The organism is Microbulbifer sp. MKSA007 (assembly GCA_032615215.1).
Lineage (GTDB): Bacteria > Pseudomonadota > Gammaproteobacteria > Pseudomonadales > Cellvibrionaceae > Microbulbifer.
In genome coordinates, this window is record CP128431.1 from 1 (window position 1) to 57,671 (window position 57,671).

The window sequence follows — 57,671 nt, forward strand, 5'->3', positions numbered from 1 at the left end:
GCAAATGTTAAGGTGAAAACGCCCTTGATCGTTACCTTCCGCGCGATCGGCTCATCGCGAAGAATTCAATTACATCAGCACTTTACCGCAAAGCTGATGCAGAGGCCGCCCCCTCAACGCCTCTGAACAGGAGGACCGGAGAGGATATTGCCCAACCGCCTCTATCGATAAATTCCTCTATTTTTCAGGGTAATGCCAGAGTGCAAAGTGTCCAAAATTTTCGTTTCGAAACAGTCGCGCACAGTAAATAACTCAGCAAAATCAATTGATAGCGACCAGCTGGTTGCTAAGGCATACCAGCCAGCGCTACACCTGAACGCAACGTTCCGGTGACTGGAGAAACGAGGATACTGATGAACTTGTTGACCTCCGACACAGAAGAGTTGGCAACATAGATCACGTCTTTATCTTTAATCTCAAAGGCTTGCGTCAGGAACAACCCACTGGGTTCTTTCAGGTTGAGACGATAAACAACGGGAACAGTTTCAAACTCATTGTGCTGCTCATGCGGGGGAAGCAGTGGCATCATCTTCTGCCGATCCTCAAACCGGAACAGGAACACACCCGTTGCATCCGCTGTACCATCATGCAAACCACCAGACATTCCAATGGCTTCTGACAGATTCAATCGCGAAGACGGGAAGTCATGTTTGCGCCGGGCGACCACTGCCCCGAACACTGTGAAGGACTTCGGCTGGTGCGTAATGGAGACGATATCTTTCGGTCTCAGCCAGATGTTGTTGGCTGGTTGCTCCGCAATGTCATCCAGTCCAAATCGGAACTTCTTATCATCCCGCACAACGGTGACGAACGACTCGTAATCCGGGTTCCTTGTCCCCCCAGCCTCAGAGATCGCCTCGACCAGACTCAGCCCATCTTCATGCACGCGGAATTGGCCGGGCCTTGCAACATCTCCAATTACGATCACTTTGTGTGACCCATTTGCCTGAAGGTTTACAACCACTTGCGGGTCAACGGCCTTCCCCTCCAATCCGGCAAGGATCAGCTCACGCACCTCAGAGATCGTCTTGTTTTCGACATCCAGCTCGCCAACATAGGGCACATAGATCTTGCCCTTATCATCCACGACAAGCCCCAGTTCCGTTCGCTTCTGCCCTTGTGTAGAGAACAGGCCATTTGGAATGGACTCCCAGATCCCGACAGAGAGCTGGTCGCCAACTCCAACACGGATCGTGCTGCGTTTGCCTTTGCCAACGCGGAACTCTTTGGGAGGTAAATTACTGGCGTAATTGGATAAGTGCTGGATCGTCGGCACATCTACATCCAGCATGACATAGCTCAGGGATTGCTCATCACTCTGCGAGGTTGCCGTTTCAACCTGATAAGCGCTTGGGCCATGTCCTGGAATTTCCGAGCACCCGGCGACAGCCAGTAGTAGCGCAGATGCAACAAGGAACTCCAACCAGCCAGATATGTGCAAACATGTTTTCACATGTCGACACTGCCGTATTCGCGAGCATTGGAGTAGCCGCCGGATTTAGCTATTGCAGTTTAAGCGCAAGACGATGAGGGGAGATAAATACTGCAATTTATGCGGTTGGATTGCAGAAAAAGAAGTACAAGCGATTGAAGTTAATGAACCATTCAAAATCATGACATGAGGGCAATGCTCGCTTTGGACCACGAGCATTGCAGGGGAAATCCTACCCGGTTATGGGCAGGCGATCATTTCAATCTCTACCAGAGCGTCTTTTGGAAGACGTGCAACTTCCACGCAGGAGCGTGCTGGGAACGGTGCATTGTTGTCTTCAAAGAACTTGCCATAAACCTCATTCACGCGACCAAAGTCATTGAGATCTTTCACGAAAACAGTTGTCTTCTTGATGTTTTTCGCAGCAAGGCCTGCTTCTTCAACAATCGCCAGACCGTTCTTCAGGGACTGAAGGGTCTGCTCAGCAACATCTGCAGGCATCTCACCGGTTTCTGGGTTGATAGGCAACTGACCGGAGGTGATGACCATCTGGCCAAGGTTTACACCCTGAACATAGGGGCCGATCGCTGCAGGTGCCTTTGAGGTGTCGATAGCTGTCATTGTTTTTTCCTGTTTTATAGGCTTGTTAAGTCGAACTGTTCGGATGGTGAGACGAATTCCTGTTGAGCAGCAATAGTTTGCAGCTCCCATTCGCCTTTTTCCTGCGTGGTTTTAAGCACGCCGTACACCGCGTTGTTACAGTGCTGGAACGCTTCTACTTCAGAAAGTCCATTCAGATAACCAGCGGCAAATACAGATGTGATCAGATCGCCAACACCAACCGGCTGGCGCTCAAACGGCAAATGCGGGCGCTGAGCCAGATAACTGCCTTGCGCATTGGCGAACATCATGGTGAAGGCTTCGTCAGAGACACTGTGCAGATGTTTGGCCAGAACCATTTTCGGTCCTCTTTCCATAGCCTTAGCACAGGCTTGTTTGGCTTGCTCCAGCGTTTCAACCGGCTCGCCAATGAACTGAGAGAGCTCAAACTGGTTCGGCACGATCACATCAGCAATCGGCATCACTTTACTGACCAGCAGTTCAGCCACACCTTCGCTGACAATGCAGCCTTTGTCAGGTGCGCCCATCACCGGATCACAGAAATAGAGACAATCAGGATTATGACGGCGAACTTCCTGCACGATGTCGACAATGACATCACAATGAGAAGGGCCTCCCAGGTACCCTGTTACAATACCTTTGATCTGAGAAAGAACATTCAGCTTGGCAAGTCCCTCAAAGATTTCAGAGATTTGCTTGGCATCATGGGCCTGTCCGGTCCAACCTTGCGGGTGCTGGGTGTGGTTTGAAAACTGGACTGTGTTGATCGCCCAGACTTCGTGTCCCATGCGTTGCATTGGAAATACAGCACAGCCGTTGCCAGCATGGCCGTATGTCACGTGGGATTGGATGGAGAGTATGCCTTTCATTTCAATTTCCTCGTTTAAACTGAGGCTCACATTTGCGAGCCCCAGCAGAGCGTAAAGCCATTCTCGGCGCTATGGGTAAACTGGAAGTGCGTTGAACATTCCAAGCACATGACTGACGGCAACCAGAATGCCGAAGCCAAAGACCACCCAGACCAGTGCCTCGCCACCCCAGACACGGAACTGAGGATTGCCGAATTTTTTCGGCTGACGCGCACCATCAGGGCTGGAACGATTGCAGTCCAGACGGTCGCTGCAAGGCCAGCGTAACCAATCGCGATGATGAAACCATCCGGGAAGAAGATGCCACCGATCAGCGGAGGTACGAAGGTTACTGCAGCGGTTTTCGCACGACCTGACTGGCTGTCATCAAACTTCAGGAAGTCTGCAAGGAAGTCGAACAGACCAAGCGCAACGCCCAGGAAGGAGCTCGCCACAGCCATGTTACCAAATGCGGACAACATGTTGGATGCTGAGGTGTTTTCTACTGCACGGCCAAGAGCTTCCACCAGTACGCCGATGTTACCGCCCTGTTCAATGATCGGACCAAAATCAGCTCGTGAGATGTTGCCCAATGTGGCGAACAGCCAGACAATGTAAAGTACCAGTGCAAGGAAAGTGCCTGTACCAAGGCAGAGCAGAATCTTCTTAGGCTCCTTGCCATAGTATTTCATCAGGCTTGGCACGTTGTGGTGATAACCGAAGGACGCCAGGCAGAATGGCATTGCTGCGAACAGGTACGGGAAGTAGCTCCCAAGCCCCATACCACTGTCGCTGTCAAAGAACACAGCGGCCTTCATGTTGAAGGTGTAGCCTGTCACGGACATGAAGAACGTGATGATCATACCGCCGAGCAGGATTGTTGTAATGCGGTCAACGGCTTTGGTGGACCACCAGACGAAGAACGCAAGACCCAGTGCGAAGATCAGGCCTGCAATCATCTGCGGAGGAGCAACGCCAACTGTTGCATCCAGCGTGTGCACCACGATGGAACCGCCACCGGAGATATACGCGTAGCAGAGAATGTAGCCAACGAACGCCACAGCGATGTTATTGACAGTGTTCCACCCATTCCCAAGGGTGTCTTTCACCATCGTGTCAAAGCTGGAGCCGACCGGGTAATTCAGGTTAGTTTCCAGTATCATAAGCCCTGAATGCAGCATACAGAACCAGGTAAAGGCCAGCGCAAAAATAGCCCAGATACTCCACATGCCAGCGCTGACGGTTGGAACGGAAAACATACCAGCGCCGACTGCGGTTCCGGCGATGATCATTGCACCGCCTAGGAAGGATGGACTGGTTGTTGCAGTGGCGTTGCCTATGCCACCGACTTGTGTGCCCTCAGACATTTACTTCTCTCCCGTGAAGTAGTTTTGTTATATCCGTGAGGAAAAGAGGGAGGCACAGAGCAGCGCCTCCCGAGGTGCCAACTTACTTGATTGGCTTCAGACGTGCAGTGAAGTGACGCAGAACAGGTGGTTCATATTCAAACTCGAAGCCTTTGATATCCTTCGCATTCTTCGCAACGTTGATCAGAGCATCCGCGATGTAATCCATATGGTCGTTGGTGTACACACGACGTGGGATTGTGAGGCGCATGAGTTCCAGTGGGGACTCTTTTTGCTGGCCGGTTGCAGGGTCGCGGCCAAGTAAGAATGAGCCAATTTCAACTGGGCGTACGCCGGATTCCAAGTACAGCGCGTTACACAAAGCCTGTGCCGGGAACTGGTCACCTGGGATGTGCGGAAGAATCTTCTTCGCGTCTACGAACACCGCGTGACCGCCGGTTGGGTACTGAATTGGCACGCCGCCTTCAACGAGACGATCACCCAAATACTTAACCTGGCCAATACGATAGTGCAGGAAGTTTTCATCCGCACCCTCATGCAGACCACGTGCCAGCGCTTCCATGTCACGGCCGGCTAATCCCCCATAAGTTACGAAGCCTTCCATTGGGACGCAGAGGGTTTGGACGGCCTGGAACAGCTCTTTCTTCTCGCGGATTGCGCACATGCCGCCGATGTTGACCAGAGGGTCTTTCTTTGCGGACATGGTGAGCATATCGCCGTAGGAGTACATCTCGCGGATGATGTCGGTGATGGACTTATCCGCATAGCCTTCCTCACGCTGCTTGATGAAATACGCGTTTTCGCAGTAACGGGCGGAGTCGATCACAACCGGAATGTCGTATTTCTGGCCGATCTCGTAAACAGCACGCATGTTTGCCATGGAAACTGGCTGACCACCGGAGCTGTTACAGGTCACTGTGGTGATGATCGCGGTGACGTTCTTCGCGCCATGTTCCTTGATCGCTGCTTCCAGTTTCTCCAGATCGAAGTCACCCTTCCAGTCGTAGTAAGTGGTTGTGTCATAAGCACGTTCGTCCACCACGTTAACTGCCTGACCACCGTTCAGTTCCACGTGAGCGGCTGTGGTGTCGAAGTGGTAGTTGGAGATGAAGATGTGCTTATCTGCACCACGAACTTCCTTCGCGCGGCGGATCAGAGCAGGGAACAGGATCTGTTCTGCACCACGACCCTGGTGGGTTGGCACCAGATATTCATAACGGAAGAAGTGATGAACCGCGTCTTTCAGGTTGTAGAAGTTGCGGGAGCCGGCATAGGCTTCATCGCCCATCATCATGCCTGCCCACTGGTAGTCAGACATGGCGCCGGTGCCGGAGTCTGTCAGAAGATCGATGTAAACGTCATCACTTGCGAGCAGGAATGGGTTGTAGCCAGCTTCTGCCAATGCCTTTTCGCGGTCTGCGAAAGTGGTCATTTTGATTGGCTCAACCATTTTGATGCGGAACGGCTCAGGGATACGTTTCATTGTTCTAGTCCTTGCATTATTACTGCGCATTCTTCGTCCAAAACTTGTTTCCCACCGTTGGGAATACGCAGCTGCGCACAGGTTGGGTCGCTCTCCAACCCTTTGGCGCGAAAGTTACAACTGCCTGAAAATGCAGGCATTCCTTTTGGAATTAACGTGTTGCGGCAGCAGTCCCTGTTTTGAACAATAGACGCAGCTTACCCGTCACCTGCCAGCAGCAGAGCAAGTAGAGCTGCCCGATTAACTACATGAGTGGATGTAGTTCACCCGTGGCACCAAGTAGATTGGGCGTCACTCATTCAAATTTTCAAAGGGACTGATGGGCCTGTAGGCTTATACGCACGCGTTTGGGAAGTCATAGGCAAGACGAACGTCTTGCGTAAACCACGCCAAGCTCTTTTTATTGCGATACTGAAGAACCAGTACTGACCGGCTCATGACCTAATCCTCATCTTTACTGCATATCATGTGATAGCAAAGGCATATGAAACCACAATTGCCCATGTGTCAAGCAGCTATTCTACCTCTTTCCTACGGGGTTGCCCCTAGAACAAGTAGATAAGCCAGTATAGACTTCACACCGCATTAACAGACGCTGTATTTTTCAAGCCAGCACAGTAAATAATTCTGTAAAATCTTAGTTTTTGCTTAGAACCCATGTTCTTTCCCATGTGCAAAAGCCGTTCCACCTGAAAACGCCCAAGGGTGAACCATATAAATTAATTGTCTGGAACCGCGTGCCGCCACGAACTCTTGATATCTCAGAGATTTTTTGCCTGTTAAATTTCACAGGAGCCAATTATTCCAAGTTATTTGCAGCAGAGCCTCTCTCAGCGACACTTTTCGGCTGACATCCCGTTATCCCCGCAACAAAATTGCGCGGCCCCGCACTTATCCTCCCCACCCGGCAGGTCAGTCCTTCGCCGCGGCAGTTGATAACTTCGCCACCCACCGGGCATAAGTCTCTCTCAACAGCCAAAACCAGAACTCACCATCCATGAACCCCGCTCAGCAATCCCCCTCACATAGCAACGCGTTCCTTTGCGTTCTTTTGTGTTTTCCTGCGTTTTTTAAGGATTTCATTGTGCAGTGCGGGATGTGGAAGTCAGAATAAACATCCGAAGCAGCGTACACGCTATCAAGTACTTTAAACCTGATCATAGATCCACACTTTGTGCCCAGATCAAGTTACCCTCGTTCATTGAACACCTTTAGTCTCATTAAATTTATAGTTGCATAAATATGTTTATAGATAGACCCTAATGTCGTGCAGATCTCAGTGAGTGGTTGTGGATACAGATCCAACTGAGAAATGGCCCCAGATTTTAAAATCGCGGAATTAAAAAATTGCAGGGTGTAGAATTTATTAAAAGCCAAACAGGCTCGTTTTGCTTCACAATTCTGGAAGTTTCAGATGATTTAAAGACAGTTATACGAGAACGCCTTTCGGATATATGTAATGGGGCCGCCAAAGCTTCTCGGAACCCGAAACTTTATTCTTATCAGAAAACTCTGGCTTCATTCTTCACTAAGTTTGATCGCAAGGCACCCGATACTCAGAAGGGAATTATTGGTGAGCTACTCACCCATATTCTATTCTTGCATTATGAAAAAGAGTTCCGTGCAGCTTCGCCACATTTCAACTTAGAAGAAGATTCCATTAAGAAAGGCTTCGACTTAGTTTTACACCATAATTCTTCAGATCAAATTTGGTTCGTTGAGGTTAAAGCTGGAGAATGTGGAGATCAAACGAGTAAAGACAAGTTAGGCAGTCTTTTATCTCTCGCCAAGAATGGATTGAAAGCAGCCCTTAACAGTGATCGAAACACTCTTTGGCAAAATGCAATCAACGGTGCCACCGTTGTAATCAAAGAAAATCGTTTGAAAGATCAGCTAGAAACCCTTCTAGAAACCTTTAACGAAAAAGCTATCGCAGGAAGGTCAAAAAGCGCTGACTACAATGCGATCTTAGTTGCTGTTTCTTATACGGAAGGAAAAGCTTTTGCGACTGGGGGTGATTTTGAAATCAAGCATCAAACCCAAAAATCTATGAATGAATTCAATGAATTAATGTCAATAGCATTACAAAAAGATACATTTCAAAGTATAGCTGATTTCCTTAGGGGAGAGATCCAAAGTGTCTAAAGCTCCGCTCAGGATCATACGTAGATCTAAGCTGTTCAAAATCTACCAAACACTCCTAAGAAAAGGTGAAGTTGGCAATGCAGAAGCAGAAACCCTGCTCGCAGCTGCAGTTGTTTTCCTGAACCATGAAAATCCAGATATCCTAGCTTTGGGCTACAGGATAATCGTTATGTATTCGAATCTGACAGGAGACTATCGACCACTATACGATGTGGCAATCGGGCGTGGTTATATGCCAATAGTAGCAACCACTCATAAAAACTTGGTTGAAAATGGCAATTCTGAGAATTTCTTTACAGAATATTTTTCATCACTTTTGGACCTTTATGAAAAAGATGGTTCTATACTAACTGAACAGCAGTTGGACTTGAACAGTTTCTTTGACGAAAACAAAACATCAGACCTCTCCGTTACAGCACCAACTTCTTACGGCAAATCTGAGTTAATTTCAGGATTTTGCAACAAAAACCTTCAGAGCAATATTTGCATATTAGTTCCAACCAAGGCTTTGCTTGCACAAACTAAGCAGCGCCTGCTGCAAAAAAATCAGCGCACGAAAGTAGGCCTATTCTAACCCACGCTGAGATGTATCAAGAAAATTACAAGAACTTTATTGCAGTCCTTACACAGGAAAGATTACTCCGCTTTCTAATAAAGTATCCCGATGTTAAAGTTGACTATATCTTCGTCGATGAAGCCCATAACATGCTCGGAAAAGACTCACGGGCTCTATTGTTGGCAACAGTGATCATCCTGTCAAAGCAGCGAAACCCAGATACTAAAATCAAGTATCTTACACCATTTTTGGTCGATCAAAAAAACCTCAACCTCCGCTATACGGAGATTGAGACAACCGATTATAAGGTACAAGAAAGCCTAAAAACCGAACGCTACCACCTCGTCGACTGTAGAGATGCTGAACCCGTCCATCTATACGATCAATATTTTGATGCGTTTATAAAATGTGACGATGAAGTTTTCGATGACGGTCTACAAGTAATAACGAAGCTTTCTGCGGCAAAAAATATCATCTTCTTCAATTTGCCAAAGAAAATTGAGCAATTTCTACGCGATTTCCTTCCATACAATGACGTTGTTGAAAGCGAGAAAATCGATAAAGTCTGCGCAAGTATCTCAGATTTTCTCGATAGTGAGTACCTTCTTGTAGAAGGGCTCCGAAAAGGTATTCTCTATCATCACGGTTCAGTTCCAGATATCGTAAAGCTTTACATCGAGCGCGCATACACCGAAATTCCAGAAATCCGCCACATAGTCTGCAACTCCACTCTGCTCGAAGGGGTTAACATTCCTGCTGAAAAAATGTTCATTCTTGAGAAGAGAAAAGGATCAAGTGACCTCACTAAGTCTCAGTTCCGAAATCTAGTCGGACGCGTTTGTCGATTCAGTGAAATTTTCAACGGAGATCCCAATAATTTATCGTTATTAGAACCTGAGATTTATATTGTGGGCACCCATGAGTATCTGGGCAGTTCGGATAATATACGCAAGTTCATCAAAAAGGTCGCTCAAGTTGACTTGCAAATCAAAGATGAAGTTGAAAATGTTTTGCTCGCTGAACGGCCCCTAGATGATGATGAAACTCAAAAAAAGAAAAAAGAGGCCGACGAGTTCCTTGAGAACATACAACCTGGAACAACAAAGTTAGACGTAACGTTTGCATCAACCCCTGTTGGGCGCTCTTGCTTCTTAAACAATATTTCTGAAGTCGATGTCTTAAGATATGAGTTTGATATTGAAGCGGCACTTGATGCCATCGCAGCACCACTCCAGAGTTCCAATGAAGTCATGAAGGTAATCGCAGAGGCGTTTATTCCCTACCTAAAAGAAGCATCTACATTTGGGAACTTACGTCGTCTACAGGAACATAGTGCGCAAACATTCTATGCGATGCTAATTGATTGGAAGATAAAGGGAGCATCTTACTCTGAGATGATCCGAAACTTCTTACGTTATTGGGAAAAGCTTGATGATGATGAAGTCTATGTAGGAAAATGGGGAGAAATCAAAAGAGAGGATTCCTTCAGGCACCATTGGGTAATCATTGGCGACAAAACGCATTCCGAAAAGGTAAATTTAGCCATTGTAAGAATTAAAGAAGAGCAAGATTTTGTCGACAACCAAATACTTAAATATGTAGAACTCCTGAATGATTTGGAGAAAATAGACGGGGATCTATATCTTAAGATTAAGTACGGAACTACTCATAAAGACAAAATTAGGCTGATGAATTTGGGTGTTAACTCAGTTCTAGCTAGTAAACTTATTGATGGTTACAGCGAGTTTGTTAACATTCAGGCTGATGAAGGCGTTGTGCAATTAAAGTCTAGTTTAATATCACGTATGCGCGAAAACAACGAGAATGAAATCTTGGTTTTTGAGGCCGGGATGCATCTTGGGTTAGCACACGAGTTCTAGAATTATGCTTCATCAAATCATAGGTTTCAAATACTCCACCGCACTTTGGCGCTGAGTGTCCGGATGTTGGCGTGATGTGTCCTTCCGGGTGGGAGACTCTCGTGTTTTATGGGGGCAGGAGGGCTGCCCGTCTGTGGTGAGGGGTGTTCTCCGTTCCCTGAAGCAACGACAGAATGCCATCCATGAAACCTTATGTTCTTTTCAAAAGCATCACGGCCCTGCCGGTTCTCTTGCTGCCTCATTCCCTTTTTGCGGGAGAAGTGCTTAACGATGGATCGGTTGTTACTGAAAGCCCCACTGTGACAACACAGGTTTCAGTTGCGGATGGCACCACATTGGAGGTTCAGTCTGGCGCTTCGGTGGAAGTGGGAACAGCCCATGCCATTGTTGATGCGGTGGATGGAACATCCATCACCGTGATCAATGCGGGCAGCATCTCTACCACGGATGATCGGTATGATGCGATCAACGCGCAAAACTCCACGCTGACGCTGGAAAACACCGGCCTCATTCATGGTCTGGAAGATGCCATTGATGTTGGCAGTGCAGATCAGATCATCAACTCTGGCACCATACTGGGCGGGGATGAAGGCATCATCGCGCAGGACCGCATTGAGGAGCTCACAAACTCCGGCAGTATCACCGGCGAGCGGGATGACGGCATTCAGGCAAGAAGCATCGGCAGCCTGACCAACAGCGGCTCGATCACCAGCGCAGAGGATGATGGTATTCTGGTTTTAGGTGCACAGGGCATTGGCAGCCTGATCAACTCCGGTACAATCTCCGCCGATGAAGAAGCCGTTGATGCAGACGCGCTGGGGTATTTTGAAAACACAGGCACAATCTCCGCCAGCAGAGATGCGATCTTCATCGATGGTGATGCGGGCACCATCATAAACCATGGCACGATCAACTCTGAATTTGGTGGGGGTTTCAACGTCTGGTCCGCCGACAGCGTGGTGAACACAGGCACCATCATCAGTAACGACGAAGGCATCTATCTGGACGGAGAAGACGGGTCCGGCCATGCCCGCAGCGTTTACAACTCAGGCACTATTGAAAGCCAAAACAGCGGCATTCGCGCCACCAGCATTGAGCGCCTGACGAACACGGGGAGCATCACCTCCCATTCCTCCGCAATCCGCATACATCACGGCACAATCGTCAACTCAGGCACCTTGACCGGAAGCCGGGAAGCTGCCGTTATCTTCACGCACGAAACCGACGGGGATGCAACGCTGATCAACTCCGGCGTTATACAGAACGACTTTAGCCCAACCAACAGTGCCATCGAATTCGGTCCAGTTGGGTCAAATCATTTGGTGCTCCAACCGGGATCCGTCATTATCGGAACCATCCTCTATGGAGGCACCGGCAGTGCGCTGACAGTTGAAAACGGCCTTTCCATCGCCAACACCTTTATCGGCACGCCACAGCAGGTTGAGGCGAACGGCGCCGCATTTGCGGTGAGCGGAAATCAGGTGGCCGTAGCTGATACCAGCGGCCTTGCAGCCGTGAACAACGCTTTTGTGGACCTGAGCGCCAGCATCTCCGATGGGGTGAACGCGCGGATCATAACCAACCTGTTTGATGGAGCAGGGGAGCAGGCGCCCCAGGTAGAGCCGCAGCGGCATTTCTGGATGTCAGCGTTTGGCGCAGGCAGCCGCTGGAAGGACACTGGCGCAACCACTCACAACACACATGGCTACGGCGGTGTCCTGATGGGCCTTGATGGGCAGATCAGTGAAGACCAGCTGCTGGGGACCTTCATCGGCACCGCGTATGGCCGTACGGAAGTGAGCTACGACAGTCAGGAGACGGATATCACCTCGTTTTATGGCGGGCTTTACGGGCTGCAGCAGGTCGGCGCCCACTCTGTGAGTTTCGTGCTCACGGGCGGTTACTCCGACTATGACAGCGAACGATCCATCGCCAACAACACGGTGGCAACAGGCACAGAAACCGCCTCAGCCGACTACGGCGCCTGGTTCATCGCACCGGAAATCACTCTGGTAACCGAGCTGACCGTGCTGGAGCAAACCGTGCTGCCATCGCTCACCCTGCGCTATGCCGGTGCAGCAATCCAGAGCTTTTCTGAGAGCGGCTCTGAGGGCAACCTCTCCGTGGATGACCGCGCGCTACATGAGTTCACCGGCCGCGCCCAACTCACCACCCGTGCCTATGAGGGGACTGCGTTCTCGCTGGATGCCTTCATCGCCGTTGAGGGCCGTCTCTCACGTGGAGACGACAACCTGACCGGCGCCTTGCTGGGGCAGGATATCGGCTTTGTACTGGATGACAGAGACGAAGCCCTGCGCGGTACCATCGGCTTCAATGCAGGTGGTCAGATTACCCCCTCCGCCCGCTGGTTCGCCCGCGCAGAAGCAGCCACCGGAAGCGATGTTGATGTCCACGGCGAAGGGCAGGCAGGCTTTCTCATCAGCTTCTGAAGAGTTGGCTGCTACGCCGTCTCCTTGGCAGCGCGGCGAAATTCTGAGGGCGTTTGATCCGTCCAGCGCTTGAACAACCTACGAAAGGCGCGTTCTTCGGAATAGCCAAGCATATGCGCGATGCTGCTGATGGTGAGATCCGAGTTGCCGAGCAACTGCTTGGCGTTCGCCAGCCGAACATCCTCCAGCATCTCGCGCAGCTCCGCCCCGTTGCGACTGACAATGCGTTGCAAGCTGCGCAGGCTCATGTTCAACCGCTGCGCCAGCGCAGGCGCTCCATACTCCGCCAGGGCTGCATTCTCACAGATGGCATCATAGACCCTCTGCAGCTCCTCTGACTGCATCTCCGGCTTCTCAAGATCCTTATGCAGACGATCAAGGTGCGCGCGGGCGTAGTCATAGAGCGGTTTTGACGGCAGGCGGCTCGGCGACTTCAGCGCTTCATTCGCCAGCAAAAACCCGTTGCTTGGCTGTTCAAACAGAACCGTCACGCCAAAGTACTCTTCGTAAAGGTGCAGTGGAACCAGAGGCTTATGCATAAAACTCACCTGCTGCACATGGCAGGCAACACCATAAAACTCTTCCACCATCCGAAAGAGCAGCGCACACCCCAGCTCCGCCGTGATGCCACGATCCAGCGCGTCCATAGGGTGGCGAAGTTGAACCCGTGTCGTCACCTCCGAGCTTTCAAAGCTGAACGACAACCGATCGGACAGGACGGACTGGTACTGCACAAGCACCTCCAACCCTTCCTTGAAGGTTGGAGCAAATTCCAGGGCAGAGCTGACGAACCCAAGCGCTGAGAAGGGCGTCACCTTGGCCAGATCCAACGAGAACGCCTCATTAGGCAAGGACTCTGCCATCAGGTTCATGATCTTGGGAAAGGTTTCTTCATGCAGGCGCGCATCAGCGGCGAGCAGCTGTACCGGGTCCAGGTCTAGTTTGCTCAGGATCTCCTGAAGCGGAACACCTCTGGAGATGGCGTAACTCGCAATGTGCGAGGCAACACTGCCCATCGTTTTTGATTGCATCAAGCCCGTCGTCTTCTGCATGCCCAAATCTATATGCACTTTGAAACCTTAGTGATTTTTACTATGCACCCTGCGCAATTGCCATCTTAAACTGAGGCTTTTCGCAGGTTCTTAAGCAGCTGGTGAAGACAGCGTTCCAAGGCCTCGCTGTTGAAAACCCGCGCCTCAGCGGTTACATACACATGCATGGCGAAGGTATTGGCGAGCAGCACTGTTTTACCGGCTGGGGGAGGGTCCTTTGAGCTTTCCGCTTTGTCGATTGGCGTGTTTTTGTGTGATCAGCCAACCCACCGGCTTTCTGTGGGTTCTTCGCGAAAGCACCATGTTCCTCTCAAAAAACAGCAGGGCTGGATTTTGCCAGCAGGCAGCAATGGCATCTGCGAGTATGACGAGGATCTGGAGCTTTCACTCGTCTCGCTGGATACTACGATTTTGCAGGAGTTCGGCGTCGGGCAGCGCTTTGAGTTTGATGCTATTGTGGGCGAGCTTGACCCGCTTCTGCTCAATCTGAGCCTGAATGCCGCAGAGTTCGGCAGCAACGGTACGCTTTACCGCAGAAACCATGCAGAGGGCACTGGCCGCCCATGTGGTGCAGACCCTCAAGCCTTTACCTAAATGGAATGTGGGCATTGGGGACGCCCGACTGCGCAAGGTGCTCGATTACATTCACGACAATCTGGCAAGCGACCTTTCGCTGGCTTCCATGTCCACACTTGCAGCCATGAGCGCAACTCACTTCTCCAAAGCCTTCAAAAAGCAGGTGGGCACCTCGCCCCTGCAATATGTGATTGAAACCCGGCTGGACCTTGCTTCTGTTTTGCTGAAGACAACCCAGCAAAGCGTGGCAGAGATTGCGTGGCGCGTGGGTTATCAGGATCTGAGCCGGTTTGGCCAGCACTTCAAGCGCAAGTTTGGAGTTACTCCGGCAGCCTTCCGGACGCAGTAACTCCGTCTTTTTCTTCTATTTTGCCGCTGCAGCGCGTTCGCCCGCAACTGCCACGAGGCCGCGATCTCCGGTTTCCCAAAGCGCTGTCATGGTCATGGAACTGACCAACCAACGGTCCTCAGCCCGCTCCAGCGTGTAGGCATAGCGGCCACCCAGTGTCCAGAGCTTATCGTCAATGCGGTGGGTTGCGGTAAAGTCCGCTTCCGCTGTGGCTGTGTCCCCTTCCAGCGACGTGATGGTGTGGTTGGTGACCATGTGGTGGGTGACGTCAAAAAACGGCAGGAAGCCGGACCACACGCCCACCAGCTCATCCGCAGGCTGGGTGACGGGCTCTCCATCCCACAAGCTGGTGTAATCTGTGGTGATTTCCGGCGCCATGGCGGCGCGCACGCGGGTCCAGTCCCCCCGGTCTGCGCCAGCGGCAATATCAGTGATGGACCGGCTGATCTCAGCCTGATCGGCCAGTGCAACGCCTCCAAACAGGCTAAGGCTGGCGGCAGTGGCGGCAATAAGTTTTCTTGGCATAATCTTTCTCCTGAAAGCAAAAGGGGGCTTAAAGCAGCCTGTTGGGGAAGCTGCTTTAAGCTGCTCGGTTAAGGCATTGGCATGAGCAGACCGGTACCGGACTGCCTATGGGCTGCCTCAGCTTTCGCTGTTGGACAGGAAGTGCTCTGCCACCACATCCGCTGCGCGGGTGACGTCCTCCGGATTGTCGTAGAAATCAAACTGCGTCACATCCTCAAGCCATTTGGCTGTGGCATTGCCAGCAAAGCCGGCCAGGAACGTGCGTACGCCCTGCGGGATTGCTGCGCTTTCTGAGTGCACAACGGCGAGCGGCTTATCCAGACGCTGCGGGTTATCTGCCGGGTGGTAAGTCAGCCAGCCTTCCCAGCCTGCATTGTTCCACTTGTTGTCGTATTCAGGGATCGCACCGCGGTCGGCCTCGTAGTAGTAACCACCGATCGGCATCAACACGCCTTCCGCACCTTCTGGTCCCGCTGCCGGAATGACCTGCCCACCAGCAGCTTCTGCCGCATGGGAGACCTCAATCAGCCCGGCCACACCTTCCTTGCCGCCGTAGACGGTTTCCACGATCTCCTCATTCTGAAGCCATGGAGCTACCAGACCAAGACGCTTCACCAGAGGATTGCCGGAAACCGCATCCACCATGTAACCAGCTGACGCACAGATGCCGAGGCCGTGGATCTGCGCGGCGTCCACTTCCGGCAGGGTGGAAACGAACTGGATGGCCTGACGGATGTCTGAGGTTTTCGCCTCCGGGCTTTCTACAAACCGCACGTGCTGTGGCAGATCGCCAGACTTGCCCCAGCCGCGGAAGTCGAAGGTGAATGCCGCAAAACCGCGATCTGCCATCTGGCGGGCATAGTTGGCTGGCATCTGCTCCTGCACAGACGTCCATGCCCCGGTAACAACCACTGTCGGCAGCTTGGCACCGTCGTACTTTTCCGGCAGGTACAGCGTGCCTTGCAAGGTGGCACCTTCATTTTCAAAAGTCACAGCACGGGTTTGAACATCCGCAAGCGCAGTGGACGCCATCAGCATGGCAGAAGCACTCAAAGCAATAGTTTTCATGGGTCTCTTCCTTATGAAAGATCAGTGAAATCGATGGCTTCACTGTGCCCCACGGCAGCCCCTCAAACAGGCGCGTTTCCTGTCATTTCTTATGCATTTCTTGTCATTATGACGCGAAAGCTGTGCTTGCGCTCACCGCGAGAAGGAGCGGAAGACTTCGTAGAGTTGGAAGAGTTGTTTCTGGGAGTTGATGCCCATTTTGTAGAGGGCAGACTTGAGCTGCTTGCGGACAGTGTCCAGCCGCACGGATCTGTCCTGCGCGTAATCCTGCAGGGATGTGTTGGAAAGAACGGCACTGATGACGTGGCTCTCTGCCTTGGAGAGGCGGAAGACGTCGGTTAGCTTCTCAATCACAGCAGGGTCGGCATTGGCGGTTGTGCTGGTCATCATGATCTTCACGGCCAGATATTGCGCTGTTTCCAATGATCCGTCTGAGGCCTGTGGCTTTGGGTTGAACATCTGGATCAGGTAAGTTGTCCCTGTGCGTTCATCCGTCAGGTTCACAATCGGCAGACCTCCCACCAGCGCGCTGATCTGGGCCTCTTCCAGTTTCCTGTTCTGCTTGCGGTCAGAGCAGGAGATCCCGGTCTTCCGGAGCCTCAAAAACCCGTTCTCCAATATCTCAAGGGCTCTTGGGTTGATGGAGTTGATGTCATACTGCGTAAAGATGATGAGCCCGAATGGCAGGTTTCCGGTAACTGAGTCCTTCAGGGACAATCTCATCTCAAGGCTTCTGACCTTTTGCCGATAATGCAGAGCCCTGCTGGCATGGGGGATCATGCTTTCAAACATTTTGCGCTGGAGGGGGAGAACCCGTCTCCCGGATTGAGTGAAGACACACCAAACCAGCCGAAGTTATCGCCCTTGGTCAGGTTGGTTCCCATGAGGTCATAGACTTCAAATTTGGGTAGAAGCTGATGTATAGGATTGGTTTTCAACCCATATTCTGTCGTCATCTCAGCATCAGTGACGATCTGTCCGTATGGAGATCTGTTGACCCGGTCTATTCTGTAATCATGAGCAAAATAGTTCTCAGTGTATTCCGGCTCAAAAGAAGGATCGATCCGCGCGACGTAGTTCAACCGCTCCTCCGGCTTGGCTGCATCATAAGTGTAAAGATGCATTCCGGAAGCTCTCAGCAGATCACTGGCAGTAAGAAGTGCATCCTCGAACAGCTCAGGATGTTCAACGGCCTCGTAAAGCTGAGTAAGGAAGAGATCAAAGTCCTTTGTCATGGATATGCAATATGTAAACAGCAATGATTCGCGCAGCAATCGATAAACTTACCGTAACGGATAGCAAGTAAATATCAAATAGCATCTAAGTAGAACTACCAGTTCACATTGTGACAGAGAGGCATTGGTTCCAAGGAATGATCACATGCCTCTCTTTTGAGCGCGCGCGAAGGCTGAGCCTTTTTCTTTAACAAGCCCCCATTTGAGGAATGTTTTGCACCTCTGGCTTTCCCTAGCATGGCCTCAGGCTGATTACATTTTCTAAGCAATCACTGTGTTTCGTGGCCATAATGCAGGTCACACATCAGCCGATTTATTCTGAGCTTGGGTAAGTTCAGTGAAGAGATGATGCGGGCACGGCCAAGGCCATAGCTGACCTCTTCGATAGAGCCGCCCAAACCAGATTCAGCATTGATTTAACAGTTATGGGGGGAAGGGAATACTCGAATGTATAGTTCGTAACTTATTGTATTTATATTTGAAATTCATACCAAGCAGAGATGACGATTAAACCAGAATCTAATCTAAATCGTTTGCTTTAAAACAGCTCGCAAGCCTCCATCGCGAGCTGTTTTTTTGTTTCACAAAGCGCAGTTGATTAAGCTGCTTTGTCGGCGGCAAGGGTGAGGGAGGCCTGATCGTTTTGGGCGCGGCGCAGGGCCATGGTGGCTTCCAGGGCGGCGAGGGCAACGATGAGGTAGAGCAGCGGGGCCGTGCCTAGTTCCACGATCATCCAACCTGCAATCAGCGGAAATCCGAAGATGCCGATGAAGTAAGTCAGCGCGAACAGCTGCAAGGTTTGCGGCACCAGATCTTCCTGCGCATCATTGGCGGCCATAGCTGCCAGCACCGGATAAGACGCGCCGTATCCAACCCCAAACAGGATCGCGACCACGATATAGGCCGGAACGCTGGCGCCGGAAAACGCAAAGAGCAAGACGCTGCCAGCCATCACATATTGCAGGGCGGCGATGGTCATATAGGGCTGCGTACCGCCTTTGAACTTGGCCAGCACCACACGGCAGATGACAACGGTGATGGTGTAGGCGAGGAAGAAGTGGGCGTAGTCGAGCCCTCTGGCATCTGCAAATACCGTCTGGAAGTTGTTCATGCCCGCAAACACGCTGGCTCCGAGGCACACCATGATAATCGGCAGAACTGCTTTGCCCTTCAAAATGCTGCCCACATAGCCAAGGCTGAGGCGGGATCTGGCCTCCGGCCCCGGATTGATGGCATGTTGGCGCACTGGCCCAACCAACACAAAAAACAGCAGGGCACTGAGAACACACAGGCCGGAGGTGATGAGAAACGCATCCGCAATGGTGCCACCTGCGGCTTCAATCTGGGATGCCATGACAGGCGAGAGCCCGAAGCCGGCCATCAGAACCACCGAGTGCAAGGCGAAGTAACGGATACGCTCGTCCGCCGTGACGAGCCGGGTTAGAACAACAGGGGCCAATGCATAGGTGAGGCCCCACCCCGCACCCAGCAACAAGCTGGCGAGAACGACCATTGCGTTCACTCCATCCGCCACAGCAAACAGCGCAAGAGCGGCGGCGATGGCAAGGCAGGCGAGCCCGAGGGTGATCACGCGGCCAAACCAGTCTGACAGATGCCCGGAGAAGTACACGGCGATCAACGTGGAAACGGTCGCCACCAGCAGGATGAGGCCGACGGCTTTCTCATTGGCACCGAATGTGGCGAACAGCCGTGGGAGCATGAAGGTCAGGCCGTAAGCTCCCGCTTGCAGCAGCACGGCCAGTAAGTAAACGACAAATGTCAGAGTGCGAGACATGCGCGGGCACCTCAAATAATCGTGTTTGAAAAGCAGGCGCTGATCAAACTCACTTGATCTGAGCCACCTTTGCTTCTGGCAGGCACACTAAGAGCTCGATTGGCACTTCGAAAGAACCAGTAAATGTAAATACTGAGGGACCAGTTAGACTGATCGTTTATCACCTCCACGCGCGCACCTCATGCAATAACTCTTATATTGCAATGAGTTACCATCATATCGCTCGACGTGTTCCAGTTACCCTGAGATTTTATCGATTCCATTGACGCACCGTTCGCCCTGAAACCATCCCGTTATTTGGGAAAACCGCAGAGTACTCCAGAATAAGAGCAGTCCCGGAAGTGACATGGAGCTCATGGATGCCTAAGACGAAGAAGGAACAAGACAAAACCTCCAGTGACCCGAAAGTGGTGAAGTGGATCAACGCGGTGTCAAAGCTCCTGCACATCAATCAGGAGGAAGCGAGTGCTAGGGGTGGTTCCAATGGTGATGATACGAACCACCTGGAAAGACCACAGGGCAACGGCATCTCACTGGAGCCTGATGTGCCTACTCAGGACACGACACCTCCTGAGACGCAGATCCTAGATCTCACACCAGAGATCAAAAAAGCACAGACTAAGTTCGAGGCCTACAAAAAGCGCCGGAACATCTTCAAGGATGTGAATGATCTGGAGGTCTTCGACAAATTCGTCAAATCCACCGCAGAATTTCTGGACAAGGCCAGCGACCTGAACAAGCAGCAAGATGTTTCCGGTGCTATCAACTCTTTGGACAATGCAACCCTGACGATGAAGGAAGTCGAAAAGATCTATGCCCGCGGTGTTGACTCTGCATGTATACTGCTACACCGAAAACAGGAACTGGCAGACATTCGAGCCCGTTTGAAGTTCCTCAACAGCTTTGATCTGGAAGGATTTTCTGAACAACGACAGAGAGAAGCTCCTCGTTTCGCCGAGTTCGTCAAAACCAATGCAGATAAAGCAGAGGCACAGCTGAAAGCTGGTGAAATCAAAGCCAGCCGGGATACCTTTGTAACACTGCATACCTATCTGGATACGCTGGAGCGGATACTCAAGGAAAAACCATCAAAGGAAACTCAAAAGCCGCGCAAGGAAATCACGGTTAAAGCTTATACCGGCGACAACTCGGTAGCTGGGGCACAGGAAATACTGACTGAACTGAATAGATTGTATGAGGAGCAGCGCAAGATCCCGTACACGGATAAAGAAGCCTACGCACAGAGCAGGGAAAAAATAGCGGCTCAAAGAGAGTTGCTCAAAAACCCAGACCACCGGATCAACAATGCTGACCGTGATGGAATCTTTACCCAGTTTGAGCCTCTGGGCGAGGATGGCAAGTCTGTTCTTGATAGCGGCGAATACGAGAAAGCCGGAAACAAGATCCACTTGAGCGTCCAGATGGGTCAGCTGGAGCAAGCCGGTAACGTTCTGACACCCCTTTTGCTCTCGCCAGATAATCCTTTCCTTTCGTTCAAAGTCACCAACATGGACGGAGCGGTGGCGGCCTTTAAAGATGATGAGAAGCAGTATTCTGCTGACACGCCTGAGGCCAAAGCCAAGCTGGCAGAGCAAAAAGCGTACTTCGATCGCGTCACCCAGGGTGCACAGATCACGCTTTATCCGTACACCAAGGACACAAGTTATCCTGATGGCGCTGAGGACTTCGGCTTCTTTTTAAAACTGCTGGAACAGGAACTTGCAGCCGCTGGCATTCAACCGGGCAAGAACCCGGATTCCGATGCCAGCCTCGAAGGTCTGAGCTTTGCAACCTTCCGTAATGAAGAAGGCTCACGCGGTGTTGGCGTGGATGATGAAGAGCAGCTCGAAGAAAACCGAAAAATGCTTCGGAGCAAGCCATTTTATCAGGCCCTCACCAACAAGGATTACAAGCCTGAAAAACCTGAAGAGAACCCACCATCTCAGCAAGACGAGCCAGAGAGTAGGAAGAGTGCCCGATAAGGCATGCCACCTCGATTGATTGTTATCGGCTCGTGCTGGGTGATCTCACAGAATGATCCAGCGAGGGACGCACGAACGCGGTTCATGCGCGTTTCCCAGTCATCATAGGGCAGCAGGCCTGCCACAAGTACGTTGCTGTTTTGGGCTGGCTTCGGCAGGAGCCCGAAGTGGCGCGGGTCACTTCCCAGAACGCGCACATCCGCCAGCCTGCCAAGAGCATAGGATATCTTGGCACCATCGATCCAGTTGAGGGTGTATAGCGGGGTTGGCTCCCCGTCCTGCAGCAGACCGCGGCTGATCAGAGCGTCCTTTGCATCAAACCAATCCATGGCACGAATGGTCTCATCCCAACGTGGTGGAGGGGAGCCGAGTGGTCGTGTCAGAAGTCCTGTTTTGAAATGCAGCCCTCCAAGCACAACGACGGTCAGGATAAGAGCGGCTGACGCTATGAAGGCGCGTTTGGCAATGACAATGCCCGACGGCTTGAGCTTTGCAAACCAACTGCCCAAAAGCGGGAAGAGGAACAGGTATCCGGCCATGGGCCAGTGGGGTAGCGTGTTTCGGGAAAGCAAGGCGACTGCGTTGAACACAATGATTGGGAAAAGCGCGAGGCATAGGAAGTACCGGTCCGCCGCTGTTTTTTCTCCAGCACGGAAGAACCGCACCACAAGCCACAGGCACACGACCAGTGTCACGGGTTGCAGATAGGCCAGCTGCCCCAGAAGCATGCGCCCGGAGTTGAGAAGGTGGACGGGAAGGTCGAAACCGCTAGACGTCACCGAGCGGGAAAGCTGGAACCCGAATGACTGCCAGCCGTTCATGGCATTCCACCAGATGACAGGGCTAAAGACCAGAAAAGCGACGGCACTGGCAATATAAGGGCCACGGGTGCGGAGGAGGGGGCGGAGCTCCCGGTCCGTGAGTAGGAACAGCAAGGCACCCACTCCAGTCAAAACTGCCATGTACTTGGAGAGCAGTGCCAAGCCAAATGCCAGTCCGACAGCAATCCAACGGGCATCGCTTATGTGGCGTGTGTTTGGGTTCAGAAGCGGGGTCAGCAGGCTGGCCGCAATCAGCAGAAAGAGCATCATCGGCCCATCGGGGACAATCCAGCTGCCTGCGGAGAGGAGAAAGAACGGCGAGATGGAAAACCATGCAATCGCCCAGGCGCCAGCCTTTGCACCGTAAAAGCGGGAGGTCAGCTGATACAGCAGCAGGGTGGAGAGCACCGACATGGCGATGAAGGGAAAGCGGAGCACGAAGCCTGCTTCTGAGCCTGTCAGCCATGATGTTGCGTGAATGATCCAGAAGGTCAGCGGCGGGTGATCGAAATAGCTGAGAGAGGGATGGCGCGCTATGGCAACCATGTAGCTTTCATCCACGCCGAGACCAAGCAGGGCAGCGCCATAAAAACGGGCGAGGGTGGCAGCAAATATTATAATGAAAACAACAATGGCAATACGGGCTGGTGTGACGGCTCTGTCAATCATCAGCTGCCTCATGATCAGGTTACTTCGCTTTTTGTTATGATGAGGATTAGAGAGTCTTGAGCAGCAGAACAGCGGAAACGCCAATGCAGTTTCCCTACGGTTCAGCAGCCTTCAGACAATCACTCCACCTCCAAAGCCCTTCTTCCTTATGAGCCTGAAGCTAACCTGAAAATCATGTAGTATTTTTATCAGTAAAACTGGGGTGCACAGCAGAGAAGCTGGCGAGCACGCACAAAAAAGCCCGCGACACAGTTGCATCGCGGGCTTTTGGTTTAGATGGCTACAACTCAGGCAGCGGCGAGTTTTTCGCTGCGCAGTTTGTTGAGCGCGCTTTCGGTCACTTCAAAGCGTGGGCCATACGCTGCAGCCAGTTCGTCAGCGCGTTTCTTGAAGGCATCAAGACCAACGCCGTGGATGAACTGGAGGGCACCGCCGGTGTGGGCCGGGAAGCCAATGGCGAAGATGGAGCCGATGTTGGCTTCCACTTCCGTGCGCAGCACGCCTTCATCCAGACAGCGCAGAGTCTCGATGGCCTGACGGTACATCATGCGGTCTTCTGCATCTTGCATGGATACGTTCAGATCCCGCTCCTTGAACTGGGCAAGACCATCCCAGAGCTTCTTGGTGCCATCCTCGGCATACTCGTAGAAGCCACCGCCATAGTGACGACCACCACGGCCCATGTTCACCATGGACTGGCCAACCTTCACGTTGGAGCTGTCATCTGCCGGGAACCCGTTTTCAACGCCTAGACGTGCATCTAGCGCGATGTGGGTCTCGTGGATCTTCTTGGTCAGCACCATGGAGACTTCGTCATGCACGGCCAGCGGGCCAACCGGCATGCCGATTTTCCACGCAGCGCGTTCAATGGCAACCGGGCTCATGCCATCCCGCATAAGAGCCAGACCTTCATCCAGATAGGTGCCAAACACACGGCTGGTGAAGAAGCCACGCTTGTCGTTGACCACGATAGGCAGATAGCCGATCTGCTGCACGTAATCATAGGCCTTGCGTAGGGTCTCTTCGCTGGTTTTGTCGCCAACGATGATCTCCACGATCTTCATCTTATCGACCGGCGAGAAGAAGTGCAGGCCGATAAAGCGGGTCGGATCCGGGCAGCTTTCTGCCAGAATGGAGATTGGCAGAGTGGACGTGTTGGAACCGTAGATGCCGGTGTCGGGCAGCTGCTTGTAGGTTTCAGGGATAACCTTCTCTTTCAAAGAGATATCCTCGAACACTGCCTCGATGATGATGTCCGTGCCTGCAAAGGTCTCATCACTGTCCGTTGGCGTGATGCAGCTCAGCAGAGCGTCCTTCTTGGCTTCATCCATACGGCCACGTTTGATGGCTTTGTCCGCCAGTTTGACGGAATAGCCTTTGCCTTTCTCAGCATTCTCAAGGCTCATGTCCTTCAGTGCAGTTGGCAGGCCGCGGCTGGCGTGTGCCCAGGCGATGCCTGAGCCCATCATGCCTGCACCAAGGATCGCAGAGCTTCCCGCTTTCCACGCATCCCCTTGTGGGCGGACTTTGCCAGACTTGATCGCCTGCATGCCAAAGAAGAAGGTGGTGATCGCAGCGCGAGCCTCAGTGGAGCGCAGCAGGGCTGCAAAACCGCGGCTTTCGTTGCGCAGCGCGCTGTCAAAACCCATGCGCATGGAGTTGACGGCAATGTCCATCACCTTTTCCGGTGCAGGCATCAGGCCGCGTGTTTTGTTGTACAGCATGGTTGGTGCCATGGCTGCCACCATGCGCACATTGGCGCTGTCTGCATTGCCGCCCGGATAGCGGAAGCCTTTTTGGTCCCACGGCTGCGCGGCAGCCTCTGGGTTGGCTTTGATCCACGCTTTTGCAGCTGGGATCAGCTCTTCCGGTGTATCCACCAGCTCTTCCACCAGTCCGGCTTTCAGCGCCTTTTCCTGACGCAGCTGTTTGCCTTCAGCCAACAGAGGCAGAGCTGCTTCCAGACCCAGCTTGGCAGTGAGGCGCACCACGCCGCCAGCACCCGGCAACAGGCCAAGGGTTGCTTCTGGCAGGCCGACAACAGCCTTTGGTGAGTTGAGCAGAACGCGGTGGTTACAGGCAAGACAGATCTCAAAGCCACCACCAAGAGCCGCTCCATTGATGGCCGCAACCACTGGCACCGGCAGTTTTTCCAGCTGGCGCAGGGGGGCTTTCATCTCTTCCACGTAGGCAAAGATGTCTTCCGGGTCCATGCTGCCGTGAAGCATCTCTTCCAGATCACCACCCGCGAAGAAGGTCTTCTTAGCAGAGGCGATAACAACACCGGTGAGGCCGTCTTCAGCGGAGAGCTTGGCCATCAGCTCTTTCATGCCCTCAAACCAGGCGCGGGTCATGGTGTTTGCGGACTTGCCCTGTGAGTCAAACGTGATCGTAACAATGCCGCTGGCGTCTTTTTCGTAGATATATTCAGACATGGTCTTCCCCGTTATACGCGCTCGATGATGGACGCGATGCCCATGCCGCCGCCGACACACATGGTGATCAGCGCCCGCTTCTGGTTACGGCGCTCCAGTTCGTCGATCATGGTGGACACCAGCATGCCGCCGGTTGCGCCCAGTGGGTGACCCATGGCGATCGCACCACCAACAACGTTCAGCTTTTCATCTGGCACGTTGAGGTCCTTCTGTAGACGCATCATCACAGAGGCGAAGGCTTCGTTGATCTCAACCAGATCAATGTCATCGATGGTCAGGCCAGCCTTGGCGAGTGCCTTCTTGGAAGCTGGTCCCGGTCCGGTGAGCATGATGGTTGGGTCTGATGCTGTGACTGCTACTGAGAGCACGCGAGCGCGTGGGGTCAGGCCCATGTCCTTACCAACCTGTTCGCTGCCAAGCAGGATCAGCGAGGCCCCGTCCACGATGCCGGAAGAGTTGCCCGGTGTGTGGACGTGATTGATCTTTTCAACTTCAGGATAGCGGGCCAGTGCCACCGCATCAAAGCCCATGGCACCATGCTTTTCAAAACTCGGGCGCAGAGCACCCAGCGCCTGCATATCCGTGTTTGGCTTGATGAAGTCGTCTTTTTCCAGAACGATGATGCCGTTCTCATCCTTCACCGGCACAACGGACTTGTCGAACCAACCGTTATCACGGGCATGTGCTGCACGCTGCTGGCTGGCGACAGCGGCTGCATCCACATCATCGCGGCTCCAGCCCTCAATAGTGGCGATCAGGTCTGCACCGATCCCCTGTGGCACGAAGCCGGTAGCAAGCACAGTTTCAGGGTCTTCGCTGAACGGGCCACCATCGGTACCCATAGGCACGCGGCTCATGCTTTCATAGCCGCCTGCGCAGATCATGTCTTCCCAGCCGGATGCGATGCGCGCTGCGGCAGAGTTGAAGGTGTCCAGACCAGACGCACAGAAGCGGTTCACCTGCGCCCCCGCCACGGTCTGATCCCAGCCTGCTTTTTGCAAAGCGATCTTTGGCAGAACAGCGCCCTGTTCGCGCACTGGTGTCACACAGCCCATGACAACATCATCCACCCGGGAGGTGTCGAGGTCGTGCCGGCTTTGCATTTCATCCAGCAGTGTGGTCACCAGATTGATTGGTTTGACTTCGTTGAGGGACCCGTCCGGCTTTCCTTTGGAACGCGGAGTGCGGATCGCATCATAGACGTATGCTGTCGTCGCCATGTTTATCTACCGTGTCTTATCTTGAAATAAGGGTTTAAGGCCGGGGCAACCGCGTCGCCCCGACTGAACTCAGGCAATCTCGCGGTCGTGCTTCTCCCAGAACGGCTCGCGGAGTTTGTTCTTCAAAACTTTGTTCATGGCAGAGAGCGGCAGCTCTTCCACCAGCGAAATGGAGCGCGGGCATTTGTAGCCAGCAATGCGCTCTTTTGTGTGGGCGCGGATCTCTTCAAAGGTTGGGGTCTTGCCTTCCTTCGGCACAATCACCGCATGCACGGCCTCGCCGTAGGTTTCATCAGGAATGCCGATGACCGCCACCATAGAGACATCCGGGTGCGTGGAGATCGCGCTTTCCACCTCGGCGGTGTACACATTCTCTGCACCTGTAATGATCATGTCCTTCTTGCGGTCTTTCAGCGAGAGGATGCCCATCTCATCCAGCATGCCCACATCGCCGGTGCGGTACCCGCCGTTCTTCAGCACAGCTGCTGTCTGTTCTGGCGCATCGTAGTAGCGGCACATCACGGCAGGGGAGTAGAACACCACCTCACCAATGGTGTTCGGCGGCAACTCATTGCCTTCATCATCTTCAATACGCAGCTGAATAAGCGGGGAGGCGGCCTGACCGGCTGCGCCCATTTTCATCAGATCACCACTGTGGAACTGAGGATGCAGGAAGGTGCCCGCGCCAGCCTCGGTCATACCGTAGACCTGCGTGAGCTCCGTCTTCGGGAACTTCTCCTGCACCAGCTTCAACAGGCCTTCGGAGATCGGAGAGGCACCGTAGACGATCTGTGCCACACGCAGGAAGTCCTCTGACTTGAACTCTGGTGAGTGGATCAGCATCTGGAACATGGCAGGTGCCATGAGGAAGGACGAGACATCGAAGTTCTTGACCGCAGCCACCACAATGTCCGGACGGAACATCGGCACGATCAAAGATGGCTTGTTTTGGATGAGGCGCGCCAGCAGCAGGCCGTAGCCGGACAGGTGGAACAGCGGCATCACCATCAGCGCTGAGCGGTCATGATAGGGAATGCCATTGGCCGCCACAACGTTCGCACTGGCCAACATGGATTTGTGGGTGTGAACCACGCCCTTCGGGAAGCCGGTGGTGCCGCCGGTGTAGCTCATGAAACACTCGGTCTCCACATCGCGGCCCAGCTCCAGCTCAATCGGCTCGCTCAGGCAGTCCGCATAGGCTTTGGTGCCTTCCGGCTGTTCCTTCTCTCCCACATGGATGAAATGCTTCAGGCTTTCCGCGCGCTCTTTGATCGCAGCAACCATAGGCGCGAAGGTGTCATCATAAACGATCGCGGACATGCTGGAATGGCCGATGGCATAAAGCATCTCTTCAGCGGACCAGCGGATGTTGAGCGGAACGGAGATCATGCCTGCAATCATGGTGCCGATCATGGCTTCCACATACTCAACCGAGTTGAGGCTGAGAATGGCAACGCGGGCGCCGGGCTCAAGGCCCATGTCTTGCAGGCCCTTGGCAAACTGGCGGGTGCGCGTTGCAAACTGCGGGTTGCTGAAGGCACGACCGCCAAGGTCTTTAAACAAAGGAATGCCTGTGTCCACCTTCTGCAGATGGTTCACGAGCATATCAAAATTCATAGCACCTGCCGGTACTCCAGTATGTGTTCCAACCATATTCCCCTCCCAAGTCATAGGTTGATCAGCGCGTTGTGCGCTGTGTTTTAAAATACGAAGCCTGTTCTCCTCATGGTGCGCTTGTAGTGGCGCTTATTATTAATCAGGCAATGATGGTATCAATGAATACGCTGCCGGTTTCAGCAGAGTGATATCGAGGCTTGGATGCAGCTTTTGCTGCAACGCGACCCCAAGCAAGTAACTTCCGATGGAAACGGCCTGAATGCCGGAATCCAGATCCTTTGGAAACGCACCTTCCGCCTTGCCGCGCTCCAGATAAGAGACAAGCAGGCGCTTGACGAAATCATGTGCGCGCGTCACCGCATCTCCCAAAAGGGCATAGTCTGTGACGCTGCCCGCCATCAGCGCAAAGTAGGCCTGATAACTGGGCTTATTCTGCAAATCATCAAAGTGAATGTCGATGTACCGCCGGATTGCCTCCCGGGCATCTGTCTCCGCCGGTATCTGGCTGGTGATGTGCTCCTCCGTTTCGCTCACCATGCGGTCGATCAGCTTGACGAACATCTCGTCTTTCTTGCCGAGCCGTTGAATGGTGAGGCCGCGGCTATAGCCGGCCTTCAGACCAATACTCTCGCAGGTCGCCATCTGAATGCCATCCTCATTGATGATGGTCACCAGCGCATCAAAGAGCTTGCGTTCAGATTCCTCACGCCGTTCTGCCTGTGTCTTTTTCTTTTCCAAAGCCAGCCAACATTCACTCAAGTTAATTGTTGAACGTTTAGCAAATAAGAAAAAGAGAGTCCATGACGTAAACGTCATATCATTGATGAATGAGCCTAAGGAATAAGGGGAGCTGTTTGCAATCGGTAAGAAATGAGGGGCGCACGTGTAAAGAAGGGGACACGTCCAACCTCGCGAAGCGTAACTGGAAGATAGATTAAGCCCGCGAATTCAATTGGAGCTTCTTTCTTTTAAAGAGAGAAGCGACTTCAGCTCTCTGACCCCATGTGCGATCGCTGCAAACACATCCGTTCTTCACATGTCAGAGCTAAACTGACTGAGCGGACGCCTCATTTTTGATGTGAATAACATCAGAGTTACTACGTATAGCGCTACTACGGATCGCACTTTGCCAATTGCCCTGACATGATGCGGCGACCTGAGCAGCCTCAGAAGAGCCCTTAAGATTGAATACCTAAGGTGTTTTGGCGTAATTCTGCCCTTTCTGAAGACCAATTACGTTGGAATGTTTATTTCATAGTTTGGAATATTGGCTCAATTCATCCAAATATCTGCATAAATATTCCATCAGATATTGAAGCGTGTCTTCAAAACAGGTGGCAAAAGCTCGTATTCTGGTTGATTTCCATCAGGAAAATCTTTTTGCCGCCTAATGAGCTTAATACAGCGCTTGAGCTCAGTTTCCATATCATGGGTAATCACGAAGTCCATCTGGCCATTCTCCAGCAGCCTGCGGGAGTTCTCATTGAGCTCGTGGCCAATAAAGGCAATGGGTAAACCCAGCTCACGGATCGCCTTGGCAATGCCCGTGTTTCCGCCAGCCACGTTATAGACGCCAAGCGGCTTGGCCCCTTCATCCAGTCTGCTTTTGAAAAGCTTGTAAACCGTCTCCGCATCATCATTGGAGTTGATGATCTCTGAGATGGTGAGGTTCGGGTACTCCTTGCGTAACAGGCGGCGGAACCCGGTCTCACGCCCCTCCTGACAGCGGTAGTGTGCGCTGGTCGCAAGGAAGATTTCGCCAGACCGGTCACCTGAAAGTTTACCAAGCAACTGCGCGGCGCAAAGACCAGCTGCAATCTGATCCATCCCAACGTAACCAAGGTGTTTAGGGCTCTCCTGGTCCGTGGTCAGACATATAACAGGCGTTCCATTTTCGCTGATTTCTTCAATAGCACGGGTGATCGCAGGGTGTTCGCGCACTGCGATGATGATGCCGTCATACTTGCGCGCCCAGGCAATCATCTGCTCAGAAAACACACTCGGCTCAAAGTCCTTGGTGTGGGATGTGAAGCACTTGAAGCGCACATTCGGATCATCCCCATACCGGCGCTCCACCAGCTCCAGAAGCTCCTCAATGAAGCTCGTTCCGGAATCCACCAGCAGTCCAACTGTTATCGGAGAAACTGTTTCTGAGACAACCTCTTCCGGCGCACGCAGCTCGTTCAGAGCCTTGTGAACCAGCTCCACCTTCCTCTTGGAAACTCCACCCCGTTTATTGAGGACACGGTCAACTGTCGCGGTGGAAACTCCTGCCTTGTTTGCGATGTCCAACACGCTCGGATTCTGCCAGCTGCCCCGCCTCATATATATCACCTTTGATTGTTAAACCATCAAACACATCAATCTTTACGCCGAAATTCACATTTTGACTTCGGGAGAGCAAACCTTCCAAAATATTGAATTCATGGAATATTCGTTCTCTGAATCCGATTTTATCAGTAATTTCAGACTCTAAATTGACAGGTACCATTACTTACATATCATCTTTAGCAGATCAAATTGATGTTTATACATCGGACATTGGGAGAAGTCGTTTGTCGGGAAACATCAACTTCGCATTGAACCACATGCTGGCACCTCAAATGACGTTGGACGCGTTTTTTGGAATGGCAGCTTCCATGGGGATCAATGCCGTAGAAATCCGCAATGACATTGCTGGCAATCCGTTCGAACTGAACACGCCAGCGGAAGACGTCAAGGCACTGGCTGTTAAGCACGGTGTCGAAATCATCAGCATCAATGCACTTCAACGGTTCAACGAGTGGTCAGAGGTTCGTCTTGCTGAAGCAAACGAACTGATCGGCTTTGCTGAGCGTAGTGGCTCCAAGGCCCTCGTCATGTGTCCGGTCAACGACCATGACTATGGCAAAAGCGATGATGAACTGGCTGCGAACCTGCGCCAGTCGCTGAAAGAACTCAAGCCTCTGCTGGAAACCGCCGGTGTGACCGGTCTGGTTGAGCCTCTCGGCTTCCCGCAGTGCTCCTTGCGCCGCAAGGCGGATGCTGTAGCAGCGATCCGCGATGTGGACGGTGAGGGCGTGTTCAAGCTGGTGCATGACACATTCCATCATCACCTTGCTGAAGAAACAGAATTCTTCGCTGACCAGACAGGCCTCATGCACATTTCCGGCGTGGAAGATCCAGCTCTTTCCATCGCTGAAATGCTGGATGATCATCGTCTTCTGGTGGGTGAAGCGGACCGTCTGGGCAACGCTGCTCAGATCAAAACCATGCTTGCAAACGGGTATACGGGCCACGTGTCTCTGGAGCCATTTTCTCCAGTTGTGCATGCCCTTGAAAACGTGGTGGACGCCACGCAGGCAAGCTTTGATTTCCTGAAAAAAGAATTGCAGGCAGCCAACGCTGCCTGAGTATCCAGGCGACTGATTTCGCTAAATTAATTGGCGCAGGTGGGGACTTGCGCCAGCATAATCTTGGGAGAAGTGCCACCTAAGGCACGGAGGAGGAAGTAATGAAACGTACTCTACTGGCTCTTGCTGCATCGGCAATGATGACAACCAGCGTCATGGCTGAGAACATCGGCGTTTCAATGGCTTATTTTGATGATAACTTCTTGACCATTCTGCGCAACGCGATGGGTGAAGAAGCAGCCAAGTCCAACGGCGTTGAGATTCAGTTTGAAGACGCACGCGGTGACATCGGCAAGCAGATCGACCAGGTGCAGAACTTCGTTGCACAGGGCGTTGACGCAATCATCGTAAACCCGGCTGATACTTCCGCAACACCACGCATCACCAAACTGGCCAACAGCGCCGGTATCCCACTCGTTTACGTAAACCGTAAGCCAGAAGACAAAGAACTGCCTGAAAAGGTTGTGTTCGTGGGCTCTGATGAAGTTGTTGCCGGACGTTTGCAGATGGAAGAACTGGCAAAGCAGATGGGTGGCAAGGGTAACGTTGCCATCATGCTTGGCGAACTGGCTTCCAACGGTACTCGTGGCCGTACACAGGGCGTGAAGGAAGTTCTGGGCAACTATCCTGACATCAAGGTAGTTGAAGAGCAGACCGCTGACTTCCAGCGCGCAGAAGCAATCGACCTGATGAACAACTGGATCGTTTCCGGCACCAAAATCGACGCTGTTGCAGCAAACAACGACGAAATGGCTCTGGGCGCTCTGATCGCAATGAAGCAGGCTGGTATTGCAGCAAGCGACATCGCAGTTGCAGGTGTTGACGCTACTCCGGACGCTCTGGCTTCCATGAAAGCTGGCCAGCTGTTCGCAACCGTGTTCCAGGACGCAAAAGGCCAGGGCGCAGGTTCCGTGAAAGCTGCTCTGAAGCTGGCTCGCGGCGAAAAAGTAGACACCATTGTTTGGATCCCATTCAAGCTGGTGAACAAAGCGAACCTGGGCGAGTACCTCGACCAGTAATCAGCTGAGCGGAAGGCTTTAACAGCTTTCCGCTTTTGCCTTGCAGCGCCGTCCGCCTGACAAACTCAGGCAAACGAGAGGACCGCGCGCAGGTACCAAGTGATCAAGCTTCCGGGCCAGGCACCCGGGAGCCCCTCACACTGCCAGCAGAAAAATGGAGTTCACGGACTGTGAGTTTAAGCACACAAGAAGCGGTACGTGAGAATAAGGGTGCCGCAGCCCAACAAAAGTACCTGCTAGAAGTCGATAGTGTGCGCAAGGAGTTCCCCGGTGTTGTTGCACTGGATGATGTGAACCTGCGTATCCGACCCGGCACAGTTCATGCCCTCATGGGAGAAAACGGGGCGGGTAAGTCCACCCTGATGAAAATCATTGCAGGCATCTACCAGCCAGACCGTGGCGAGGTCCGTCTGGGTGGCAAGCAAGTGCAGATGTACACGCCACTGGATGCTCTGGAGCAAGGCGTTGCCATGATCCATCAGGAACTCAACCTGATGCCGTTCATGACCATCGCCGAAAACATCTGGATCCGCCGGGAGCCACTCACCAAGCTTGGGTTTGTTGACCATAAAGCTCTGCGTGAGAACACCCAGAAGCTGTTTGACCGACTGAACATCAGTCTGGATCCGGAAACTGAAGTTCGTGACCTTTCCATCGCCAACCGGCAGATGGTCGAGATTGCAAAAGCAATTTCCTATGAATCCGATGTTCTGATCATGGACGAGCCAACTTCGGCCCTGACAGACCGTGAAGTTGAACACCTCTTCCAGATCATTGCCAGCCTGAAGGCCGACGGAAAAGGCATCGTCTACATCACCCATAAGATGGACGAAGTTTTTGAGATTGCAGATGACGTGTCCGTCTTCCGCGATGGCAAATACATCGGCACAGATCTGGCCAGCAATCTGGACAGCGACCAGCTCATCCGCATGATGGTGGGCCGCGAGATCACCCAGATGTTCCCGAAAGAGGAAGTGCCGATCGGGGACGTGGTTCTTTCCGTGAAGGACCTGTGTCTGGACGGTGTATTCGAGAACGTGAGCTTTGATCTGCGGGCAGGAGAAATCCTCGGCGTTGCCGGTCTGGTGGGCTCAGGCCGCACCAACGTGGCAGAGACGATCTATGGTGTGACACCAGCCACCGCTGGCACCATCGACGTGTTTGGCGAGACGGTTGAGATCAAAACACCCGCTGAAGCCATGGACCATGGCATGGCACTGCTGACCGAAGACCGCAAGGACACCGGCCTGTTCCTGATGCTCGACATTCAGGAAAACATGCAGATCGCTCTGCTCAGTCAGGATCACGTGAAAGGCGGCTTTGTCGCTGAGAGCACTGTTTCCAAGCTCTGCAAGGAAATGAGTGATGCGCTGCGTGTGAAAACGCCGGGCATGAACGAGCGCATCGAGAACCTGTCTGGTGGCAACCAGCAGAAGGTTCTGATCGGTCGCTGGCTGCTGACCAAACCCCGCATCCTCATTCTGGATGAACCAACCCGCGGCATCGACGTGGGTGCAAAGGCTGAAATCCATAAGCTCATTACCAAACTGGCAGGTGAGGGCGTTGCTGTTCTCATGATCTCCTCCGAGATGCCGGAGGTGCTGGGCATGAGTGACCGCGTGATGGTGATGCACGAAGGACATGTCACCGGAATTCTGGACCGAGCTGAAGCAGATCAGGTCAGCGTTATGCGCCTTGCTTCCAACTAAGAATTTTCATGCGCGGCAGCTTTAAGCGCCCGACGCAGAGATTGAAAGGACTTGCCAGATGGCAAATGCAACAGACGTAGCTGAGAACAACGCTCCAGCTAGAAAACTGCCGGTCGAGGCCAACATCTTCCTCGTTCTGATCGGCATTGCAGTCTTTTTTGAAGTACTGGGCTGGATTGTGAAGGGCGATACCTTCCTGTTTAACCCACAGCGCCTGCTGATCATGGTTCTGCAGGTTTCCATCATCGGCCTTCTGGCCATCGGCGTAACACAGGTGATCATCACCGGCGGTATCGACCTGTCTTCAGGCTCGGTGCTTGCCCTCTCGGCCATGGTGGCCGCCAGTTTTGCGCAAACTTCCGACTATGCCCGTGCTGTCTTCCCGATGTTCACGGATATGCCATTCCTCGTACCAGTGTTCGCAGGTATCGCCGTCGGGGCCTTAGCCGGGTTCATAAACGGGTCGCTCATAGCCTACACGGCCATTCCCCCGTTTATCGCGACCCTCGGCATGATGGTAACTGCACGCGGTCTGGCACGCTACTACACCAAGGGCCAGCCAATCAGCCTGCTTTCTGAAGAATACATGTGGCTCGGTTCCGGCACCATTCCGGTGATCATCTTCCTGATGGCCGCAGTGATCTTCCACATAGCCTTGCGCTTCACCCGTTACGGCAAGTTCACCTACGCAACCGGTGCAAACGTTCAGGCTGCAAAAGTGTCCGGCATCAACGTTGGTCGTCATCTGATCAAAGTGTACACCCTTGCAGGTCTGCTGGCTGGTCTGGGCGGTGTTGTGGCTGCAGCACGTGCTGGTAGTGGACAGGCCGGTATGGGCCTTGCATATGAGCTTGACGCCATCGCTGCAGCTGTTATTGGCGGAACAAGTCTTGCGGGCGGCGTCGGTCGCATCACAGGCACCGTCATTGGCACCATTATTCTGGGTACAATGATGAGTGGTTTCACTTTCCTTGGTATTGATGCTTACATCCAAGACATCGTGAAAGGTGGTATCATTGTAGCTGCAGTGGTTGCGGACCAATACCGCCAGCGCAAACGGGCAAAAGCCTAGTTAGCCAGTTAAAGATTTTAGGCTAAAACCTCCCACGGATGATGCCTAATACCCGAGCAGGAGAGCCCTCGTCCGGCCTCCTGCTCTTTTTCTTTTTATACGCTTAGAAAGTGCCTCAGATATAGGCTTTGGAAGGTTCAGCTTCCCGCACATCTGCCCGCGTACCAGTGCGAGACGAGGTCTCCATTGCCTCGATCAACGCATGAACCATCAGGGCATCATGTCCGGTCACTTTCGGATCGCGATGTTCAATGATGCTGAGCGCAAAATCGTCGATCAAATCCCGGTGCCAGTCACACGGAAACGCCATAGGGTTCGCCCCGCCGCCTGTGCCGTCCTTCGAACCATTACGCCCGCCAAACACATCGATGGAGCCGTCACGATAGGTCACCGTCAGCTTGCTGCCTTCCAGATGAGCGGACGCCTTTGAGCCATCAAACACCAGTGTTTCTTTCGCATCCGGATATGTCGCTGTCGTTGCCATGATGGAGCCAACAGCACCGCTGTGAAACTCAACACCCGCAGTGGCAAAGTCTTCTGCTTCCATCTTGTGCGCACCGGTCGTGGCGCAAAGAGCCTGAACAGATTTGGCCGGACCTGTGAGACTGAGCATCAGGTCCAGCACATGGATCGCCTGCGTGATGAGCACGCCGCCACCGTCTCTTTCATAAGTGCCGCGACCTGCCTGATCATAGTAAGCCTGATCCCGCCACCAGGGGATGTTCGCGCGCACCAGATGAATTTCGCCCAGAGCGCCTTCATCTAACAAAGCCCGCAACTGCCTTGCCCCTTCGCGGAACCGGTGCTGGAACACCACGCCGTACTTTACGCCGGCATAATCGCAAAGCTCCACCAGTTCAGCCGCAGCCTCATAGGTCCGTTCCAGTGGCTTTTCTGTCAGGATGTGCTTACCTGCGCTGGAGAACAGCTCCACCAGATCATGCCGTTGGTCAGGCGGCGTCAGCAGAAGGACGGCATCGATCTCCGGATCGCCTGCGATCTCGTCAGGGCTGTCGAAACACGTCCAGCCGTACTTTTCAGCAACGGCCTCAGCCTTGGCTTTGGTTCGGTTGTAAAGGCCAGCAACCTCGACGTGATTTCTCAAAAGATCAAGCGCTTCGAGATGTGGTTTTGCGGCCATTCCCAAACCAACAACGGCCAGACTGATCGACGGCATTCAGAGCACTTCCTTCTGCACTGGTTATATATCAGGCAGTGTTTATACCAGTTTAGGTTGCCCCAGAAGAACGTGAAAACCCTGAGTCCAGAAAGGCGGTTCGTTGTCGAAACAACGAACCAGTTCGGGGAACTTATACGGGAGACTCCAGCCGCATTTCAGTTCGAGCATCAAACATATGCAGCTTTTCTTTTTGGTAGGTCACATGAACTTGTGTGCCTTCTGCAATATCAGGCCGTTCGAGTGTGAAGATTTTAAGGCTTTCCTGTCCGATACGCACATGAACCAGCGTGGAAAGGCCCATGGGCTCAATCAGATCCACCGTTGCAGCCAGGGTGGCTGGACCTTCCTCTGTGATCATCAGATGCTCAGGCCGCACACCCAGAACAAGATCCATCTGATCCTTCAAACCCGCACTTTCCGGCAGAACAATCTGATGGTTCTCATCGGTCTGCAGGTGGTAGCCATCACCAGATGCACGAGCTGTGCCTTTGATGAAGTTCATGGCCGGAGAACCGATGAAGGACGCCACAAAAACATTGGCTGGCTTGTCATAGATTTCCAGCGGCGTGCCCACTTGCTGAATATATCCATCATGCATCGCCACGATTCTGTCGGCCATGGTCATGGCTTCAATCTGGTCATGGGTCACATAGATAGATGTCGCTTTCAGCTTACGGTGCAGCTTGCGGATTTCTGAACGCATCTGTTCGCGCAAGCGCGCATCCAGATTGGAGAGCGGCTCATCAAACAAAAACGCCTGCGGATCACGCACAATCGCACGGCCCATGGCAACACGCTGACGCTGACCGCCGGAGAGTGCTTTCGGGCGACGTTCCAACAGACCATTCAGGCCGAGGATGTTGGAGACCCCGTTCACAGCACTGGCGATCTTCTCCTTCGGCGATTTGCGAAGGGTCATCGCGTAACTGATGTTCTCTTCCACGCTCATATGCGGGTAGAGCGCATAGGACTGGAACACCATGGCGATATCTCGGTCGCGCGGCGGCAGATCATTGATGATCCGCTCGTTGATGGAGATTGAGCCAGAGGTCACTTCCTCAAGCCCCGCAATCATGCGCAGTAAGGTAGATTTTCCGCAGCCGGACGGGCCTACCAGCACAATGAACTCGCCATCCTGAATGTTCAGGTCGATCCCGTGCAGAACAGCGGTGTTGCCGTAGGATTTGGTTGCCTCGGTGATTTGAATAGAAGCCATAAAGTACCTCGTTATCCTTTGACCGCACCGGCGGTAAGACCCTGCACCAGATAACGCTGGATGAGGAAGAAGAAGATTGCCGCAGGAATGAGCGCCAGGAAGCCAGCTGCCATCATCTGCCCGAAATCGACAGAGAACTTGGAGATGAACGTAAGCAGACCAACAGGGAAGGTGACAGCATCTGGACTGCTGACCAGCATGAGCGCAAAGAGCAGTTCGCTCCACGCCGCGGTGAACACAAAGCCAAGCGTGGCTGCAATACCCGGCAGGGTGAGCGGGAAGATGATCTTCACCAGAGCACCAAAACGCGTATTGCCATCAATCATGGCTGCTTCTTCAAGATCTTTGGGAATGCCGTCAAAAAACGACTGCATCAGAAAGGTTGCAAACGGTACGTTGAAGGCTGTGTAGACCACAACAAGCCCAAGCAGACTGTCCGTCAGCCCCAGCGGTGTGAGAATGCGGAAGATCGGTGCGATCAGCATCACCAGCGGGAACATCTGAGTGATCAGCATCAGGACGATGATGATGGCCTTGCCGCGATACTGGAACCGCGAGAATGAGTATCCCGCTGCTGCTGCGATCAGCGTGGAAATGAGAGCCGTTGCGCCGGACACAATGGCCGAGTTGATAAAGAACTGCGGGAAGTCCGTATCCGTCATCACCTGCGCGAAGTTCGCCCATGTGGTCTCGGAGGGCCACATGCGGATGCCTTCAGAGTAAAGCAGGTTCGTGGGCGTCACAGCCACCTTGAACAGCCAGAAGAGCGGGAACAAGGCAAAGAACAGAAAGCAGGCGAGCAGGCCGTAATGGACACTCCAGTCCACCATCCGTTGGCCCTTTGATTTTGCATAGTATGCCATAACAGAGCCTCAGGTTTCGCGCAGCAGACTGCGTCTGATGAAGATGATGGAGACCGCATAAGCCAGCAGCAGAACCAGCAGTACAGCCGCGATTGCGGAGGCATAGCCAAAGTCCAGACGGCGGAAGGCCTGCGTGAAGATGTAGCTGGAGACAATCTGCGTTGAATCTGCCGGGCCACCATTGGTCATGACGATGATCAGATCAGCAAAGTTGGCGATCCAGATGGTGCGCAGCATCAGCGTAATCGCAATGGTCGGCGCAAGAAACGGCAGTGTGATGCTGACAAACTGCTGCCTGCGGCTCGCGCCATCAATGGAAGCGGCCTCATAAATCTCACCTGGAATGGATTGAAGCGCTGCGAGCAATGTGATGGCAAAAAATGGAATGCCAAACCAGATGTTGGCAACAATCGGGCCCCACATGGCCAGATCAGGATCCGACAGGATATTTGTCGGCTCACTTAAGATGCCAAGAGCAAACAGCCAATGGGGCAGGGGACTGATGACCGGATTGAACATCCACGCCCAGTTGAGGCCTGACAAAAACGCTGGCACGGCCCATGGCAGAAAAACCAGTGATTGGATGATGCGCCGCCCGGGAAACGTGCGATTGAGCAAGAGAGCGAGCGTCAAACCCAGAAAGAATTGAAAGAACAGCGAGGTTACTGTCCACCAGAAGGTATTGAATAGCGCATTATGGAAGTTCTGGTCGTGCCAGACTGCTTCAAAGTGCGCGAAGCCCACATAGCCACCACTGAATGGATTGAGGATGCGAATGTCTCTGACCGTATACGTCAGGCCAACCACCAGCGGCACCATCATCACCGTCACCAACAACACAATGGCTGGGCTGGCGTAAAAGTAGGGCTCAAGTCGGGATAGGAATCTGCGAGAGGTCACACCCTGCCGATTGGCAGGGTGTGCTCCAAGGTCTGTGGCAGTTGTCATCACTGTTTAGCCAGCCACTTTTTCTGTGCTGCAGAGAGGTAATCTCCCCACTCTTTGCCCAGCTCTTCCGCAGATTTGCGGCCCAGCAGAGCTTCCTGACTGGTGCGGATGGACATGGAGTCTTTGAAGAACGCAAACTCTTCAAGGTGAGTTGGCATGGTCAGCGGGTGGACGTCCGGATCGGACAGTTCTTCAAACCAACCAGCAAACTGCGGGGTGTTGTAGTGCGGATCGCTCTCAGCATCCTTGTAGATTGGCAGAGTGCCAACACGCTTGGACCACTCAAGGTTGGCATCACGGCTCTGCAGCTTCGCGATCAGCTTCCAGGAAGCGTCTTTGTGCTCACTGTCAGAGAACATGGACCAGCCTGCGTATCCGATGGTTGGATAGGCTTTGCCATTTGGCCCTTTTGGCATGGTGGTTACGCCAAAGTCGTTCGGGTCCATGCGCTGCGCAATACCAATCAGCGCATCTGGATCCTGATCCAACATGGCGCAGGTGCCGGAGTAGAAGCCCGCCACGATTTCGTTGAAGCCCCAGTTCAGGCTGTCTTTTGGAGCAAGGCCATCCTGATAAAGATCGACCATGAACTGCGCACCCTTAATCCACGCCTCGGTGGACATGATGCTGTTACCTTCTTCATCGAAGAACTGATCAGTGCCAGCGGTTGTTGCACCAAACACCGCCCAGCCATTCAGGCCACCGGACCCGCCACGCAGACAGAAGCCGTATTTGCCTGGCAGTGCAGAAACTTTCTCAGCAGCCTCGCGGAAGTCATCCAGAGTTACCGGTGGCTTCTCAACACCAGCTTCTTTGAAGAGCTTCTTGTTGTAGAACATAGCGCGCAGATAGAAGCCGTAAGGCAGCATGTAAGCGGTGCCGGTGCCACTGCGGGCCATCTCAATGGTGCGGGCATTCAGCTTGTCTGTGCCATCCCAGCTTGTCAGGTAAGGCTCTAGGCTTTCAAGAGCGCCGTTATTGGCGTAAAGCGCAGCCCATGTGTCTGGCATTTCAACCACATCCGGTGTCTGACCAGCAGAAACCATGGTCGCGAACTTCTCGAATGCCTGCCCCCATGGCAACGAGATAATTTCAACTTTGGTGCCCGGGTTTTCTGCTTCAAACTCAGAAACGATACCCTGCAAAACCTTGGTACGTTCCGGGCTCGTGATCACTTCCACCAGCTGTAGGTTGGTTTCAGCAACTGCCGGACCTGCAATAGCTGTTGCCACAAGACTTGTGGCCAATAACTTCTTCAAACTCATAATTGCCTCTCCTCTAGCAATGTTATTCTGATGCGGCTCCCAACGCTTCTTGGAGGTCCCCCCAGAGATCCTCAGGGTCTTCAAGGCCGACATTCAGGCGAACGACGTGCGGTGACACGCCAAAGAATGCGGTTGAGTTTGGTCCTCCCGACTGAATAAGAGAGGCCTGTGCAGGGCAAATCAGGCTTTCATGCCCGCCCCAACTCACACCGATTTTGAAAATTTTCAGGTGGTTACAAAGCGCTTCGACACTGACATTTTCTGCCAGCTCGATCGAAAAGAGACCGGACGTTCCACGCAGACCCGGGTGGGCCTTGTTCTGGAATGCCGGATGGAAAACTGTTTTAACCGCAGGGTGTTCCGCCAGTCTTTTGGCGATCTCCATGCCTGCCTGTTCATGGGCTTTCATACGCAGTGGGAGTGTGCGCAGGCCCCGCAGCAGCAACCACGCCTCAAACGGCGACAGCTTGCTGCCCAGATACTGGGTCACTTCCCCACGGATCTGCGCAACGCGCTCTGCAGACGTGGCGATCACACCAGCCACCACGTCACTATGGCCGCTGATGTACTTGGAAGCAGAATGCACCACAATATCACAGCCCAGTTTGATCGGGTTTTGGAAGATTGGTGAAGCCCAACTGTTGTCAATGATTGTGGTCACACCCGCCTCTTTGGCACGCTCACACAGAGCCTTCACATCATGCGCCTCCATGATCCAGCTGGTCGGGCTTTCCAGATAAAACAGGGAGTGGCCAGGTAGGGCGGCTTCAACGGTCGCCAGATTGCTGCCGTCAATATAGTCGATACTGACACCAAACTTGCGCAGGAAAATCTCGAAGAAGCGGTAGGTATCCGGATAAACATGTTTGACGGAAAGGATCCGGTCTCCGGGTTTCACCACCGACAAGATGGCAGACGAAATAGCAGCCATTCCGCTAGATAGTGCGAGAGCATCTTCAGAGCCCTCTAGCTTGGCGATTTTCTCCTCAAACGCACGCACAGTTGGGTTGATGCCACGGGTGTAAACCGGACGGTTGATCTTGCCCGCGAAGGTGTCACACATCTCCTGATAGGAGGAGAAGGTGAAAAGCGAGTTCTGGAAAATCGGCGGCACCACCGCATCCGCAAAGGATGCTTCGTCATGCGCGACAACTGTTGCTGTGTCCTCCCCCCACAGATCGATCATACTAAGTCCGTTTCCTGTGCCATCTGCACAATATCTTCTTCAACCACACTCAAAATTTCCAAGGTATGTTTGCGGGCCTTCTCCGTGTCTCCACTGGCGATGGCGTCAAATAATTGTCGGTGAAATGGAAAAGACCGTCCGGCAAAATCCTTGCGATCGAACGGCATCTCAAAAAAGCTCTCAAAAGACTCCCGCATCTGCTGCAACAGCTGCTCAAACAGCGGATTTCCTGCTGCACGGTAGATGGAGAGGTGAAACTCAAGGTCCTCAGGGCCTGCAGTACCATTAAGGTGATGGACCGCTTCCATGTGCTCCAGCTTGGTGCGCATCTCTTCGATCTCATCAGGCGTTGCTCGCTGCGCCGCCAGAATGGAGGCTTCCACCTCCAACGCCCGGCGCACTTCCAGCGTCTGCAACAGGCCATCCCGTTTGGTGGCAATGGACAGCGGCAGATAAACTGTTTTCTCTGAAAGTGGACGCTTCAGATAAGTGCCGGACCCACGGCGGATCTCAACAATACCCAGTGCCTGCAAATGACGGATCACCTCACGAATGGACGAGCGGCCAACTTTCAGGCCGTTCATCAGCTCTCGTTCCGTGGGCAGTCTGTCACCGGGCTGCAAGCCTTCCTCCACGATGAAGTCTGTCAGCGATTGCAGGATCGCATCGCTTCTGTCCTCGGTCTTGATTGGCCGAATTTTATTATTGGATGGGCTTGGCAAGTTGGGCTCCGCACAGATGTTCGTTTCATTTTGTCTGCCATCAGACGTCAGACCAATTTTAGAAACAGGATTTTACGCTTGTAAATCCCAGCTGTGCACAACCCCTGATTTATCGCAGCGCACCTAGAAGGAAAGCTGTGAAATATCAGCGTGGTATATAGGATGAAGAAAAATGGAGGCGTTCAACGCTGAAGGGCATACATTCTAGAGAACAGAGACGTCCAAATGCGCAGGATGAAGGCTAAAATCCCTTGCTGTTGGCCGGTCCGTATCTATCAGACCGCCGATTCTCCAAATAGATATTATGCGGGCGCACGAGAACACATCTATCAGCGACGTATTCTCTTCCAAGGTCAGAGGTGACGTACATACAGCACATCAACTCAGACTCCGATTTCTGTCTGACCTTGATGTAACCCTCTTGCACCCAACTGTGTGGGATCTTTCTTATCTTTAAATGCCGCTGAAAGGCTTGCCGATAGTACTCTGACGTTAGCAAGTACGATACTTTGTTTTTTGGGTCAGGAGTGGTTGATAGATGAAACTGCAGTTCTTGAACTGCTTTTCTCTTCAAGAAGAGTTGGAACTTACCTAGTGCCCAATAACCACCCAAGTCATTGCATCTGCTAATGAAACTATCAAGAAGATCGTTACATATGCCTTGTAACTCAGAACGTCTTGCCATAACGGCTCCAGCCTATGACGACCAACTTTAAAAAGTAACTCAAATTGGCCTTTCTGGGGCCATGCTTAATAGAACATTTTCTTTTCGCTAATTGCAACTCAATCCATTAGTGCACACGTCCACCAGAACCTTTTTTCACAATATCCGTCAGCACATGCGATGGCACTGGCAGCATGACCTGGCCTAGGTTTTTGAGGGTTTCAGCAAAGTTTGCGGCGGCTTGTTCAACTTCCTCACAACGCTGAGGGCAGGTGATGTGTTGCAGGCAGAATTTTGCTGTGTCCGTATCGTGTTGAAGCCCCGCGATCAGGCCCATCGTCAGGCATTCTTCGACACAAAGATGCTGGGAATCGTAGGGGTAGCATCGAAGCGGGCAGGCGGCACAGCGCTTCAGTGTACGCACATATTGAGAGAGGCTTGCCAGAGCCACGCCAGCATCCTGATGTCCAAGCGCTTCGCTGTACAGATCCCATGCCATTTCCCAAGGCGCGATGGAACCGGTTTCAAAGCCGGACGACCACCGACGATAGCCTTCCAGAACCAGTCTTTCTGGTTGGCGTTCCAGATAAACATCATTTGCCCCAACATCCATGGGTAGCGCCTCTTCCGTGCCTCTGGCAGCATCTCACTCCGCCAGTAATTTAAATATGAGTATCATAGTATAGTTTAATTGCACCCACGTGTTCAAGCAGGAGTTTTGGGTATGCTGACATTTAGCGGTTGAAGCCTCTTGATACACAGGGTGGTTGTGCTGGATAGCAAACTCATGCAAGCTCCGGTGCTTGCAACAGCACACCAAGAGGATCGGATGAGCGAAACGAGAGACGACCGTCAGACAGCCACCATTGTGGATGTGGCCGAACGCGCCGGTGTGGCCGTTGGCACGGTGTCCCGTTTCATCAATGGGCGTGAGGTTCGCAAGACCAACGAGATGCGCATTCGCGAAGCGATCAAGGAGCTGGGCTACCAGACCAACACCTTCGCGCAGGCCATGAAGACCGATGTGACCAAGACCGTTGCTGTGGTGATGGATGGCTTTGATGAGTTCCACACGCAGGTGCTCTCCAACGTCATCACCCAGTTTTTTGACCACGGCTATCAGGTCACCACCTATCACCTGAAGAACGAACCGGGCGAGCTGGACAACCTTATGTCCATCATGACGGCCCGCAAGTTTGATGGGGTGGTGATGAGCGGCACGTTCAACAACACCATCTCACTGGATCAACTGCGCTCCTTACAAAAGCCGATCGTCCTGTTCAACGATGAAGCCACCGGCATTGATATTGACCGAGTACTGGTGAACAACCGCGAAGCCTCCAAGCGAGCCGTTCAGCATATGATCGAGATGGGACATGAACGCATCGCGATCATCAAGGCCAGTGATCTGCAATCCTCTTCCCGCGGGCGTTATCAGGGGTTCTGTGATGCTATGGAAGAAGCAGGCCTTCAGGTCATAGAAGAATACGTCTGCGAAGGGTCGTGGCGGCTATCAGATGGCTACTTCGCACTTCAGCAGTTGATGGCATTGGATGAACCACCGACAGCGCTGTTCTCCGTCAACTACGAGATGACCATGGGCGTGCTGGAAGCGATGAAGGAGCAAGGGCTGCAAGTTGCAAAGGACCTGTCTCTGGTCAGCTACGACGACCCGTATTTCTTCCGCTTGCTTACCCCAAGCATCACCGCAATTGCGCAGCCGCATGATGTAATTGCGTCGCGTTTGGTGGAGATGATGCTGACACGGCTCAACAACGGGATTTCCTCCTCCTCCCGCAAAATGACTGTCTCTTGCGATGTGATCCTGCGTGATTCCGTGGCGCGTCTGCGCTGATTTTTTCACAAGCGCCGAAGAACGGGAAAGTGTTTTTGTTTCAGAAGACATAGGATCTGTGCAGAGTAAATATGCCGCTTTGCAGCAAAGTTGAAATTATTGAAATTAGTTGACAACGGTATCAACTAAAGGAAAACTTCCAGCATGACGCAGGGTCTCGATGGGGGAGAACCTGCCAGTCTGGGGGGATATTATGAAACTCATTCGGCTCGCGGCAGCGGCTTCATTTTTTGCGTGTTCATCATTTTCATTGGCCAGTGCTGAGACAGAACTCAAGCTCTGGAACCTGACCAGCTCCTCTGATGCGGTCAACAAACATTGGGAAGAGGTAATCGCCACCTTTGAGGAGGCGCATCCGGGCATCAAGATCAACTACGAGACGTTTCCCAGTGATGCTTACAAGACAGGCCTGCAAGTAGCGCTGGCGTCTGATGCTGGGCCGGATATCTTCTTCAACTGGTCCGGCGAAGACGCTGCCGTGCTGGCACGCAACGGGCTGACTGCGGACCTGACCGAGATTGGCGCAAAGCCGGGCATGTGGGGCGAGAAGATTGCACCGGGCATGTTTGATGCCTTCACGGTTGGCGGCAAAGTCCACGGTGTGCCAACGCATCTGATCACCAAATACATGTTCTACAACACCAGCTTCTTTGCAGATAACAATCTCAGCGTTCCAACCACGCTTGGTGAGCTAAAAACCTCCTGTAAAGCCATCCGCGACATCAATCCGCGCATGTCGCCTATCTCACTGGGCAACGCGGAAAAGTGGAAAGGCGTACATTACATCTCTACGCTGAACCAGAAAATCGTCGGCGAAGAGCAAGTCGCTAAAGACTATGCATTGGACGGCAATGCTTCGGAGTTATTCTCTGATCCCGGTTATGTGGAAGCCCTGCAAACGCTTGTTGATCTCAGTCAGGCTGGTTGCTTCAACAAAGCACCAAACGCCACCACAGCAGATGCCTCCCGCAGCCTGTTTGCGGCTGGTCAGGCAGCCATGATTTACTGCGGAAACTGGTGTCCGGGTACATTTGACAGCGAAGGCCTTGAAGGCGGTTATGATCTGGCTCGCTTCCCGGCAGCTGAAAACGGCAAGGGCAATCAGGACTATAACTTTGCCTTGCTGGAAGGCTATCAGATCTCAGCCAGAACGAAGAACATGGATGCCGCTTCCACCTTTGTGAACTTCCTCGTCTCCGGTGAAACACAGGCCAAACGCGCACGAGACTTTGGTCGCCTGCCAGTCAACGCCTCTCACATGGGTGAAGAAGACGGTACACCAATCTTCCGCAAAATCGCAAAGGATGCAGGCAGTTATGCCGGTCTGGTGCTTATTCTGGATGTGGGACTGGAGAAGTCCGTTTCTGAGCATTACCTCAGCATCATTCAGGAAGTACTGAATGAAACTAAGACTCCTGAACAAGCCATGGGTGAAATCCGTGCGCGTGCTCAAAAAGCAAAAGAGCAACAGGGCTAACCCCTCCACGCTTTCAGCAGAGTCTTAACGCATGACAGTACTTTTGGAACAGGAGAGCGCGGCCCGCCGCGCCACTCCATCCTCCATCTTCGGCACGAGTTCCATTTTCGGATGGTTTATGGTGTTACCGGCACTCAGCCTGTTCGCCCTGTTCATCCTCGTGCCATTTATCCAAACACTCGTTTACTCACTCTACAAATTCGGGCTCACATCGCCCACCAAACAGTTTGTTGGTTTTTCTCATTACCTTGAGATCGTGCAGGACGATGTGTTCTGGATCGCGTTTGAAAACAACATTATCATCGCCATCACCGGTATCATTTTGCAGATTGGCGTGGGTCTACTGCTGGCCGCCATTCTGGATCGCGGCATCAAACGCGGGAAGAGCGTGATCAGCGCGATCATCTTCATGCCCATCGTCATCTCCACCATTGCCATTGGTCTGTTGTGGCGACTGGTGTTTGATCCCAACACGGGCATGATTGAAGAGCTGTTCTTCAACATGGGTTGGTCAACACCCATGCGCGGTTGGTTGGGCGATCCGGACATCGCCCTTTACGCCATCATCTTCGTGGGCTTCTGGCAGTACACCGGCTTCATGATGATCATCCTGCTTGCCGCTATGCAAGGCATTCCGCGGGAGCTTTATGAGGCTGCCAAACTGGACGGGGCAGGGCCGATCCTCAGCTTCTTCAACGTCACATTGCCGGAGCTGCGTAACGTGCTGATTGTCTGCGTCCTGATCACCGTCATCAGCGCCTTCAAAGTGTTTGATCTTGTTTATGTTCTCACCTCAGGCGGCCCTGGCAACTCCACACAGGTGATGGGCTCCTACATCGTTCAGAACGCCTTCACCATTGGGCGCATGGGATATGCAAATGCTGTCTCCGTTGTCTTGCTGGTGATCGCTCTGGGTCTCGGTATCGTACAGCTGCGCACCAGCCGGAGGGACAGATGATCAAAATGCCCTTCAAAACACTCCGGCTCATGATGTACGTCTTCATCGGCGGCTACTGCGTGTTCATTCTTACACCACTCAGTTGGATGGTGTTCACTGCCTTTAAGAAACGCGGCGAGATCTTCGCCAATCCATCGGGCCTACCGAATGAGCTTTACTTCGGCAATTTTGAGCGGGTGTTCTCGTCCGGGATAGGAACCTACTTCCTCAACTCGCTGATTACGTCGGTATTCTCGGTTACGGGTATCGTCGCGATCTCCACACTGGCGGCTTACGCTCTGGCGCGCATCCCGTTCAAGGGCCGCATGTGGGTCTATATGTTCATCGTGGCTTCCTATGCGGTGCCGCTGCATGCCGTGCTGGTGCCCATGTTCCAACTGCTGGACGGCTTCGGGTTGCTCAACACGCTGGCAGGCCTGATCCTGCCTTACATCGCATTTGGCATCCCGTTCACCGTCATCCTGCTTTACGCGTTCTTTCTGGAGTTTCCCAAAGACCTCGAGGAGGCTGCCAAGCTGGATGGATGCTCGCAGCTGCGCACGGTGTTTTTCATCGTGTTGCCGCTCTCAAAACCAGCACTGCTCAGCGCTGCGATCTTTCAGGTGGTGTTTGTCTGGAACGAGTTTCTCATCGCCCTTTTGATCCTCACCTCCAAAGAGGTGAAGACACTGCCGTTGGGGCTGACATCCTTTCAGGGCCAGTACTCCAGTGACTGGGGTGCGATCATGGCTGCGGTACTGCTTTCCGCCTTGCCCATCGTTGCCCTGTATCTGGCTATGCAAAAGCATTTTGTTCGTTCTCTTACAGGCATGGGAAAGTAAATGACGACACTAAGTATTTCTAATCTCTGTAAGAGTTTCGGCGATGTGGACGTGCTGCATGACATCAATCTGGCCGTGCAAAGCGGTGAGTTTGTCGTGCTTGTGGGACCAAGCGGCTGCGGAAAATCGACTCTCCTGAGGCTGATTGCCGGCCTTGAAGACGTCATTGATGGCACCATCCAGATTGGTGAGCGTGTCATCAATGATGTCGAGGCCGACAAGCGCGGCATCGCTATGGTGTTCCAATCCTATGCGCTCTATCCGCATATGAGCGTAGAGCAGAATATCGGTTTTTGTCTGCGCGTGGCTCGGCAACCTTCCGCTTTAATCCGTGAGAAAGTTCAAGACGTCGCGCAGACTTTACAGATTGAGCAGTTGCTGAAACGCAAACCGGGAGAGCTTTCTGGCGGGCAACGTCAACGCGTTGCCATTGGCCGCGCCATTGTTCGCGATCCGGATGTGTTCCTGTTCGATGAACCGCTCTCCAATCTGGATGCAGAGCTGCGTGTCCAGATGCGCCTTGAGCTGATGAAGCTGCATAACAGGCTCAAGGCCACCATGATCTACGTAACTCACGATCAGGTGGAAGCGCTGACCATGGCCGACAAGATTGTGGTGATGCGTGATGGGGTTATCGAGCAGGTGGGTACACCCATCGAGCTCTTCAACAACCCTTGCAACAAGTTCGTTGCTGGCTTCATCGGCACACCAAAGATGAATTTCCTGCACGGACACATCACGACCGTTTCCGACCAAGGCTTACATCTGGAACTGGGCGATGGTGTCGGGCTTGAGGTGCCAAACCGCTGGCGAGGGCACGACGCTGTAGCTAGTGGTCAGAAAGTCTGTGTAGGCATCCGGCCCAACGAGGTGGTGGAAGTGGAGCGTGGCTTTTCCACGCTGCGCGGCACCATCAGTGTTGTTGAGCAACTGGGCCGCGAGACGCTCTCGCACATGGTGTTGCCCAACAAGCAGTACATCTCCGTTTTGGAGAATGGGCAGCATTTTCATGAGCCCGGAACGCCATGGACGGTCTCTTTAAAACCCGAAGCTATTTATCTGTTTGACGAGCACGAGCAAACCATCGCGCTCACCAAGGAATTTGCATAATGACGAGAAGAACACTGAATGATCCGCTGTTGCTGCGGCAGGTGCATCTGGATTTTCATACCGGCCCGCAAGTCCCTGATATCGGGTTGCATTTTGATGAAGACGAGTTTGGCAATACCTTGGTGAAGGCGGGCGTGCAATCCATCACTCTCTTCGCCAAATGCCATCACGGTTACTCCTACCATCCGACCAAGGTCGGCAAACCACACCCAAACCTGAAAACCAATCTGCTACGTCGGCAGATAGATGCCTGCAAAGCCCGCGGCATCGCAACACCCATTTATCTGAGCTGCGCATGGGATGAGTTGGCCTGCCATGAACACCCGGAATGGCGCGTGGTGGACGAACACGGCAAATGGATCACCACCGGCGGGATTGACCATCTGCAGGGGCCGAGTTGGGGTATTCTGGATTTCGGAACCAGCTATCTGGATTACCTTTGCGCCCAGATAGAAGAGGTCGCTCGATTGCTTCCGGAAAACGACGGAATCTTTCTCGACATCTGCCATCAGTATGTGAGCCTCAGCTCACAAAGCATGGATGCATTAAAGGCCAAAGGGTTGGATTGGCAGAACACCGAACATCTCGTGCAGCATGCGGCAGATATGCGCGATGAGTTTTTGCGCAGAACCACGGCTGCTGCACGTTGTGTTCACGCAGACTTGCCAGTCTTTCACAACCACGGCCATGTGACCCGAGGCGACAGACGTATCCTTGGCTTCGACAGTCATCTGGAAATTGAGAGCCTGCCAACAGGCGGTTGGGGCTATGAACATTTTCCCGTCTCCGCTCGCTATGCCGAAACCATCGGCGCCAAATATCTGGGTATGACGGGCAAGTTCCACACGTTTTGGGGCGAGTTTGGAACCTACAAGCCAGGCGATGCTCTGGAGCAGGAAAGCGCCATGATGCTGGCGTTTGGGGCTGGCAGCTCGGTAGGCGATCAGTTGCATCCCTCAGGCATTATTGACCAAACCACATATGAGCGGATCGGACAGGCCTTCAAGCTGATTGAGGGCCGTGAAGCGTATCACTCTGGCAGTGAGGGCCTTGCCGAGATCGGTGTCTTGTCTGCTGAAGCCATCAACGATCCTTACACCATCCGCACCTGGCCCAAACACGTGCCGGGAGACGAAGGCGTTGTGCGCTTGCTGCTGGAAAGTCAGATGCAGTTTGATGTTCTGGATCGGGACTGCGATCTCAGCCCTTACAAACTCCTGATCCTGCCTGATGAGGTGCAGGTGGACGCTGATCTCAAGGCCAAGCTGGACGCTTATCTGGCAGATGGCGGTAAGCTGCTTCTTTCCGGCAAGAGTGGCCTTGGCGAAGATGGGTTCCTGTTTGATATCGGCGCAGAGTATTACGGCACCAGCCCGTTTGACGTGGATTACGCACTTCTATCGGCCCCAGAGTTTGGTGATGCGCCGAAAACACCTGTGTGCCTCTATGAAGGTTCACAACGGATTAGGGTAACCGATGGCACGTCTCTTGGAGATGTCTATGAGCCGTACTTTGCACGTTCCATCAAGCATTTCTGCGGACACCAGCACACACCGAACCGACGCGAAAAGTCAGGCTATGCGGTCGGCGTCAGCAAGGGTCAGATCACCTATCTCGCGCATTCGGTCTTTTCTATCTACATGCAGAAGGGGCCTGTGGTTTTGCTGGAGGCCCTGCGCAATCTCATTGGCTCTTTGCTGGAGGAGCCGATGGTCACCACCACCCATGAGCCTATGCCCGGTCTCAGGGTGATCCTGCGCCACCAGCCGGAGAACAAGCGCTATTTGCTGCATACCTTGTTCTCGACTCCACGGCTGCGTGGCCAAAACAAGAGCACCAGTATTGAAGTCATTCAGGAAAAAGTCCGGCTGCGCGACATCTCACTGGATCTCAAGCTTCCCCGATCAATCACAGGTGCCGAGAGTGTGGATGCAGGCGAGGTAACGCTCAGCACAGTGGGCGGTATCCAGCGCCTCCTGATTGGCGAACTCAACGGACATGCTGTCGTTCCATTGAGTTACGCCTGACAGGATGATTGCATCCTCTTTTAAACCGGGAGGCTTCAGGTCTCCCGGTCTTTTTATTGTGAAAAGCTAAAGCCCATTGAGCACCATGTGAGGTTCACCATCAGAGGTCCTCTCGCTGGTCACTCCATCTGCATTCAAAGTGCAGGTCACACGGTGGCGGAAGGAGGAGAAACTGTCAAAACTCACCACATCCACTGCCTCATCAAACTGCAAAGTCAACCGCACCCGGTAAGCTGCTACTGAACTCTGCACACCAAGAACTTCAGCATCAAACCGCTGACCAAGGTACTTGCCCTGAACTCGGTCTCCGGGGCGCAGGTACAGCACGGGCGGACGATTGCCGACAGCAGCGTAAAGGGTGTTCCAGTCCCGATAACCATGCTGGTGGGCAATGAGTTCCAGTGTCTGGGAGTGCGAAATAGGTTCGCCGCGTTTTTCCAGCGCAGCACGCAATTGCTTTGCCTGCACTTTTAACGCGGAAAGGGAAGGAAGAGATCCATTCATGTCATAGCCTCAAACTATGCGGGATCAACTTGATGGGGCTCGCATTGCCACCAACCCGCTTGTTTAGGCTGATGTCGTCTCTCTTGTTTCAGGCTTCACCATGAGCATGGCTCTGCGAGCGGCAGGGGCCTGAACCCTTACCGCGCAACCTACAGAGGAAGCCGGAAACTGTCAAACACTGAGGTGAGGGCCTAATAGAACTTGCCGCGCGCAGTTACATGCCAAAGCGTTTCCACCACACCGCCGCGCACGCCAACATACCAGTCGTGCAGGTTACAAGTCGGGTCACAATGCCCCGGCACCAGCTTGATCTTATCGTTGATTTTCAAAGTGTTCTGCGGATCTTTGAGAACACCGTGTTCATCTGAGTAATCAAGGCTCTGCAGGTCAGGACGCTCAAACACCTCTGGTGGTCCTGAATCGATACTGTGCGCCTTCAGTCCCGCATCACAAACAGCCTGACCATCAATGTCGGTGGACATGATTGAGGTTAGCAGAAAAAGCGCATGTTCAAAAGCGGGCAGATACTGACCATCTTTATCTTTCACGCGGCGATAGTCCGCATCCATGAACAGATAGGACCCACATTGCAGCTCGTTGAACACACCTGAAGCAGCCTCAAACGGGTAAGAGCCTGTGCCTCCACCACCAACAATATCGCAATGGATCTCCTTGCTTTCCAACAGATCAACCGCGTCCTTGGTGATGGTGATCGCCGTATCTAAAAGAGCCTTCCGATCCGCATACTCATAGGCATGCTGTGCCGCCCCCTGATAGGACTGGATACCAGCAAAACGCAGGTTCGGAGCTGCAATGATCGCAGTCGCCAACTCCAGTACAGCAGCGCTGTCCGCTACACCGCAGCGGCTACCACCGCAGTCCAGCTCTACCAGAACCTCCAGCTCCGTGCCATGCTTCACGGCAGCCTCAGAAAGGGCCGCGATGTTGGGTAGGTTATCCGTGCAGACAAGAATACGCGCGCCCAGTTTTGGCAGTTGAGCCAGACGGTCAATCTTATAAGGATCGCAAACCTCGTTGGACACCATGATGTCCGTGATGCCTGCTCTTGCAAGCGCTTCGGCCTCGCTCACCTTCTGGCAGCACACGCCGCAGGCATGGCCTTGCCCCATCTGCAATTTCGCGATCTCAGCAGATTTGTGCATCTTGCAGTGAGCCCGATGGCGCACGCCGTACTTGGCGATCTCATCCCGCATCTTAAAGAGATTATGGTCGAAGGCATCCAGATCCACGATCAGCGCGGGCGTTTGTACGTCCTCTACCTTCATCCCAGGCAAAGCGGGAATGTCATAGCCAAGCGTGTACTGGGAGAAATCTGAGGTCACGGCGAAATCCTTGCAGCAGGCAGCGTTCATTGAGCGCAATGATCAAAACAGCAGAAGCAATGCACCACACATCGCTTCTGCCATGCAAGCCTAACTTGCCTTGATGTAGCGAATCTTGCCGCCTGTCGAAATCGTTTCAGCCGCACGTAAAATCGACTGGGTGTCGATGCCGTAATGGGCATAGAGATCAGCGATGGTGCCTGTCTGCCCAAAGTGCTCCACACCAAGCGTGCGAATACTGTTGCCTTTGACCGCACCCAACCATGCAAGCGTTGCCGGATGGCCATCCAGAACAGTGATCAGCGAGCAATTATCCGGCACATCATCAAACAGGCGCTCAATATGACTACGGGCATGCAACGCACCGCGATCTCTCGCGCGCTGTGCCGCTGTCCAGCCTGCATTGAGGCGGTCTGCAGACGTGATGGCAAGCAGCCCCACATCACGGCGATCCTCTGCCATCAGGCCAACAGCGTTGATCGCTTCAGGCGCGACAGCACCGGTATACGCAATCACGATCTCTGCATTCGGCCCCGGTTTGCGCAGCCAGTAGGCACCATCGACAATATCCTGCTCTTCTTCCGGTGTGAAAGTACGCAGCGGTTGTTCCAAAGGACGGGTGGAAAGACGCAGATAGATGGAGCCACCGGTCTGATCCCGCAGCCACGTGCGTTCATCCGGATCGCCTTCACCATCGCGCTGCATATAGTCGAACCCAAAGCGCATAATAGTTGCCAGCTCATCCACAAAGGCAGGCTCAAACGCCGCAAGTCCGTCCTGTGCCATCCCGATCAGCGGCGTGCTGATAGACTGGTGCGCCCCGCCTTCCGGTGCCAGCGTCACACCTGACGGCGTTGCAACCAGCATGAAGCGGGCATCTTGATAGCAGGCATAGTTCAGCTGGTCTGCGGCTCGCAGAATGAACGGATCGTAGACCGTACCAATCGGCAACAAACGCTGACCATTGATGCTGTGAGACAGCCCCAACGCGGAAAGCAGCAGGAACAGGTTGGACTCAGCAATGCCCAGCTCAATGTGCTGGCCTTGCGGTGAGAACGCCCATTTGAACGTGGAAGGGATCCGTTCTGCCTTGAACGTATCGGCCAGCTCTTCCTTTGCAAACAATCCACGTTGATTGACCCATGGGCCAAGGTTGGTGGAAACGGTTACATCTGGTGCAGTCGTCACAATATGCTTTGCCAGCTCGTCATCCTGCTTGGAAATTTCATGCAGGATCTGACCAAAACCCATCTGAGTCGAGAGCATCTTCTCCGCAGCATTTGGAGCAGGTAACTGCGGAGGAACAGGCACAGTCTTAGCGGAATACCGGCGGCTGCCTTTGGAGAAGAAGGGCGCTTCAGCAACAAACTTTTCCAAGTCCTGCGGGTCTGCAGCACTCTCCCACTTGTCCCACTCATGCCCTTCGCGAATGCCTTCCAGTTTGCGGTACTCTTCTATCTGCTTGGACGTCATCAACCCTGCATGGTTGTCTTTGTGTCCAGCAAGAGGAAGACCAAAGCCTTTGACCGTGTAGCATAGGAAAAGAACTGGCCGATCATGCTTGCCTGCCTTCTCAAAGGCTTCGATCAGGGAGGGTAGGTCATGACCACCCAGATTGCACATGAGCTTTGAAAGCTCTTCATCACTGCGGCGCTCGATCAGTTCAGTGACTTCGCCCTGATCTCCCAGATCATCCAGCAGACGTTTACGCCACGCTGCACCACCCTGATAGGCGAGAGCGCAGTAAAGCTGGTTGGGGCACAAATCGATCCAATCACGCAGCTTGTTGCCACCCGGCTCTTTAAACGCCTCTTCCTGCAAACTGCCATACTTGAGGGTCACCACGTCCCAACCGAAATTGCGGAAGATGCTTTCGAACTTCTCCCAAAGCCCTTCACGGATCACCGCATCCAGAGACTGGCGGTTATAATCCACGATCCACCAGCAGTTGCGCAGACCGTGCTTCCAGCCTTCCAGCAATGCCTCATAGATGTTGCCTTCGTCCATCTCCGCATCGCCAACCAGCGAGATCATGCGACCTTCCGGTGCTTTGTTGAGACCGCCATGGGCCTTCACATAGTCCTGCACCAGTGACGAAAACAGCGTCTGCGCGACACCAAGACCAACGGAGCCAGTTGAGAAGTCAACGTCATCAACGTCCTTGGTGCGTGATGGATAAGACTGTGCGCCATGAAATCCACGGAAGTTTTGCAGCTTCTCCAGGCTCTGGTTCCCGGCCAGATACTGGATTGCATGAAAGATTGGCCCGGCATGGGGTTTCACGGCCACCCGATCCTGTGGGCGCAGGCTATGAAAATAGAGCGCAGTCATGATGGTGCTGATGGAGGCGCAGGAAGCCTGATGGCCGCCAACTTTCACATCACCAACATCAGCCCCACGTAGATGGTTGGCATTGTGAATGGTCCAAGAGGCAAGCCATCGCACACGGCTTTCCAGTGTTCCCAAAGTTTCCAGTGAAGCTGCGCTCATTAAACTCCCCGTCGGTTTCATTGGAATAATTATTATTCCGCGAGGCTATCAGGTTGCCCTGAGAATTAATGTCTTGAGCCGATTGATATACCTTCATGAATAAGGGAAATTTTTGAGCTTTGGTCCAATTTGAGGAAAATACTTCCGCCTAACCTATTCGGAATGCATTTTTCAGCTCAACCCCTACGTAGATTCACGCCTGATCATTGAGTGGGTTGGAGGACTTAGAGTGCCTCAGCAACAGCGGCACAAGGAAGGTCAGGAGCAGGAGGCGGAAGACGTGGTGGGCGGCGACGAAGGTGGGGTCTAGCCCGCTTTGCACGGCAATAGCTGCCATGGCTTCTACGCCACCGGGAGCAAAGGCCACGAATAGCAGGCTTGGGTCCAAACCAACCAGTGGCATGGCTAGTACGACGCCGACGATTGCCATGCCGACGGTGATGAGAGTAACAGCGATACCCGCACCGATGGCCTTTGCGAAAAGGTCTGGGCTAATGCCTTTGAAGCGGGTGCCGATCAAGGCTCCCATAACCAGAAATGAGCTGAGCGTGGCCCAGTCCGGCATCTTGCCCGGAGTGAACTCCGTCAGGTGCCCAAGCGAGGACACGAGCATTCCTCCAAGCAGGTAGGCCGCAGGCAGTTTCATCTTCAGGAAGATGGTTCCCACGAGAGCAGCGCCCAGCAGAAGATAAACTGCGGAGAGTGGGGTGATGTTTTGCGCCGGAAGGAAAGAGGTGCCGGTTTCTTCAAAAAGCAGAGTGATAAAGAGAGGCACGCAGATGGTGAGGAAGAGCACCCGCGTGCTTTGGGCAAGGCCGATACGCGTCACATCCGCCTTGGCATCTGCTGCCATGCTGAGGATGTAGCTTAAGTGGCCCGGAGACGAAGCCAATGAAGCATTGTAGGCGTCAAAACCGAAGAAGCGCACCAGAACCATTCGGCTAAGAAACATGCTCAGGATAAGGCTGATACCGAGAGCGAGGAAGCTGGCAGGCCATGTTACGGCGGCATCAATGACAGCTGGTGTGACCCCAGAACCAATGCCTGTGCCGAGCACGATAAAGCACAGTGTCCGCAACCAAAGGGGAACGGTGACCGGCGCACCGAGCAGACCTCCAATGGAAACAGCCAGTGCAGAACCGGTGAGGGGGGCAGCGGGAAAACCGAGGAGAGAAAAAAGACCTGCTCCAGCGCCCGCAATCGCAAGCGTTATGGAAAGGTTGAAAAGGTCTTTTCTCTCAAATGTCAAAATCTCAGTTTCCCAGCTGCTGTGTCATCAGTCGCTTTCTGCGGCCTGCAGTTCTTGTTTGCGCACTCGGCGCGCGCGGATGGTTGGCAGCACGACCAGGATAACTGCCAGAGCCAGCAGGCCCATGGTCATCGGGCGTTCCAGAATAAAGCCAATGCCATCGTAAAGCTGCATAGAGCGGGAGAAGTTATCTTCCAGCATGCTGCCCAGAATAAAGCCGATCAGCAGCGGAGCCAGCGGATAATTAGCAAAGCGCAGAAGCGTTGCGCACACCCCAAAGCCCACGAGCATCAGCAGTTCTGTCGCGTTGTTCTGCCCAATATATGCTCCCATCAGGGTGAAGAACAGAATGAACGGAATGAGAAAATTGCGAGGAACAGCCAGCACCTTAGCGATGTAAGGGATCAGCGGCAGGTTCAGGATCAGCAGGATCACATTGCCCACATACATGGAGATGATCACAGACCAGAAGATC

The 57,671-nt window shown here is 53.2% G+C and carries 46 protein-coding genes and 1 pseudogene (1 of these 47 running past the window's edge); 17 read left to right on the plus strand and 30 right to left on the minus strand.

All coding sequences use genetic code 11. From position 1 onward, the window contains the following. Positions 1-286: 286 nt before the first annotated feature. The 5 genes and pseudogenes from QT397_00005 to QT397_00025 all read right to left on the minus strand — a co-directional run bounded on the left by QT397_00005 (position 287) and on the right by QT397_00025 (position 5,751). Positions 287-1,453: a polysaccharide biosynthesis/export family protein gene (locus QT397_00005; GenBank protein WNZ53798.1), complete on the minus strand. Its 1,167-nt coding sequence runs from the start codon at positions 1,451-1,453 to the stop codon at positions 287-289. A 219-nt stretch (positions 1,454-1,672) separates the two neighbouring features. Further along, entirely contained in the window at positions 1,673-2,053 is a 381-nt protein-coding gene (locus QT397_00010) for a RidA family protein (GenBank protein ID WNZ53799.1), read from the minus strand. 14 nt (positions 2,054-2,067) lie between these two features. Continuing rightward, positions 2,068-2,922 carry a pyridoxal kinase PdxY gene (pdxY, locus tag QT397_00015; protein ID WNZ53800.1) on the minus strand — a complete coding sequence of 285 codons (855 nt, stop codon included), beginning with the start codon at positions 2,920-2,922 and terminating at the stop codon, positions 2,068-2,070. A 69-nt stretch (positions 2,923-2,991) separates the two neighbouring features. Then, positions 2,992-4,241, minus strand: a pseudogene (gene mtr / locus QT397_00020) (tryptophan permease). A gap of 109 nt (positions 4,242-4,350) precedes the next feature. After that, positions 4,351-5,751, minus strand: coding sequence for a tryptophanase (locus tag QT397_00025; GenBank protein ID WNZ53801.1), 1,401 nt, complete (start codon positions 5,749-5,751; stop codon positions 4,351-4,353). A gap of 1,347 nt (positions 5,752-7,098) precedes the next feature. On the opposite strand from QT397_00025, the gene QT397_00030 reads away from it, so the two are divergent. From QT397_00030 to QT397_00045, 4 genes are all read left to right on the plus strand, one after another. Further along, positions 7,099-7,896: a hypothetical protein gene (locus QT397_00030; GenBank protein WNZ53802.1), complete on the plus strand. Its 798-nt coding sequence runs from the start codon at positions 7,099-7,101 to the stop codon at positions 7,894-7,896. Further along, positions 7,889-8,470, plus strand: coding sequence for a hypothetical protein (locus QT397_00035; GenBank protein ID WNZ53803.1), 582 nt, complete (start codon positions 7,889-7,891; stop codon positions 8,468-8,470). Before QT397_00030 ends, QT397_00035 begins: the two co-directional genes overlap by 8 nt. An 11-nt stretch (positions 8,471-8,481) precedes the next feature. Next, the gene (locus tag QT397_00040; protein WNZ53804.1) at positions 8,482-10,332 is read left to right on the plus strand and encodes a hypothetical protein; all 1,851 of its coding nucleotides are present in this window, start codon (positions 8,482-8,484) and stop codon (positions 10,330-10,332) included. A gap of 182 nt (positions 10,333-10,514) precedes the next feature. Next, positions 10,515-12,782 carry an autotransporter domain-containing protein gene (locus tag QT397_00045; protein ID WNZ53805.1) on the plus strand — a complete coding sequence of 756 codons (2,268 nt, stop codon included), beginning with the start codon at positions 10,515-10,517 and terminating at the stop codon, positions 12,780-12,782. A gap of 11 nt (positions 12,783-12,793) precedes the next feature. Here QT397_00045 and QT397_00050 read toward each other — a convergent pair whose 3' ends face one another. Then, on the minus strand, positions 12,794-13,834 hold the full coding sequence (locus QT397_00050) for an AraC family transcriptional regulator ligand-binding domain-containing protein (GenBank protein ID WNZ53806.1): 1,041 nt from the start codon (positions 13,832-13,834) through the stop codon (positions 12,794-12,796). Positions 13,835-13,999: 165 nt separating this feature from the next. Here QT397_00050 and QT397_00055 point away from each other — a divergent pair, with 165 nt between their 5' ends. Together QT397_00055 and QT397_00060 are read left to right on the plus strand one after the other, a co-directional pair. Continuing rightward, a complete protein-coding gene (locus QT397_00055; GenBank protein ID WNZ53807.1) occupies positions 14,000-14,428 on the plus strand; it encodes a hypothetical protein in 429 nt (142 codons plus the stop codon). Next, positions 14,400-14,759 carry an AraC family transcriptional regulator gene (locus QT397_00060; protein ID WNZ53808.1) on the plus strand — a complete coding sequence of 120 codons (360 nt, stop codon included), beginning with the start codon at positions 14,400-14,402 and terminating at the stop codon, positions 14,757-14,759. Before QT397_00055 ends, QT397_00060 begins: the two co-directional genes overlap by 29 nt. 15 nt (positions 14,760-14,774) lie before the next feature. Here QT397_00060 and QT397_00065 read toward each other — a convergent pair whose 3' ends face one another. The 5 genes from QT397_00065 to QT397_00085 all read right to left on the minus strand — a co-directional run bounded on the left by QT397_00065 (position 14,775) and on the right by QT397_00085 (position 19,382). Next, the gene (locus QT397_00065) at positions 14,775-15,284 is read right to left on the minus strand and encodes a nuclear transport factor 2 family protein (protein WNZ53809.1); all 510 of its coding nucleotides are present in this window, start codon (positions 15,282-15,284) and stop codon (positions 14,775-14,777) included. 117 nt (positions 15,285-15,401) lie between these two features. Next, positions 15,402-16,352 (minus strand): dienelactone hydrolase family protein, encoded by a 951-nt coding sequence (locus tag QT397_00070; protein WNZ53810.1) that lies wholly within the window; start codon positions 16,350-16,352, stop codon positions 15,402-15,404. Positions 16,353-16,484: 132 nt separating this feature from the next. Continuing rightward, a complete protein-coding gene (locus tag QT397_00075; protein ID WNZ53811.1) occupies positions 16,485-17,075 on the minus strand; it encodes a hypothetical protein in 591 nt (196 codons plus the stop codon). A gap of 53 nt (positions 17,076-17,128) precedes the next feature. After that, on the minus strand, positions 17,129-17,587 hold the full coding sequence (locus tag QT397_00080) for a hypothetical protein (protein ID WNZ53812.1): 459 nt from the start codon (positions 17,585-17,587) through the stop codon (positions 17,129-17,131). A gap of 598 nt (positions 17,588-18,185) precedes the next feature. Beyond that, a complete protein-coding gene (locus QT397_00085) occupies positions 18,186-19,382 on the minus strand; it encodes an MFS transporter (GenBank protein WNZ53813.1) in 1,197 nt (398 codons plus the stop codon). 359 nt (positions 19,383-19,741) lie between these two features. Here QT397_00085 and QT397_00090 point away from each other — a divergent pair, with 359 nt between their 5' ends. After that, positions 19,742-21,364, plus strand: coding sequence for a hypothetical protein (locus tag QT397_00090; GenBank protein WNZ53814.1), 1,623 nt, complete (start codon positions 19,742-19,744; stop codon positions 21,362-21,364). On the opposite strand, the gene QT397_00095 is transcribed toward QT397_00090, so the two are convergent. From QT397_00095 to QT397_00120, 6 genes are all read right to left on the minus strand, one after another. Continuing rightward, entirely contained in the window at positions 21,325-22,854 is a 1,530-nt protein-coding gene (locus QT397_00095) for a glycosyltransferase family 39 protein (protein WNZ53815.1), read from the minus strand. The genes QT397_00090 and QT397_00095 overlap by 40 nt on opposite strands. A gap of 287 nt (positions 22,855-23,141) precedes the next feature. After that, positions 23,142-25,289: a 3-hydroxyacyl-CoA dehydrogenase NAD-binding domain-containing protein gene (locus tag QT397_00100; GenBank protein ID WNZ53816.1), complete on the minus strand. Its 2,148-nt coding sequence runs from the start codon at positions 25,287-25,289 to the stop codon at positions 23,142-23,144. 11 nt (positions 25,290-25,300) lie between these two features. Continuing rightward, the gene (locus QT397_00105) at positions 25,301-26,509 is read right to left on the minus strand and encodes an acetyl-CoA C-acetyltransferase (protein WNZ53817.1); all 1,209 of its coding nucleotides are present in this window, start codon (positions 26,507-26,509) and stop codon (positions 25,301-25,303) included. A 69-nt stretch (positions 26,510-26,578) separates the two neighbouring features. Further along, the gene (locus QT397_00110; protein ID WNZ53818.1) at positions 26,579-28,126 is read right to left on the minus strand and encodes an AMP-binding protein; all 1,548 of its coding nucleotides are present in this window, start codon (positions 28,124-28,126) and stop codon (positions 26,579-26,581) included. 135 nt (positions 28,127-28,261) lie between these two features. Beyond that, on the minus strand, positions 28,262-28,864 hold the full coding sequence (locus tag QT397_00115; GenBank protein WNZ53819.1) for a TetR/AcrR family transcriptional regulator: 603 nt from the start codon (positions 28,862-28,864) through the stop codon (positions 28,262-28,264). A gap of 567 nt (positions 28,865-29,431) precedes the next feature. Continuing rightward, complete coding sequence (locus QT397_00120; GenBank protein ID WNZ53962.1) at positions 29,432-30,451, minus strand: LacI family DNA-binding transcriptional regulator; 1,020 nt, start codon at positions 30,449-30,451, stop codon at positions 29,432-29,434. Between the two features lie 263 nt (positions 30,452-30,714). Between QT397_00120 and QT397_00125 the strand changes: the two genes are divergently transcribed. The 4 genes from QT397_00125 to QT397_00140 all read left to right on the plus strand — a co-directional run bounded on the left by QT397_00125 (position 30,715) and on the right by QT397_00140 (position 35,318). Then, complete coding sequence (locus tag QT397_00125) at positions 30,715-31,518, plus strand: TIM barrel protein (GenBank protein WNZ53963.1); 804 nt, start codon at positions 30,715-30,717, stop codon at positions 31,516-31,518. Between the two features lie 101 nt (positions 31,519-31,619). Then, positions 31,620-32,537 (plus strand): sugar ABC transporter substrate-binding protein, encoded by a 918-nt coding sequence (locus tag QT397_00130; GenBank protein WNZ53820.1) that lies wholly within the window; start codon positions 31,620-31,622, stop codon positions 32,535-32,537. A gap of 170 nt (positions 32,538-32,707) precedes the next feature. After that, complete coding sequence (locus tag QT397_00135; protein WNZ53821.1) at positions 32,708-34,246, plus strand: sugar ABC transporter ATP-binding protein; 1,539 nt, start codon at positions 32,708-32,710, stop codon at positions 34,244-34,246. Positions 34,247-34,304: 58 nt separating this feature from the next. Continuing rightward, positions 34,305-35,318, plus strand: a complete 1,014-nt coding sequence (locus QT397_00140) for an ABC transporter permease (GenBank protein WNZ53822.1) — start codon at positions 34,305-34,307, stop codon at positions 35,316-35,318. 115 nt (positions 35,319-35,433) lie between these two features. Here the strand turns inward: QT397_00140 and QT397_00145 are convergent, their stop codons facing one another. From QT397_00145 to QT397_00180, 8 genes are all read right to left on the minus strand, one after another. Then, entirely contained in the window at positions 35,434-36,495 is a 1,062-nt protein-coding gene (locus tag QT397_00145; protein ID WNZ53823.1) for a Gfo/Idh/MocA family oxidoreductase, read from the minus strand. A 133-nt stretch (positions 36,496-36,628) separates the two neighbouring features. Further along, positions 36,629-37,714, minus strand: coding sequence for a sn-glycerol-3-phosphate ABC transporter ATP-binding protein UgpC (gene ugpC / locus QT397_00150; protein WNZ53824.1), 1,086 nt, complete (start codon positions 37,712-37,714; stop codon positions 36,629-36,631). Between the two features lie 11 nt (positions 37,715-37,725). After that, positions 37,726-38,544, minus strand: a complete 819-nt coding sequence (locus QT397_00155; GenBank protein WNZ53964.1) for a carbohydrate ABC transporter permease — start codon at positions 38,542-38,544, stop codon at positions 37,726-37,728. A gap of 42 nt (positions 38,545-38,586) precedes the next feature. Then, complete coding sequence (locus QT397_00160; GenBank protein WNZ53825.1) at positions 38,587-39,525, minus strand: sugar ABC transporter permease; 939 nt, start codon at positions 39,523-39,525, stop codon at positions 38,587-38,589. Then, positions 39,525-40,784 (minus strand): sugar ABC transporter substrate-binding protein, encoded by a 1,260-nt coding sequence (locus tag QT397_00165; protein ID WNZ53965.1) that lies wholly within the window; start codon positions 40,782-40,784, stop codon positions 39,525-39,527. The genes QT397_00160 and QT397_00165 overlap by 1 nt, the downstream gene beginning before the upstream one ends. A gap of 28 nt (positions 40,785-40,812) precedes the next feature. Beyond that, positions 40,813-41,976 (minus strand): PLP-dependent transferase, encoded by a 1,164-nt coding sequence (locus QT397_00170; protein WNZ53826.1) that lies wholly within the window; start codon positions 41,974-41,976, stop codon positions 40,813-40,815. Then, positions 41,973-42,698 carry a FadR/GntR family transcriptional regulator gene (locus QT397_00175; GenBank protein ID WNZ53827.1) on the minus strand — a complete coding sequence of 242 codons (726 nt, stop codon included), beginning with the start codon at positions 42,696-42,698 and terminating at the stop codon, positions 41,973-41,975. Before QT397_00175 ends, QT397_00170 begins: the two co-directional genes overlap by 4 nt. A gap of 791 nt (positions 42,699-43,489) precedes the next feature. Further along, complete coding sequence (locus QT397_00180; GenBank protein WNZ53828.1) at positions 43,490-43,975, minus strand: hypothetical protein; 486 nt, start codon at positions 43,973-43,975, stop codon at positions 43,490-43,492. 216 nt (positions 43,976-44,191) lie between these two features. Here QT397_00180 and QT397_00185 point away from each other — a divergent pair, with 216 nt between their 5' ends. From QT397_00185 to QT397_00210, 6 genes are all read left to right on the plus strand, one after another. Further along, on the plus strand, positions 44,192-45,217 hold the full coding sequence (locus tag QT397_00185) for a LacI family DNA-binding transcriptional regulator (GenBank protein ID WNZ53829.1): 1,026 nt from the start codon (positions 44,192-44,194) through the stop codon (positions 45,215-45,217). A gap of 193 nt (positions 45,218-45,410) precedes the next feature. Further along, positions 45,411-46,694: an extracellular solute-binding protein gene (locus QT397_00190; GenBank protein ID WNZ53830.1), complete on the plus strand. Its 1,284-nt coding sequence runs from the start codon at positions 45,411-45,413 to the stop codon at positions 46,692-46,694. 31 nt (positions 46,695-46,725) lie between these two features. Next, entirely contained in the window at positions 46,726-47,652 is a 927-nt protein-coding gene (locus QT397_00195; GenBank protein ID WNZ53831.1) for a sugar ABC transporter permease, read from the plus strand. Beyond that, on the plus strand, positions 47,649-48,473 hold the full coding sequence (locus tag QT397_00200) for a carbohydrate ABC transporter permease (GenBank protein ID WNZ53832.1): 825 nt from the start codon (positions 47,649-47,651) through the stop codon (positions 48,471-48,473). Before QT397_00195 ends, QT397_00200 begins: the two co-directional genes overlap by 4 nt. Beyond that, a complete protein-coding gene (gene ugpC / locus QT397_00205; protein WNZ53833.1) occupies positions 48,474-49,583 on the plus strand; it encodes a sn-glycerol-3-phosphate ABC transporter ATP-binding protein UgpC in 1,110 nt (369 codons plus the stop codon). Next, positions 49,583-51,610, plus strand: a complete 2,028-nt coding sequence (locus tag QT397_00210) for a beta-galactosidase trimerization domain-containing protein (GenBank protein ID WNZ53834.1) — start codon at positions 49,583-49,585, stop codon at positions 51,608-51,610. The genes ugpC (QT397_00205) and QT397_00210 overlap by 1 nt, the downstream gene beginning before the upstream one ends. 66 nt (positions 51,611-51,676) lie before the next feature. Here QT397_00210 and QT397_00215 read toward each other — a convergent pair whose 3' ends face one another. The 5 genes from QT397_00215 to QT397_00235 form a co-directional block, all read right to left on the minus strand. Then, on the minus strand, positions 51,677-52,114 hold the full coding sequence (locus QT397_00215; protein WNZ53835.1) for a glyoxalase superfamily protein: 438 nt from the start codon (positions 52,112-52,114) through the stop codon (positions 51,677-51,679). A gap of 191 nt (positions 52,115-52,305) precedes the next feature. Further along, entirely contained in the window at positions 52,306-53,457 is a 1,152-nt protein-coding gene (locus QT397_00220; GenBank protein ID WNZ53836.1) for a DSD1 family PLP-dependent enzyme, read from the minus strand. 90 nt (positions 53,458-53,547) lie between these two features. Beyond that, on the minus strand, positions 53,548-55,947 hold the full coding sequence (locus QT397_00225; protein WNZ53837.1) for a hypothetical protein: 2,400 nt from the start codon (positions 55,945-55,947) through the stop codon (positions 53,548-53,550). 193 nt (positions 55,948-56,140) lie between these two features. Then, entirely contained in the window at positions 56,141-57,196 is a 1,056-nt protein-coding gene (locus tag QT397_00230; protein WNZ53838.1) for an AbrB family transcriptional regulator, read from the minus strand. A gap of 27 nt (positions 57,197-57,223) precedes the next feature. Then, positions 57,224-57,671 carry the end of a tripartite tricarboxylate transporter permease gene (locus QT397_00235; protein ID WNZ53839.1) on the minus strand. It continues 1,070 nt past the right edge of the window, so the window shows 448 of its 1,518 coding nt (coding positions 1,071-1,518); its start codon lies off the right edge, out of view — the gene reads right to left on this strand; the stop codon is at positions 57,224-57,226.

Coding starts and splice junctions, on each gene's coding strand:
- QT397_00065 (WNZ53809.1), bottom strand. CDS start 15,284: ATGCCAAGAAAACTTATTGCCGCCACTGCCGCCAGCCTTAGCCTGTTT.
- QT397_00140 (WNZ53822.1), top strand. CDS start 34,305: ATGGCAAATGCAACAGACGTAGCTGAGAACAACGCTCCAGCTAGAAAA.
- QT397_00050 (WNZ53806.1), bottom strand. CDS start 13,834: ATGCAGAAGACGACGGGCTTGATGCAATCAAAAACGATGGGCAGTGTT.
- QT397_00045 (WNZ53805.1), top strand. CDS start 10,515: ATGAAACCTTATGTTCTTTTCAAAAGCATCACGGCCCTGCCGGTTCTC.
- QT397_00080 (WNZ53812.1), bottom strand. CDS start 17,587: ATGACAAAGGACTTTGATCTCTTCCTTACTCAGCTTTACGAGGCCGTT.
- QT397_00225 (WNZ53837.1), bottom strand. CDS start 55,947: ATGAGCGCAGCTTCACTGGAAACTTTGGGAACACTGGAAAGCCGTGTG.
- QT397_00040 (WNZ53804.1), top strand. CDS start 8,482: ATGTATCAAGAAAATTACAAGAACTTTATTGCAGTCCTTACACAGGAA.
- QT397_00105 (WNZ53817.1), bottom strand. CDS start 26,509: ATGGCGACGACAGCATACGTCTATGATGCGATCCGCACTCCGCGTTCC.
- QT397_00120 (WNZ53962.1), bottom strand. CDS start 30,451: ATGAGGCGGGGCAGCTGGCAGAATCCGAGCGTGTTGGACATCGCAAAC.
- QT397_00145 (WNZ53823.1), bottom strand. CDS start 36,495: ATGCCGTCGATCAGTCTGGCCGTTGTTGGTTTGGGAATGGCCGCAAAA.
- QT397_00170 (WNZ53826.1), bottom strand. CDS start 41,976: ATGATCGATCTGTGGGGGGAGGACACAGCAACAGTTGTCGCGCATGAC.
- QT397_00055 (WNZ53807.1), top strand. CDS start 14,000: ATGGCGAAGGTATTGGCGAGCAGCACTGTTTTACCGGCTGGGGGAGGG.
- QT397_00190 (WNZ53830.1), top strand. CDS start 45,411: ATGAAACTCATTCGGCTCGCGGCAGCGGCTTCATTTTTTGCGTGTTCA.
- QT397_00075 (WNZ53811.1), bottom strand. CDS start 17,075: ATGAGATTGTCCCTGAAGGACTCAGTTACCGGAAACCTGCCATTCGGG.
- QT397_00180 (WNZ53828.1), bottom strand. CDS start 43,975: ATGGATGTTGGGGCAAATGATGTTTATCTGGAACGCCAACCAGAAAGA.
- QT397_00090 (WNZ53814.1), top strand. CDS start 19,742: ATGCCTAAGACGAAGAAGGAACAAGACAAAACCTCCAGTGACCCGAAA.
- QT397_00195 (WNZ53831.1), top strand. CDS start 46,726: ATGACAGTACTTTTGGAACAGGAGAGCGCGGCCCGCCGCGCCACTCCA.
- QT397_00010 (WNZ53799.1), bottom strand. CDS start 2,053: ATGACAGCTATCGACACCTCAAAGGCACCTGCAGCGATCGGCCCCTAT.
- QT397_00210 (WNZ53834.1), top strand. CDS start 49,583: ATGACGAGAAGAACACTGAATGATCCGCTGTTGCTGCGGCAGGTGCAT.
- QT397_00125 (WNZ53963.1), top strand. CDS start 30,715: ATGCTGGCACCTCAAATGACGTTGGACGCGTTTTTTGGAATGGCAGCT.
- QT397_00200 (WNZ53832.1), top strand. CDS start 47,649: ATGATCAAAATGCCCTTCAAAACACTCCGGCTCATGATGTACGTCTTC.
- QT397_00185 (WNZ53829.1), top strand. CDS start 44,192: ATGAGCGAAACGAGAGACGACCGTCAGACAGCCACCATTGTGGATGTG.
- QT397_00095 (WNZ53815.1), bottom strand. CDS start 22,854: ATGATTGACAGAGCCGTCACACCAGCCCGTATTGCCATTGTTGTTTTC.
- pdxY (WNZ53800.1), bottom strand. CDS start 2,922: ATGAAAGGCATACTCTCCATCCAATCCCACGTGACATACGGCCATGCT.
- QT397_00160 (WNZ53825.1), bottom strand. CDS start 39,525: ATGACAACTGCCACAGACCTTGGAGCACACCCTGCCAATCGGCAGGGT.
- QT397_00110 (WNZ53818.1), bottom strand. CDS start 28,126: ATGAATTTTGATATGCTCGTGAACCATCTGCAGAAGGTGGACACAGGC.
- QT397_00070 (WNZ53810.1), bottom strand. CDS start 16,352: ATGAAAACTATTGCTTTGAGTGCTTCTGCCATGCTGATGGCGTCCACT.
- ugpC (WNZ53833.1), top strand. CDS start 48,474: ATGACGACACTAAGTATTTCTAATCTCTGTAAGAGTTTCGGCGATGTG.
- QT397_00085 (WNZ53813.1), bottom strand. CDS start 19,382: ATGTCTCGCACTCTGACATTTGTCGTTTACTTACTGGCCGTGCTGCTG.
- QT397_00215 (WNZ53835.1), bottom strand. CDS start 52,114: ATGAATGGATCTCTTCCTTCCCTTTCCGCGTTAAAAGTGCAGGCAAAG.
- QT397_00155 (WNZ53964.1), bottom strand. CDS start 38,544: ATGGTGGACTGGAGTGTCCATTACGGCCTGCTCGCCTGCTTTCTGTTC.
- QT397_00130 (WNZ53820.1), top strand. CDS start 31,620: ATGAAACGTACTCTACTGGCTCTTGCTGCATCGGCAATGATGACAACC.
- ugpC (WNZ53824.1), bottom strand. CDS start 37,714: ATGGCTTCTATTCAAATCACCGAGGCAACCAAATCCTACGGCAACACC.
- QT397_00025 (WNZ53801.1), bottom strand. CDS start 5,751: ATGAAACGTATCCCTGAGCCGTTCCGCATCAAAATGGTTGAGCCAATC.
- QT397_00100 (WNZ53816.1), bottom strand. CDS start 25,289: ATGTCTGAATATATCTACGAAAAAGACGCCAGCGGCATTGTTACGATC.